This is a genomic window from Streptomyces sp. NPDC026394 (genome assembly GCF_055567735.1).
On the sequence record NZ_JBVHPX010000019.1, the window covers coordinates 1 to 57,671 of the forward strand.

The following is a 57,671-nucleotide window of genomic DNA, read 5'->3' on the forward strand; positions in this document are numbered from 1 at the left end:
GGTCCTGATTTTCGCCGGTGCGTTTCGGCCTTTCGGCTTCTTCGCGGTTCCAACCTTACCAGATCCGTTCGGCGTTTCCGCTTTCCGTTTCCGGCTCCCTGCTGGAGCGGGGCGGCCGTCCGGCTTTCGCTTTTCGGCCTTTCCGACTCTATCAGATCCGTTTTTCGTTCCGGGCTCCCGGTGAAGGAAGCTGGTCGGTTCGAATGCGAATCCGATTCCCCGTCGAAGGGGGGTTGTTCGCGCCTTCCGGCGTGATCACTACTTTAGTGCCTTTTCCCGGTGACGCATAATCGAGTCACTGGTCGGAATTTCGGCATGCCGAAATTCGTCCCGTTCGGGAGTCGTGCAGTAGTGGTGGTGCCGCCGGTGCGGCGCGAGGGGCTACCGCAGAACCGTTACAGCTCCATGGCAACTCGAAGAACCTTACGTACGGCTGCGGCCCATGTCAACCACCTCTGGTCAACCGGTTTTGTGTCCGCGTCAGCCGTGCCCGGACAGTCGTGCCCGGACAGTCGTGGCCGGTCAGTCGTGCCGGGTCAGTCGAGGTCGTTCAGCCGGCCGTCGGCGTCCGGCTGGGCGTCCTCCACACGGCACAGGAGGCGCGTCAGCATCTCGCCGAGCTGACCGCGCTCCTCGGTGGAGAGGTCCTGGAGCAGGTCCTCCTCGAAGACCGAGGCCATCCGCATCGCCTCGACCCACTTCTCGCGGCCTTCCTGGGTGAGCTCGACGATCACCCGTACGCGGTTGGCCTCGTCGCGCTCCCGCGTCACCAGGCCCTCACTCGCCATCCGGTCGATGCGATGGGTCATCGCGGCCGGCGTGAGGCCGAGGCGCTTGGCCAGCTCGCCGGGGCCCATCTGGTAGGGCGCCCCCGCGACGACGAGGGCCTTGAGCACCTCCCACTCCGCGTTGCTCATGTTGAGGGTGGCTGTCTGCCGCCCGTAGGCGACGTTCATCCGGCGGTTGAGGCGCTGCAGTGCGGAGACGACCTGCTCCACCTGCGGATCGAGGCCTTGGAACTCGCGCTGGTAAGCGGCGATCTGTTCCTCGAGGCTCGGCTCCGCGGGACTGTGGGCCGCATCTGAGGGCTCTGGCATGCCGGGAAGTATGGCACGTACCTCATTGGCGTTGAAGTCCTTCGGCATGTACTCTTTAGCTTCGAACTTTAGCATTGAAGTCTTCAGGGTGTGACTGTCCAGTCCCCCTCGATCTGACCTAGGTAGGTGAGTGTGACCACCGCGATGGGCGCCGCGCTGCGCCGGATCCAGCTGGGCAACGCGCTGAGCGCGTTCGGTAACGGCTTCACGGTTCCGTATCTCTACGTCTATGTGGCGAAGGTGCGGGATCTGGGCGCGGGCACGGCCGGCCTCGTACTGATGATGCTGGCCTTCGCCGCGCTCCTCGTGCTGCCGTTCACCGGCTGGGCGATCGACCGGCGGGGTCCGCTGCCGGTCGCCGTCGTGGGTGCCGTCACCTCCGCCGTCGGATCGCTCGGGCTCGGGCTGTCCACCACCGAGCCGCTGGTCATCCTGTCCGCCGTGGCGCTCGGGGCCGGTATCGCGGTGATCCAGCCGGCTCTGGCCACGATGATCGTGTGGTGCTCGACGGCGGTCACCCGCTCGCGGGCGTTCGCCACCCAGTTCTTCCTGAACAACCTCGGCCTGGGCATCGGCGGTCTCATCGGCGGTCTGCTGGTCGACGAGACGGCGGCCGGCAGCTTCGTCCGGCTCTTCGCGATCGAGGCCGTGATGTTCCTGGTGCTGGGCGCGGCCATCGCGACCGTGCGGCTGCCGCGTACGGCCCGGGTCGAGGACCCGGTGCCGGGCGAGGCCCGTGGCAAGGGCGCCCTGCGCTCGCTCTTCACCGACCGCCGCATGATGTGGCTGTGCCTGCTCGGCTTCGTGCTGTTCTTTGCCTGCTACGGCCAGTTCGAGTCGGGGCTCGCGGCGTACGCCACCGAGGTCACGCACATCGCGCCGTCCACGCTCGGTATCGCGCTGGCCGCCAACACGGCCGCGATCGTGGCGGCCCAGTTCGTGGTCCTGAAGCTGGTCGAGCGGCGGCGGCGCAGCCGGGTGATGGCCGTGGTCGGGCTGATCTGGACCGTGGCGTGGCTGGCCGCCGGCCTGTCGGGCCTGGTGCACGGTGCGCACGCGGTGGCCACCACGCTGCTGATCTCGACGTACGCCCTGTTCGGTATAGGGGAGTCGCTGCTCTCTCCGACGGTGGCCCCCCTGGTGGCCGACCTGGCGCCGACGTCCCTGGTCGGTCTGTACAACTCGGTCTTCGCCCTGGTGAAGCAGCTGGCCCTGGCGATCGGCCCGGGGATGGGAGCCCTGATGGTGGGCCACGGGCTGGCGGCCCCGTACATAGGGATACTGGTGCTCTGCACCGTCGGCATCAGTGTGCTGGCGCTGCGGCTGGGGCGGATGCTGAGCCCCGCGCAGGACAATCCGCACATCCGGGCCTTCACTCCGGACGCTCCGGAGGGCACGGTCACCGACACGGGGGCCGATACGGCGGCCGGGACGGGTGCGCCTCGGCGTGAGGCCGTCACAGCGGTGGCGTAGGCGGCAAGCCTCGCGAACGAGCTGACACAGAGACGGGCCGGCCCCTGCCGCATCGAGCAGGGTCCGGCCCGTCTCTGCTTTCGGCGGGCGCGCGCCGTGAGGGCCGGGCCCCGCCCCTGCCACCTACTCCCGCGGCAGGGCGAACTCGCACCACACGGCCTTGCCGCCGCCGGGTGTCCGCCGCGAGCCCCACGCCGAGGCGATCGTCGCGACGATCGAGATCCCGCGGCCCGCCTCGTCGGCGGGCTCGGCCCGGCGCCGTCGCGGCAGGTGATCGTCGCCGTCGGTCACCTCGACGATCAGACGGCGGTCCGTACGGCGCAGCCGCAGCCGCATCGGCGGGGTGCCGTGCTGGAGCGAGTTGGCGACCAGTTCGCTGGCGGCCAGGACGCCGAGGTCGTGCAGCTCCGGGGAGAAGCGCCAGGAGGCGAGCACCCCGGAGGCGAAGGCGCGGGCGCGGGGCGCCGCTTCCGTACCGCCGTGGAGTTCGAGGGCGGCGTTGTGGAACAGCTCGGCGTCGTGCCCCGTACGGGCGGGATGCTGAAGGACCAGGACGGCCACGTCGTCGTCGTGGTCGGTGGTGATCCCGAGGGCGCGCAGCAGCCGGTCGCACACGATGTCCGGCGCTCCGGTCGCCCCCGCGAAGGCGCGCTCCAGGGCCTCGACCCCGTGGTCGATGTCCTTGTCACGGCGCTCGACCAGACCGTCCGTATAGAGGACAGCGCTCGAACCGGGGCCCAGCGGGACGCTGCCGGAGGTGTGCAGCCAGCCGCCGGTGCCCAGGGGCGGGCCGGTCGGCTCGGCGGCGCGGAGGACCGTGCCCTCGGCGTCGCGCACCAGGATGGGCAGATGGCCGGCGGAGGCATAGACCAGGCGGCCCTCGTTGGGGTCGTGGACCGCGTAGACGCAGGTCGCGATCTGGCTGGCGTCGATCTCGGCGGCCAGTCCGTCCAGCAACTGGAGGACTTCGTGGGGCGGCAGGTCGAGCCGGGCGTAGGCGCGGACCGCCGTACGCAGCTGGCCCATGACGGCCGCGGCGCGCACGCCCCGGCCCATGACGTCCCCGATGACCAGGGCCGTCCGGCCGGCGCCGAGCGTGATGACGTCGTACCAGTCGCCGCCGACCGCCGCGTCCGTGCCGCCCGGCTGGTACGTCGCGGCGACCCGCAGGTCGTCGGGCTGTTCCAGCTCCTGCGGCAGCAGGGAACGCTGGAGCGTCACGGCCGCGGCGCGCTGGCGTGCCTCACTGGCCCGCAGCCGTTCGGTGGACTCCACCTGGTCGGTGACGTCGGCGCCGAAGACCAGCACGCCCTTGTGCGGCGCCACGCAGGCGACCTCGGGATCGGGCGCCGGGCCGCTGGCGGCGACCTCGATGGGGGTGCACGTGAACGTGTAGTAGCCGTCCCTGGACTGGTCGGCACCGGCGCCGCCGGGCACCCGGCGGGCCTTGACCGTACGGGGGCGGCCACTGCGCAGCACCTGGTCCATCAGCGGCAGCAGGCCGAGCGCGTCCAGCTCGGGCAGTGCCTCGCGCGCGGTGGCGCCGGGCGGGCGGGTGCCGAAGACGGTGGCGTACGCGCCGTTGACGTACGCGATGCGGTGCTCGGGCCCGTACACGACCGCCACCAGGGCGGGGATCTTGCCCAGGATGTCGTGGACGGACAGCGCGTCGACGCTGGGCGCGCGGCCGGAGCCGGCGGACGGGCCGTCACCGGCCGCGTCGGAGTCGGGGTGTTCGGCGCGGGCCGCGGGGACCGCGCCGGTGCCTGCAGCCGGCGGGCCGCTCGGGACCGGGGCGGCGGGCCCGGCCGGCACGGCGGCGGTCGTCGGCGCGGCGCGGTCGGGCCGGGCGGCGCTCCGCCGCTGTGTGCCGGGGAGACGGGCGCTCCAGCGCGTGAAGTTCACGGAGGGGTACCTCTTACTTCGCGTCGTCGCGCGGGATCGGGCCGTCGGCTCGGTGGGACTCCCCGCGCGCACGCCGGAGGGACGCCCGCCCGGCGGAAGCGGGGAGCGGTGTCGGCTGGGGGCACCCTCGGTGCCCTCTGGCGGATTGCAGCAATCGTCCAGAATCCTCGTGATTGTCACTCTTCGCAGATACGAGCCCACCCATGGTCACACGTCCAGTGTGGCCGACCGGACTGACATCCGTCAGACGCCGGGGGCAGGAGGTGGAGTTCCTGACTCCGGCTACGGGGGGCTACGGCGGGTCGGAGGGGCAGGTGGTACGAGCGGGGGGAGGCCCCGGTGGTCCGTACGCTGGCGTCGTACGACGGCACGTCAGTTCCGGGCCGGGCGCTGCGGGTTCGCCACGGCGGCTCGTCAGCTTGGCCCGCCCGATGAGCCCACCAGTTCAGCCCGCCGGCCCGCCCCGTCAGCTCGGTTCGTTGTGGCGCCCGGTGCCCGCCGCCAGTTCGAACTCGGCGCGCGGGTGTTCCAGCGAGCCGAGAGAAACGATTTCCCGTTTGAACAGCCCGGCGAGTGTCCACTCGGCCAGCACCCGCGCCTTCCGGTTGAACGTGGGCACCCGGCTCAAGTGGTACACGCGGTGCATGAACCACGCCGGACAGCCCTTCAGGCGCCGCCCGTAGACGTGCGCGACCCCCTTGTGCAGGCCGAGCGACGCGACCGACCCCGCGGACTTGTGCGCGTAGTCCACGACGGGCCCGCCGCGCAGCACCGCGGCGATGTTCTCCGCCAGCACCCGCGCCTGCCGGACGGCGTGCTGGGCGTTGGGCGCGCACTCCCGGCGCGGCTCGTCCGGCTCGGCCGGGCGCTCCGCCGTCAGGTCCGGTACGGCCGCTGCGTCACCCGCCGACCAGGCGTGCTCGACGTCCTCCACCCGGAGGGCGGCGGTGCACTTGAGGCGGCCGCGCCCGGTGCGCGGCAGGCCGGAAGCGGCGATGAGCGGGTGCGGTTTGACGCCCGCGGTCCACACGAGAGTGCGAGCCGGGAAGCGTGCGCCGTCACTCAGGACGGCGATCCGCCCCTCGTACGACTCCAGGCGCGTCTCCAGCCGTACGTCGATGTTGCGCGCCCGTAGCTCCCGTACCGCGTACTGCCCCATCGCCGTGCCCACCTCCGGCAGGATGCGGCCGGTCGCCTCGACCAGGATCCACTTCATGTCACCGGGCTCGACGTTGTGGTAATAACGCGCCGCGTAGCGCGCCATGTCCTCCAGTTCCGCGAGCGCCTCCACCCCCGCGTACCCGCCGCCGACGAAGACGAAGGTCAGCGCGGCGGCGCGGATCGCCGGGTCGCGGGTCGAGGAGGCGATGTCCAGTTGCTCCAGGACGTGGTTGCGCAGGCCGATGGCCTCCTCGACGGTCTTGAAACCGATGCCGCCCTCGGCGAGGCCGGGGACCGGCAGGGTGCGGGAGACCGAGCCGGGCGCCAGCACCAGCTCGTCGTAGGGCAGTTGCAGGCCGCCGGTGCCGTCCTCCTCGGAGGCCGGTGTCGTGACCGTGGCGGTCCGCGCGGCGTGGTCGAGCGCGGTGACCTGCCCGACGACGACCTTGCAGAGCGGCAGCACCCGGCGCAGCGGTACGACGACGTGCCGCGGCGAGATGGAGCCGGCCGCGGCCTCGGGAAGGAACGGCTGATACGTCATGTACGGGTCGGGATCCACCACGACCACCTCGACGGCGGCCCGCCGCAGTTCCTGTTTCAGTTTCCGCTGCAGGCGCAGCGCGGTGTACATCCCCACGTAGCCGCCGCCGACAACGAGAATGCGCGCCGGTTCCTTCACAGAGGTTCTCCTCGCGACATCGAAAGGCCGGCCGACGCGGGTTGCCACGGTCGTCCGCCCGGCCTGCCACCACCAGACACTGCGCCCCCGGAAGGACACAGCACTGTTCCATGACGCACCGGCGACACGCCTTTGTCCACAGGCCCGACGAAATGTATGACCGGTCCGGCACATCGGCCCGGAGGGCCGGATTCCGCGCGGCCGAGCGCAGGAGTGCAGGTCAGGTGGTGGGTCTACGGCGAGCGGAGGGTACGGAATAGGGGCGGATGGGACCCGTACTCCGATCGGTGCACGGACTGTGCGGAACTGCCCCCTTCATTCTTGACCTGGGCTCAACTATGTTCGTACCTCGTTGGGGTGCAGCCTCTCGTCGTCACGTCGTTACACCCCAGCAGTCAGGGCGGGGAGTCTCCGGGGGGAGACGTCATTACCGGGGGATCATCTATGCACATTCAGGGCTCTCAATGGCCGACTGCCGTAACTGCCACCGCGCACGCTGCGGAGGGCAGGGGAAACGGCACCACGCACACGCACCCGCACACCGCGCACTCCGGTGCCGGCGGCCGGAGCACACCGCTGCGCGTGGACGCACAGCGCAATCTTGAGCACGTCCTGCGGGCGGCTCGCGAGGTCTTCGGCGAGCTGGGGTACGGCGCGCCCATGGAAGACGTGGCGCGGCGTGCCCGCGTCGGGGTGGGGACGGTGTACCGCCGCTTCCCGAGCAAGGACGTGCTGGTCAGGCGAATAGCCGAGGAGGAGACCTCCCGGCTCACCGACCAGGCGCGTACGGCGCTCGGCCAGGAGGACGACCCGTGGTCGGCGCTCTCGCGCTTCCTGCGGACGTCGGTCGCCTCCGGTGCCGGGCGGCTGCTGCCACCGAGCATATTGCGGGTGAGCGCCAGCGCTCCGGTTCCGGAGGGCACGCCTGGTGCCGGTACCGGTGCCGGTGCGGTTGCCGCTTCCGGTTCGGTTCCCGGTGCCGCCGAGGCCCGGGTTCCGCAGCAGCGTCAGGCGTACGGGCCGGACAGCGTGCCGACCGGTCCGGCGGACGTGCCGGCCGGGTCGGCGCACCTTCCCGCGGACGGGCCCGGCGCGTCGGCGTCCGGCGTCCCCGCGGAGTTCCGCGTGGTCGCACAGCGCGGCGTCCCCGGGGCCGAGGTCTCGGACGTCCCGGCCACGGTGCCGAACGGGGTGCCCGCCGGCGTTCCGAACGGCGTGTCCCCGCGCGGCGCGGCCGTCACCGGCACGCTGGAGGCGCCGCACGGGCCGGGCGAGACCACGGCGGACGGTGGCGCCCAGGCGCTGCTGGAGGTCGTCGGGCAGCTCGTCGAGCGGGCACGCGAGGCGGGCGAACTGCGCGCGGACGTGACGGTGGCCGACGTGCTGCTCGTCATCGCCACGGGCGCGCCGTCCCTGCCCGACCCGGCCCAGCAGCAGGCCGCCTCGGCCCGGCTGCTGGAGATCCTGCTGGAGGGGCTGCGGTCGCGGCCTGTTGAGCAGGGGTGAGCTGGGTTTGGCTGGGCTGAGCTTGGCTCGGCTCGGGCTGAGCTTGGCTGAGTTGAGCTGGGCTCGGCTTGGTTGAGCAAGGCTGAGTGGCCTCAGCCTGTGATCGGACGGGCGGGGCGTGGGGTCGGCTGCGGGCCGGCGCCGCGCCCCGTTCTGTGTCCTGGGCGCCGGGTCATGGGCGCGGGGCCCTGGGCGCGGACGGACGAGTATTCCCCGTACGAGTGACCTCTAGTGCTGCCGTCCGTGTACTGCCCCCGGACGAGTGGTTGGTGTGCTTGCCGGACCGGCCGAAGGGGGCGTCTGTGACACGCTTGCGCGGTGTTACCGCAGCGACGGCGTGTTCGGGGGCCTCGGCGATGGGTGTGGACGGGCGGAACGAGCGGCGGGACGAGCGGCTTGGCGGTGAGCCCGGCGGGCAGCGGGGCGGGGAGCGGGGCCCTCAAGTCCCCGGGCAGAAGCGTCCGTACGGGGTGGGTGGCGCGGAGCCGTTGGGCGCGGAGCCGTTGAGCGCGGGTTCTCCGGGGTGTTCCGTGGAACGGCACGACCGGGCCGAGGACGATTACCGGCCCGGAACGGCCGAACGCAACGTGCCTCAGCAGCGGGAGCGGCGGAAGGCTTCAGAGCCGGCGGACGCGCGGGAGCGAAGTGCATCGCGGGAGCTGAGAGGCGCGCGGGACGCGAAGGGCCGGGGCGCCCACCGGAAGCCGAGCCGCCCGAAGACGGCCGGAACCGGCAGCTCAGCGAGGCGGGACGGTTCTGCGGAAGCGGACGGACCGGAGACGTCGGGAACGCCGGCGGCGCAGCCCGCCCCCCTCCCCGCGGACCGCGAGTTGATCGACCGTATGCGGAGCGGCGACGACAGCGCGTACGAGGAGCTGTACCGCCGCCACGCCGACGCCGTACGGCGCTACGCGCGCAGTTGCTGCCGGGACGCGCACACCGCCGACGACCTCACCGGCGAGGTCTTCGCCCGTACCCTCCAGGCCGTACGCGGCGGCTCCGGCCCCGACTCGTCCGTACGCGCCTATCTGCTCACCACCGTCCGCCGGGTGGCCGCGGCGTGGGGGAGGACCGCGAAGCGCGAGCAACTGGTGGAGGACTTCGCCGCGTTCGCGGTCACGGCCGCCGGTACCACGCTGGACGACGACACGCTCGACCTCGGCGCGGACGTCCGCGCCATGCACGAAGCCGAGCAGTCCATGGCCGTACGGGCGTTCCGCAGCCTGCCGGAGCGCTACCAGACCGTGCTGTGGCACACCACGATCGAGGAGGAGTCACCGAGCGAGGTCGCGCCGCTGCTCGGGTTGTCGGCCAACGCCACCGCCGTACTGGCCCACCGTGCGCGCGAGGGCCTCAAGCAGGCGTACCTTCAGGCGCACGTGAGCCGTTCGCTGACCGCCGAGGGCGACTGCGCCCGGTACGCGGACCGGCTCGGCGCGTACGCCCGCGGCGGGTTGCGGATGCGGGCGGAGCGCGGGCTGCGCAAGCATCTGGAGGACTGCGCCCGGTGCCGTACGGCGGCCTCGGAGGTCGCGGACGTCAACGAGCACATCCGGGTCGTCCTTCCGGTGGCGGTCATCGGCTGGTTCGCGGCCGGGTACGCGGTCAAGGGGGCCGCGGCCGTGGTGGGGGTCGGCAGCGCGGGCGCCGCGGCGGGAGCCGGGGCGGCCGCGGCGGCCGGGGGTGCGGGGGCGGCCGGGGGTGCGGGCGCGGGGGCACCTGCGGGGACAGGGGCTGCTGCGGGGGCCGGAGGGGCTACGGGAGCGAGTGGGGCGGCAGGGGCGGGCGCTGCTGGTGGGACCGGTGGTGCGGGCGCCGCGGTGGGCGAGGGGCTCGGCGCGCCCGCGAAGGTGGCGATCGGCGCGGGACTGGTGATCGTGGTGGGTGCCGCGCTCGCCCTGGCGCTGATCGGGGACCCGCAGCCGTCGCCCCGTACGCAGGCCAAGCAGCCCGGAGCGGCCTCGGTCGCGCCGCCGCCTCCCTATTCGGAACCGCCGGAGGGCGCGCCGGAGCAGCCGCCCCCGGCGCCCGCCCCCGCGTCCCCGAAGCCGACGCCCGGCCCCACCGCCTCCTCCCGGCCGGAACCGACACCGACGCCGACACCGTCCCCGACCCCGACTCCCGCACCGACGAAAACCTCGCCCACCCCCGCACCCGAGCCACCGCACACCCCCGCACCGGCCGACCCGCCCGCCCACTCCCCGAGGCCGACGCCGACCCCGCCGGCGCCCGCTCCGTCCCCGTACCAGATCAACAAGTTGACGTGGGACCTCGTGGGGGACGGCACGAAGCCCGAAGTGCGCATGGCGGACAGTAGCTGGCTGTGGCAGCGGCAGGGGCTGAGCATCGGCGGCAGGACGTTCCGGCACGGGGTGACCGTGCACGCGCCGTCCTCCGTGACCATCGACCTGAACCGGCAGTGCACGGCGTACGACGCGTTCGCAGGCGTGGACGACATGGGGCTCGGCCTCGGGGCGCTGCGCTTCTCCGTGTACGCGGACGGGCAGCGACTCTGGCGTTCGGGAGTCGTACGCGGCGGACAGCCCGCCGTCCCGGTCCATGTGCCGTTGCGGGGGCACAGGACGCTGCGGCTGGTGGTCGAGCCCGGTTCGTCCCACACCGTGATGTTCCTGGGCGACTGGGCCCAGTCACAGATCACCTGCCGCTGACGGGTGCGGTCGTGGCGCGACGGGGCTGTAGCGGCGAGGTGCCGCCGTAGCGACGGGGCGTGGCTGCGGCGACGGGTCGGCTCTGTATCGGAACCGGGCCCGTAGCGGCGGGTCGGTTCCGTATCGGCGAACCGGTCCCGTGTCGGCGAACCGCTGCCGTGTCGGCGAACCGCTGCCGTGTCGGCTATCCGCTACCGTCCCGACGCGACGTACCCGTATCGGCGAACCGTCACCGTCACGACGCGGCACACCCGTTTCGACGATCCGCCGCCGTACCGACGTACCGCGCCCATATCGTCGATCCGCCGCCGTACCGACGCACACCCGTATCGTCGATCCCCCACCGTAACGACGCATCGCACCCGTATCGTCGGTCCCCTGCCGCGACGACGCACCGCACCCGTGTCAACGAACCGCCACCGTATCGACGCTGCGGTCCCGTCCCGTCACCCCGACGTACCCAGCAGGCTCGCCCCCCTGGCCCGTCCCCCTCGCCCATCCCCTCAAAGGCTCGGTCGCGGCGACACCCCGCCCGCCACGGCCCGCTGGCGGGGTGCGGCCGTGCCGGTCCAGCAGGTGCCGCGCCGGGCCAGCAGGCGACGCAGCCACAGTTCGGTGGAGACGAGTTCGGCGAGCCCGTCCAGGGGGAGCGGGGCGCCTTCGGCCGCCGCGCGCAGGGCTTTCCGTACGACCCGGGCCTCGACCAGTCCCGCGTCGGCGAGCAGCGGTGCGTCGAAGAGGCCGACCACGTCTCCGATGGAGGTGCGCAGCCCGGCCCGTACGGCTGCCGCGTGCGTGATGTGGGACGTGGCGCCCCAGCCGGACGGCAGGTCGCGGACGCCCGCGCCGGACAGGACAGCACGCAGCACGGCCGCCCGCGCCCCCGGCTGGACGCGCAGGGTGTCCGGCAGCGCCCGGCAGGCCAGCACCACCTGGTTGTCGAGGAAGGGAGCGTGCAGGCGTTGGTTGCGTACCTCGACGGCCTGTTCGAAGATCCGGTGGTCGGCCGCGTGCCGGGCCAGCGCGGCGCGGGCCCGGCGTTCCCCCGGCCGCCCCACGGAGGGTGTCCGGACGGCCGCGGCATTCAGACGAACCGATACTTCAGCCAGCGCCTCCCCTGTGAGCCACCGCGCCGCGGGCCCGGGCCGGCACCAGGAGAGCGCCGCCAAGGACGCGTCCACCGCCCCGCCGCCCGCCACCGGCTCATCGGTGAACTGCCGCTCTCTCAGACGCGTCGCCGTGTCGGCGATGCCCGCCCCGTACGTCGTACGGGCCAGCTTGCGCGCGGCCCGGTAGACGGTGAACGGCACCAGCGCCGACTGGGACAGCGGCCCGTCGGCCTTGGCCAGTGCCGTGACAGGCCGCAGCAGATGGCGTCTGCGGCGGTCCAGGAGCAGGTCGGCGAGGCGGGCCGGGTGCGCGTCCAGGACCTGCCGCGCACCGGCGCCCACGAGGTGGTCCGCGCTGCCCGCCAGCAGCCGCCGACGGTGGCGTCCGGCCGTGATGAGCGACGGCCCCGGTTCGTCCGTGAGCGGCCCGCCTTCCAGGTCCGCGTACGGGAGGGCTTCCTCGCCCGCCGCGACGACGACGTGGTGGAGGCGCGGGTTGGCGGCGATGCTGCGGGCCCGCTCCAGTTCGGCCTCGCGGTACGGGCGGCCCCCATGGGTGGCACGGTCGTTGAAGGTGACGGCCAGAAGGCGCTCCCCCCGTCCGTTGACCGTGCCGGGCACTCCGGGCAGTCCGGCCGCGAGCAGGGCCAGAGTGGCGGAGGCGCTGCCTCCCGAGAGGTCGGCACCGACGCCGGGGGCCGGCGCGCCGCGCGCGGCCCGCCGTTCGGCCGGGCCCATGCCCGGGACAGGGCCGGGGTCCAGGCCGTTCAGGCCGTCCGGGTCCGGTGCGTGCCGGGGCCCGGACAGCCGCGCCCGTACGGCTTCGACCAGCGCGTCGCGCACGCCGTCGACGGCCTGCTCCGGTGGCAGTTGGGGCGCGGCGACGGCGAGCGACGACGTCGGCTCGTAGGAGGTGATGTCGCAGCTACCGCCGCGGAGGACGAGCGCATGGCCGGGCGGTACCCGTCGCACTCCCTCGTACGGGGTACCGGCGCCGAGCGCCTCGGGCGCGTCCGGGCAGGCCAGCAGCGCGGCCAGGTGCCCGACGTCCAGGCCCGCCTCGATCAGGTCGGCGAGCGGGAGGGCGGCGGTCGCGTACGCCGTACCGCCCGCCCACGGGGTGTGGAAGACCGGCCGCGCGCCCGCCAGGTCACCGGTGACCGTCACGCGCCTGCCGACCTGTACGACGGCCGTGTAGCTGCCGGGCCAAGCGGTCAGGTGGCGCAACGCGCCCCCACGGGCCGCGAAGAGGCCGACCCGTAGCTGATCGTCGGTGGCGCCGCAGACGCCGAAGACGGCGAGCCGGGTCTCGGCGTCGGCCTGGACGACGCGCACCTCGTCGGCACGCCAGTCGCCGACCGCCCACAGCGGGTCGGGGTCGCCCCACAGGAGCTGGGCGCCTACGGGGAGGACCGTGCGGGCCTCCTCGGTGGGGGCCGGTCCCGTGCCGGTACTGCTCCACCCCACCAACCAGCGCATCGCCGCCTCCACCCTGTTCGCCGCCGCCGGGCGGCCCCCGTCCGTCCGCCCGGGCGGACACCCGCCCACCACCTCAGGATCGCCCTGACGGTCGGCAGGGTGGACCGGACCGCCGCCCCGCACAGCGGATTGCCAAGCCGTTGCCAAGCTGTTGTGCGGACCATGCTGCCACGACAGCGGCCTTCGGGAGGTGCCGAGGAGAGCCTGGGTACGGGGGTGTTCGGAAGACGTTATCGAGCGCGGGCCGGGCCGGGCGGGTGCGAGGCCGCGGGTTCGAGAGGGGGTTCGGGTTTGGGGGGCGGGATCGGGTCCGGGACCGGACTCGTACCCGGCTCGGATGCGTACCCGAGCTCGAACTGGATCGGACTCGGACTCGGACTCGGACTGGATCAGGCTCGACCTGGTTCGGGCTCGGATTCGAGGGCTAAGCGGGGAAGTTCAGCGGGACCGACCCGTCAGACCAGTCCGCCAGACCGGCCAGTAAGGCCGGTCAGTAAGGCCGCTCAGCAAGTCCAGCCAGCCGGCCCAGCCATCCAGTCAGCGACACCCGTCGGCGATCCCCCGCGAAAGAGCGGCAGCCCCGCACACCCTGCACACCCCGCTCACCCCGCTCCCGAAAGCAAACCCAGCTACGTCGATTTTCAGCCAAAATCTGTGCGGCCCGGCGCAGTTGGCCCGATACCGGCCAGGGCGCCCGGAGCGCGGCCGATCACCCACCGGGCGGCCACCGGACCCGCCCCGCCGGGCACCCGGACGCGCCCTCGGGACGCCGCGCCGAACGGCCGGGCGCCCTCCCGGAAGCCGCTGCGGCCGAGCAGGCACCCCCCAGGCCGTCCCGGCGGGCCCTTCCCGCGAAATGCGACAGTCCGGGAGGCGGGACTCGCCCCCCGGACCGGACCGCCACCCGCGGGGAATGAGGCGGCGGTGTCCCCCAGCCCACTGGATCCAGTGCAGCGGGCCGACCCACGCAGGTCTCATGGAAGCGCTCCCGCACCAACCCGGCCAGCGCGCACACACGGGCGCACGGCAACACGTACCCGGAGCACATGCCAAACCCCCTGCGGGCGCTTGGACTTGAAACCCGCCATCCGGGACATCGGGCCTTAACGGTAGGGATTCGGCGAACTACTCTGGGTGGACGCGTGCCCCGGGGTACCGGGGCTGCCGTCGCTGTGTCGAGGGGTGCGCATGTCAAGGGATATACGCGGGCCGAACGAGAAGCTCGGCACCGTTCTCGCCCTCGCGGGGATCAGCAATGCCGGGCTCGCCCGCCGGGTCAACGACCTGGGGGCGCAGCGCGGGTTGACGCTTCGCTACGACAAGACGTCGGTGGCCCGGTGGGTGTCCAAGGGCATGGTGCCGCAGGGCGCCGCGCCCCATCTGATCGCGGCCGCGATAGCGGGCAAGCTCGGCCGTCCGGTGCCGCTCCACGAGATCGGCCTGGCCGACGCCGACCCGGCCCCCGAGGTGGGCCTCGCCTTCCCGCGCGACGTGGGCGCCGCGGTCCGGTCCGCGACCGAGCTGTACCGCCTCGACCTGGCCGGACGGCGCGGTGGCGGGGGCATCTGGCAGAGTCTGGCCGGGTCCTTCTCGGTGAGCGCGTACGCGACACCCGCCTCGCGGTGGCTGATATCCCCGGCCGACAGTTCCGTCGCGCGCGAAGCACCTGACCTGCGGGAAGTACGGGACGGCAACGGCGCGACGGGCAAGGACGGCGCCCCCGGGTCGGACACCGCCCCGCTGCACGTGGGACACAGCGACGTCACCAAGCTGCGCGAGGCCGCCGAGGACGCCCGCCGCTGGGACTCCAAGTACGGGGGCGGTGACTGGCGCTCCTCGATGGTGCCCGAGTGCCTGCGGGTCGACGCGGCGCCGCTGCTCCTCGCCTCGTACAGCGACGAGGTGGGCCGCGCGCTGTTCGGGGCGACCTCCGAACTGACCCGCCTCGCGGGCTGGATGGCCTTCGACACCGGGCAGCAGGAGGCGGCCCAGCGCTACTACATCCAGGCGCTGCGCCTGGCGCGGGCCGCCGCCGACGTCCCACTGGGGGGATATGTCCTGGCCTCGATGTCACTCCAGGCGACCTACCGCGGCTTCGCCGACGAGGGCGTGGACCTGGCGCAGGCCGCCCTCGAACGCAACCGCGGCCTGGCCACCGCCCGCACGATGAGCTTCTTCCGCCTGGTGGAGGCACGCGCGCAGGCCAAGGCCAACGAGGCGCGCGCCTGCGAGGTGGCCCTGAAGGCCGCCGAGGGCTGGCTGGAGCGCTCCCGGGAGGGCGACCCCGACCCGTCCTGGCTGGACTTCTACTCGTACGAACGATTCGCCGCCGACGCCGCCGAGTGCTACCGGGACCTGCGGCTGCCCCGCCAGGTGCGCCGCTTCACGGAGCAGGCGCTGTCCCGCCCCACGGAGGAGTACGTCCGCTCGCACGGGCTGCGGCTCGTCGTCTCCGCCGTGGCCGAGCTGGAGTCCGGCAACCTGGACGCGGCCTGCGCGGCCGGCACCCGGGCGGTCGAGGTGGCCGGCCGCATCTCGTCGGCCCGTACGACCGAGTACGTACGTGATCTCCTGCACCGCCTCGAACCGTACGGTGACGAGCCCCGCGTCGTGGAGCTGCGCGAACGGGCCCGGCCGCTGCTCGTGGCACCGGCGTAGAGCGGGCACGGGCACGACGACAGGTACGGACACGGACACGAGGCGGGCGCGGACACAGGTACAAAGACAGGCGCGGGCACGGGTACGGAGGCAGGCGCGACACGGGTACGGAGGCGGGCGCGGGGGCAGGTACGGAAACGTACGAGTGTGAGTACGGATGCGAACGTGATTCTGGGTACGGATGCGGGCGTGATCCTGAGTGTGCACGCGGGCGGGGGCCTGGGCGCGGACGCGTCCCCGCCGCTCTCCCGGCCCGTTGTCAGACCCCCGCGTCATGATGGGATACGTCTGATTCCAGGGGAGGTGCTGTGACGGCGTACGACTGCGACGTGCTGGTGATCGGAGCCGGCATCGTCGGACTCTCGACGGCCTACGCGATCACGCGCGCCGCTCCCGGCACCCGCGTGGTGGTCCTGGAGAAGGAGCCGGGCCCCGCCCGGCACCAGACCGGCCGGAACAGCGGCGTGATCCACAGTGGCATCTACTACCCGCCCGGCTCCCTGAAGGCCCGCTTCGCGCTCCAGGGCTCGGCGGAGATGATCAAGTTCTGCCTGGACCACGACATCCCGCACGAGGTCACCGGCAAGCTGATCGTCGCCACCGACCGCAGCGAACTGCCCCGCCTGCACAGCCTCATCCAGCGCGGCCGGGAACACGGCATTCCGGTCCGCGAGCTGGGCCCGGCGCAGCTCGCGACGTACGAACCGGAGGTCAGCGGCCTGGCCGCCATCCATGTCGGTACGACCGGCATCGCCGACTTCGGCGCGGTCGCCCGGCGCTTCGCCGCCCTGGCCACGGACGCGGGCGCCCGCATCGCGTACGGCAGCGAGGTCACCACCATCGGCCGCCGTCCCGGCCGGGTCGCGGTGCGCACCTCCGCCGGCACCGTCGTCCGCGCCCGCACCCTGGTCAACTGCGCCGGCCTGCACTGCGACCGCATCGCGCGCCTGGCGGGCGACGCGCCGGCCATGCGCATCGTCCCCTTCCGCGGCGAGTACTACACCCTCGCCCCGGCCCGCGCCTCCCTGGTGCGCGGCCTGGTCTACCCGGTCCCCGACCCCGCCTTCCCGTTCCTCGGCGTCCACCTCACCCGAGGGATCGACGGCTCCGTCCACATCGGCCCCAACGCCGTCCCCGCCCTCGCCCGCGAGGGGTACGACTGGCGCACCGTCCGCCCCGCGGAACTGGCCGGCACCCTGACGTACCGCGGCTCCTGGCACATAGCCCGCCGCCACTGGCGCTACGGCACCGGTGAACTGCACCGCTCCCTCTCCCGCCGCGCCTTCACCGAAGCGGTCCGCCGCCTGCTCCCGGCCGTCCGCGAAGAGGACCTGCGCCCCGCCCCCGCCGGCGTCCGCGCCCAGGCCGTCCTGCCCGACGGGACCCTCGCCGACGACTTCCTCATCACCGAGTCCCCGTCCGCCGTCCACGTCCTCAACGCCCCGTCCCCTGCGGCCACGGCTTCCCTGCCGATCGGGAGGGAGATAGCCGGGCGGGCACTGGCGATGCTGGAGACGACGGGGTGAGGCCGCCGGCGGGCGACTGATGCGGGAGGGCGGCCCGCCCCGCCCCGTCCCCACCGCTCCTCTTCCCCGCTCCCCCACTCCCCCGCCCGTAGAATCGACCCACTGTGTCCGAGAACTCCGCCACCCCCGAATCCGGCCCCGCCGCCCGGCCCGGCCCCGCCGCTGAGCCCCGCCCTGCCTCCGCCCCCGGCCCTGCTCCCGGCCCCGATGCCGCGGCCCCGGGCGAGCGTCCCGGGCAGGACGACGCAGCGCCGGCCTCGGCGCACCAGCAGGTTTCCCGCCCCGCCCCCAAGCCGATGTTCCCCGACGGCACCGGCCCGGCGGCCGACCCGGCCGGTTCGCACCACGAGCGGCGGATCCGTTCCTTCCAGCCGCGCCGCAGCCGGGTCTCCCCCGGCCAGGCGGACGCCCTGCGACGCCTGTGGCCCCAGTGGGGCCTGGACATCGACGGCCTCTCCCGGATCGACCTGGACCAGCTCTTCGAGGGCCGCCCCGTCGTCCTCGAAATCGGCTTCGGCATGGGCGAGGCCACGGCACAGATGGCCGCCGCCGACCCGGACACCGGCATCCTGGCCTGCGACGTCCACACCCCGGGCCAGGGCAACCTGCTCGGCCTCGCGGAGCGCAACGGCCTGACCAACATCCGGGTGGCCAACGGCGACGCGATCATCCTGCTCCGCGAGATGCTCGCCCCCGCCTCCCTCGCCGGTCTGCGCGTCTACTTCCCCGACCCGTGGCCCAAGAAGCGGCACCACAAGCGCCGCCTGATCCAGCCCGAGTTCCTCTCCCTGGTCACGACGCGGCTCGCCCCGGGCGCGCTGGTCCACTGCGCGACCGACTGGGAGCCGTACGCCGAACAGATGCTGGAAGTCCTCTCCGCCGAGCCCACCCTCGCGAACGAGCATTCCGGCTACGCCCCGCGCCCGGCCTTCCGTCCCTTCACCAAGTTCGAGGGACAGGGCCTGGACAAGGGCCATGTCGTCCACGACCTCCTCTTCCGGCGGCTCCCGGCATAGTCCGCCCCGCGGTGGTTAGGGTCGATGGGTGAATCCGCCGCAGCCGCCTCCGCTTCCGCCGAAACCGGCGTACGCGCCCGACCCGCGCCACGCCGGCCCCGCCGCGTCGCCCGCGGCGGCGCAGTGGCACTACGCACCGCGCCGCCGCCCGGCGCCCTGGCACAGCAGGACGGCCCGCGCCGTCGCCCTCTTCTCGCTCCTCGCCCTCTCCGGCGTGATCATCCTGGCGATGGTCCGCCAGCAGACCGGTACCCAAGGGTTCCTCGTCGGCCTCGGCCTGGCCGTCTTCCCCGTACCCGTCCTCATAGCCGGCTTCTGCTGGCTGGACCGCATAGATCCCGAACCACGCCGCAACCTGCTCTTCGCCTTCGCCTGGGGCGCCTGCGCGGCGACTCTCGTAGCCCTCCTGGCCAACGGTTTCGCCACGAACTGGCTGGAGAACAACCTCTCCACCCTCTCCCCGGACGACGCGAAGACCTGGGGCGCGACCGTCTTCGCCCCGATCATCGAGGAGACGGTCAAGGCGGCCGCCGTCGTCCTGCTCTTCCTCTTCCGCCGCCAGAACTTCGACGGCATCACGGACGGCCTCGTCCTGGCCGGCATCACGGCCACCGGTTTCGCCTTCACCGAGAACGTTCTCTACCTGGGCAACGCCTTCGGCCAGGACCAGTCCCTCGGCCACACCGGACTCGACTCCCTGACCGCCGCGACCTTCTTCGTACGCATCATCCTCTCCCCGTTCGCCCACCCCCTGTTCACCATGCTCACCGGCCTGGCCTTCGGCATAGCCGCGACCAGCTACCCCCACCGCCGGCCGCTGCGCCTGGCCCTGCCCTTCGTCGGCCTGGCCACCGCCGTCCTCCTGCACGCCATCTGGAACGCCGCGACCACCCTCGGCGACCTCGGCTTCATCACCGTCTACGGCCTCTTCATGCTGCCGGTCTTCGCCGCCCTGACCTGGCTCGCCGTCTGGGCCCGCCACCGCGAGCTCCTCGCCCTGCGCACCTACCTCCCCCCGTACGTCGCCACCGGCTGGCTCTCCCCCACCGAACCGATCTCCCTCTCCTCCCTCAAGACCCGCTCAGTGGCCCGCGACATCGCCCGCCGCACCCACGGCCCCGCCGCCGCCCGCGCCGTGACGGAATACGCCGCCGTAGCCACCTCCCTCGCCTTCCTCCGCCGCCGAGCCCACCGCACCGGCCCCACCCCCGACTTCCCCACCCAGGAACGCACCCTCCTCCACCACCTGTGGCACCACAAGCCAGTGGCCCACCCAGCCCTGCTCCAGGCCCTGCATACGACGCACCGGCCAACCCACTCCCCTTAGCGCTTCCGCTAGCTCCTTCGCGCGGTGCCCCCTAACCGACCAGCCCAGCGGCTATGGCAGATGTCGATCCCGCCCACCCTGTGGGGGTCCGCCAGACAGACGCGATACCGCGGTGTTCCAGGTAGTCGACGTATGCCCCAATCTCTTCCGTGAAGAGCGCGAGCAAGTTCGGCTGCGAACCGTCAGCCTTTTCATGGAGGAAATAGCTGTACTCAAGGAGTTGAGCAACTGCCTCACGCACCGCCTTCGTAGGGTTTCCTAGCGTGACGGTCTTCGCTTCGACCAACCACTCTGTTCCGCCCTTCCGTAGCATCAGGTCTCTTGGGTGTACGCCTTCGTTAGCTGGGTCAAACCCTCGCCTTACAACCTCGCCCCCGAACGCCTCAATCAGCTGCTCGTGACGGCGGGTCTTCTGTAGGGTGCGCGCCGGGAGGTGCGCTATGTAATCACTGGCGTCTTTCGGACGGAAGCGCTCCAACCCCTGTGGCTGCTTGGTCTTCTTTGCTACGAACTCGACATGGCGCCTGCCGGAGCTTCGCTGCTCGCTGAGCCCCTTTTCCACCATCGCCGCGTTCTGGAGAACATCCGCTAGATGCCAAAGGTCCTCCCGCAATATCTTTTCAGTCGGCATGGCCTCGACGTCATACACGCGCGCGACGACGCTGCCTGCCTCGTACGCCAACGCTCTATCCACGGAGCACTTGAACGATGGCCGCACGTCCCACCCCGCGACTGAGTCCTGCGGGAGCCGCTCCCGAAGTCCCCGCGCTCGATCCGCCAGGTAATCCCGACGCTTCTTGCCTCGCCCCAGCTGATGACCCAAAGCTGTCACGCCCTGCTGCAGCGTGAGGGTCACCGTCTTCAGGTCTGCCGCGAAGATGTAGGCAAGGTAGAGCCCGACCTTGGGGTCACGAGTGATCGCTGGGTCGAAGAACCCGATCCACGGCGTACTACTAGGTCCACCACTGCCGCCGTACCCCTCCGCCACAAGCTCGCCTGGCAAGAGGGGGCCTAGATGGTCGCCAGCCGCACGGAGCAGATCTTGAGCAGGCACCCCGATCGAAGTCTTGTTCGGGTGGCTGGCGTCGTAGGTGTGGGCCACCTCAATGAGCAAGTTCCGTATCTCCATGCGCAGACACTAGACAAGTTCGATCACAAACAGCCAGAACTCGGCGGCTTCAAGCCACCTGCGTGACAGATGCGGCACCACTCTTGATCAACCTGCCGTTTCTTGTCAGTTGGCACTGGTACAACCAAGGCGTTAGTAGGCGAGAAGGAGATGTCACTGTGAGCAGCCGTCCCGTGCACCAAGCAGCACCTGTTCCCGGCTTGTACGAGCGGCTGATCACCACGCGCCTTGAGCAGCGGATTCAGGAACTTCAAGACAGCGGGTGGCACGCGGCTGAGCAGCAGGTGGGTGACCAATCCGCTCCCCACGTACTCGCTCGCCACATCGCTGACACCGTGCGAGCTGTCTTGGCGTCCTTGCCCCCCGAGCAGCGCGTCGACGAGGCCAACCTCATCTTGGCGTCGCTCCGCTCACGCGACAGCGCCAAGGACTGGATCGAACTCATCGCAGATGGCCCTCGCCAGCTCACCGCCATCGCTGGACTGGACGAAGCAGGAACCTACGCAGTGCGCCCCGCTACCCCTCTCTCCGAGAGCGCGCTGATCACCAACTCCCCAGAGGACCCAAACTTGGGGTACGAGCTGCGCGCCGAGCTGGCTACGGCGGACCGCATCGACTTTATTTGTGCGTTCGTGAAATGGCACGGGTTGCGCGTTCTGGAGGAGTCCCTCAAGGCGGCGAGTGGGCGTGGAGTTCCCATACGTGTCATCACCACCACCTATATCGGCGCCACTGAACGCCGAGCACTTGACCGGCTAGTCGAAGAATTCAATGCCGAAGTCAAGGTCAACTACGAGATCCGGTCCACGCGCTTGCATGCCAAGGCATGGCTCTTCCGCCGAAATAGCAGCTATGACACCGCATACGTCGGAAGCTCAAACCTATCCCGGGCCGCCTTGTTGGACGGGTTGGAATGGAACGTCAGGTTGTCGTCAGTAGCCACACCCGCGGTCTTGAAGAAGTTTGAGGCCACATTTGATTCTTACTGGGCCGAGCCAGCATTCGAGTCATACAATCCAGCAACCGATGGCGAGCGCCTCCAGGAGGCTCTGGCCCGAGCAAGCGGAAAAGAGCGAACGGGAAATCCCCCCATCAGCCTTTCCGGATTGGAACTCCGCCCCTACCCGCATCAGCAAGACATGCTCGAGCGCCTACGCATCGAGCGAGAGATCCACGGCCGGCATCGAAATCTGCTGGTAGCAGCAACCGGCACCGGAAAGACTGTTATGGCGGCAATCGACTACCGCACCCTGAAGCACCAAAGCGGTGACCGCGCCCTTAAGCTTCTTTTCGTTGCGCACCGCCAGGAGATTTTGAAGCAGTCCCTTCGCACTTACCAAGAGGCCTTGGACGACGCCAATTTTGGGGAGCTACACGTAGGTGGTGCAGTGCCACAGGAATGGACGCACGTTTTCGCCAGCGTGCAGTCACTCAACGGCACAACGCTCGATCGCCTCAGCCCGAACCATTTCGACATTATCGTAATCGACGAGTTCCATCATGCAGTATCCAAAACCTACCGGCGCATCATCGACTACTTTCGGCCGACTGAGCTCCTTGGTCTCACGGCAACACCCGAACGACTGGATGGCCGAAATGTCCAAGACGAGTATTTCGACGGACGCATCGCAGCCGAGATGCGACTGTGGGAAGCACTGGAAAATGATTTACTCAGCCCCTTTCACTATTTCGGCGTCGCGGACAGCACAGACCTGGAAGCGATCACCTGGAAACGTGGCGCCTATGACAGTAACGAATTGAACAATCTGTTCACTGGAAATCATGCGCGTGCACGCCTCATCATCAAAGCCGTCCAGGACAAAGTGGCTGACCCCAGCGCCATGAAGGCCCTGGGATTTTGCGTATCGGTGGACCATGCGCACTTCATGGCCAACTTCTTCTGCAAGGCAGGCTTCGCCGCCGTTGCGCTCGATGGCCAGACACCAACCACCACGCGAGCACAGGCGCTTACTTACCTGCGCAACGGAACCCTACAGGTCATTTTCTCTGTGGACCTTTTTAACGAGGGGTTGGACGTCCCAGGCGTCGACACGCTGCTCCTGCTGCGGCCGACAGCCAGCGCCACCATCTTCTTGCAACAGCTTGGTCGCGGACTGCGTCGCGCACCTAGCAAGGCTGTACTCACGGTGCTCGACTTCATCGGTCAGCACCGAAAAGAGTTTCGCTTCGAGGAACAGTTCCGCGCACTGACCAGCTTTACTCGCAACCGACTGGTACAGCACATTGAGCGCGACTTCCCTCAACTCCCCTCCGGCTGCCAAATCATTTTGGACCGCAAGTCCAAGGAAAGAATCCTCGACAATGTAAGGAGTCAGGTCGGCGTTAATGTATCCCAACTAACGAAGGAAGTCGCAGCGTACAGCGAGCGTAAGCTGACCACCTACCTGCGAGAGAGTCAGCGCGAGCTCAAAGAAATCTATAAGGCCGGCAACTCCTGGACACGACTGCTCAGGCGAGCCCGCCTGATGATCGATGGCGCACCGGAGGGTGAGGAAGCCCTCCTCAAACGCACGGCCGCGTTTCTGCATGTCGATGACCCACAGCGCGTAGCAGCGTACTCACGCATGCTCGAAGATGATGCACCACACTACGATGTGCTCGATTCCGTAAGTCAGGCTTATGCTCGAATGTTTTTCTTTTGCCTGTGGCCGCTCGGGGGAGGCTTTGCTAACTACGCGCAAGGTTTCGAGACCCTTCGCCCACAGACCGCTTTCCGGGATGAGCTCAGGCAGGTACTCAGTTACAACCTGGAGCACACCGAGCACTACCCTATCCCGCTGGGTGGCGACCACAACGCCGTCCCCCTAACCGTGCACGCTACCTACAGCCGAGAAGAAATCTTGCCTGCGCTAGGACAAGCAGCGGTGGACGGTTTCAAGCCTGGACACTTCCGCGAAGGCGTGAAGTGGTGTGCCGGTATGAGGACTGACGCCCTCTTGATCACACTAGAGAAGGACGACAAAGACTTCTCGCCACAGACGCGCTATAAGGACTACGCGATGAGCCCAGAGCTGTTCCACTGGGAGTCCCAGAATCAGACATCAGAGTCTTCCCCGACGGGGCAGCGCTACCAAAGTCACAAGGAACTGGGCTCTCACGTCCTGTTGTTCGTCCGGCGCTATAAGTCCACCGACATCGGCGGCCCACAGCCTTGGATGCTGCTCGGCCCCGCCGAGTATGTCTCGCACGAAGGTAGCAACCCCATGGGCGTCGTCTGGAAGCTACAACACCCGCTGCCCGCAGATGTTTGGACCTACTCAGCCATTACGGGTGGATAAGGGGCCCCTTGATAGCTACCGAGCCTTCAGCGCCTGGTGACGACGCTCTTGCAGTGCAAGTGCAGAGGGGCAAGAGTCAGGCATAAAGGTTGGGAGATCGACTCGCCACGAGGGCAGCCCTAGCTCGCCTCTTCGGTACGACCGCTCCACCGGGCATGTTCCACCATGACCTGATCTGCGATCTGCCCGATTCTGCCCAGGGTGTATCGGAGAGCACTCGTCACGCTTGTACGGTGGGGCGGAGTCACCTCCTTCACGTGAACGGGAAACGACACGGCCGACACGTTCGGGCCTAAACACACCACGACCACAAAGCTGTCGTCCCGGGCGTCAGCCGGCACCAATGGGTGCACCACGACGTCTGCCAACAGCCCAGCTGCCCGCCCCGCCATGACGACGAGCTCGACGTCGAGAGCGTCACCACAGCTCGCTACGTCTCCTCCGTACTCCTCCGCGACCTTTGCCACTACCGCATCCGTCAGTTCCACTGAGCAGCACCTCCCGACTGTCCTTCAAAGTGCATCTGCGCCCTGTCCAGAACTTCCTCTGGATCACGACCGTGGGCACGAAGCCACCAGAGAAGGTCAACGATCAGTGCGGTCGCCGCTTCTTCGCGTGTCGCCATGCGGAGACGATCACTCAGCGCGGTACCCCTCGCCGGCGTGCAGTCGTAGAGGGTCAGTAGCGCGTCAGCCTTGAGAATCTGCGGGTCGCACGTGCCACGCTGAGGCATGGCAGCGGACGCGGCGATTTCACACCACGTGATCTTGCCTGTGGACGTGGGCGCCACTCCCCACCGGTCTGCCAAGGCGCTCACGAGCCCGAGTCCGCGCCCCGTTTCTGCGGAGGGGGCGGAGGAGCGGAGTTCGGAAAACTGGGTCCCCAGGGGGTCTCGTACCTCAATGCGCAGAAGTGCCGCACTCAGCGAGACAGTGAGGGTGGTCGGGGCTCCAGTTCCAACGTGATCAATCACGTTGGTGATCAGTTCGCTGACACAGAGTTCGGCTGTGTCCTCGATGTCAGAGAGCCCCCACGCCTCCAGACGGGCGCGGGTGAGTCGTCTCAAGTGAGGAACCGCTTCAGGCTCGGCGATGAAGTCGCTCGACCAGCCAGGTTGAAGCAGACGGTGGTTGGAGTTCATGGATCCAGCTCCCTCGCGTTGGCGCACGCCAAGACGATCACCATCGGTGACAGTCGGGCGTAGTTGGTCGCCCTGCGTGAGAGCGTGGCAGCCTCCCATCTCGCCATGCAATGTGCACGGAGGGATTCGCTCCAACGAGTGATTGGCCGGTCCGGGTGCGGCGGGAAGACTGAACCTCCGGTGTCACAAGGAGGTTTGCTATGGCTGGTTCACCCACCGCACGCCGTCGCCGACTCGCGATCGAACTCAGGCGTCTTCGCGAAGACAACAAGCTGACCTGCAACGACGTAGGAAAGGCCCTGGACTGGAGTGGTTCCAAAGTCAACCGCATGGAGACCGGGCAGGGCAGAGTGCAACCGTCGGACATCGACGCCCTTTGCCGCTTCTACGAGACCAGTGACGACCTTCGGGAGCTGCTGAAGGAGCTTGCGAAACAGTCCAAGACCCGGGGCTGGTGGCACGCGTACGGGGCAGCCGTTCCCTCGTGGTTCTCGGTGTACGTCGGGCTTGAAGCAGCCGCTTCCAGCCTGCGCACTTACGAATGCGAGTTCGTCCCCGGATTGCTGCAGACCGAGGCCTACGCACGTGAGCTGCACCTGGCGACGTCACAGTCCCACCCTGATGACGTCGAGCGCATGATCGCCGTGCGGATGAAACGCCAAGCCCTGCTGACCTGTCCGCACGCCCCCACCCTGTGGGCGATCATGCATGAGAGCGCCCTGCGACACACGGTGGGTGACAAGGACGTGATGCGCGCCCAGTACGAACGCCTCCTGGACGTGGCCCACCTGAAGAACGTCACCGTGCAGGTTCTGCCGTTCGACGCGGGAAGTTACCCCGCCACCGGTGCGTACACGATCTTGGGCTTCCCCGAGCAGGAAGACCCTGACATCGTGTATCGCGATGGCTTGACGGACGCGGTCTATCTGGAACAGGTGGAAGACATCGCGTGCTACGCGAGGTCGTTCGACAACCTGCGCGCACTGGCGTTGAGCCCACGGAGATCAAGCAATGTGATCAGACAGCTCATGACATAAGGACTGACCTGATGAATACGGCTTCGCTCCCCACATGGCACAAGAGCAGTTACAGCAATGGTTCAGGTGGCAACTGCGTCGAGACGTTCTCCATATCGGACGATGCCATAACGCTGGTACGTGACTCGAAGCGCTTGGAGGGGCCGGTACTCACCTTCGGGACAGAAGCGTGGCGCCTGTTCTTGGACGAGGTTCGAGGAGCAGGCTGGGCCTGAGTCCCACACCGATTCCCACTGGGCACAGCATCTCCACGACCCGAGCAAGCCGTGATACCTCCCCAAAGCCGTGATCACGGCTCAAGCGTAAGGTCGAAGGGCTAGTCGAGTTGTCCCTGATGTGGAGGTAATGCTCATGGCTCGGGTGCCGAGTTCGTTGGTGGCTGTGACGGGGCTCGTAGGTGGTTTCGGCGTGGCGCGTTGGACCAAGAAGCGGCCGTTGGGTGGGGTGGCGCTGGCGGCGGCGGGGGCCTTGGCGGCTCGGGAGTGGGAGCGGAAGGCGGGGAAGAAGGCTGCTGCGGTGTTGAGCGGGGCTTATGTGGCGGCGTTTGCCGGGTCGCATCCGTTGGCCAAGAAGGTGGGGGCCTGGCCTTCGGTGTTTGCGGTGGCGGGGGTTGTGGGGGCGGCTTCGTGGGCTGTAGCTGATCGACGGGCGTAGCCGGGGGTGCTGGGTCCGTTTTGGGCGAGGGGCCTGGCACGCGCGGGTGAAGGGCGGGGGCGTACCAGCACGCGCGGGTAGAGGGCGGGTGCGTACCAGGGGGTACGCACCCGCCCTTTGCGTCGCGGGGGGAAAGGGTGGTCAGGCCGAGGCCTCGTTGAGGAGGGTCAGGTCGTTCTGGGTGAGGTGGAGGTCGGGGGCGGACATGAGGGCGGGGAGCTGGTCGACTGTGCGGGCGCTGGCGATGGGGGCCGCGACCGTGGGCTGGGCGGCGAGCCAGGCGAGGGCCACCGTCGCGTGTTCGGCCTGGTGGGAGGTGGCGACCGTGTCGAGGGCGGCGAGGACCTTGCGGCCTCGGTCGGTGGCCAGGTGCTTGGCGGCCGTCTCGGAACGGGCGCTGTTCACGTCGCTGTCCGGGCGGTACTTGCCGGTGAGGAAGCCCGACGCCAGGGCGTAGTACGGGACGGCGGAAACGCCGTGGCGGGCGGCGGTGTCGGCGAGGTCACCTTCGTAGGTGTCGCGGGAGACCAGGTTGTAGTGGGGCTGGACGGCGACGTAGCGGGCCAGGTTCTCGTCGGCTGAGAAGGTCAGGGCGGCTTCGAGGCGCTGGGCCGAGATGTTGGAGGCGGCGATCTCGCGGACCTTGCCGGCCTTGACCAGGTCGTCGAGGGCCGGGAGGAAGTCGGAGACGGCGAGGGACTCGTCGTCGTAGTGGGTGTAGTAGAGGTCGATGTAGTCGGTGCGCAGGCGGGTGAGGGAGGCGTCGACGGCGGCCTTGATGGTGGTGGGGGCGAGTCCCTTGAGGTCCGGGTACGCGCCGACCTTGGTGGCGATGACGACCTCGTCGCGGTTGCCGCGGGAGGCGAGCCAGTTGCCGAGGACGGTTTCGGATTCGCCGCCCTTGTTGCCCGGCGCCCAGGCCGAGTAGACGTCGGCGGTGTCGATGAAGTTGCCGCCGCCGGCGACGTACGCGTCCAGGACGGCGAAGGACTCGGGCTCGTCCGCGGTCCAGCCGAAGACATTGCCTCCGAGGGAGAGCGGGAAGACGGACAGGGAGCCGAGAGACTTCTGTGTCGCGTTCATGATCTGTCCAAACCAGGAGGAGCCGCACCAAGTCGCGGCTGAGGGAAGGGGAACGGGAGGCAGCGGGGTCGGTCACGTGTCGGGGGCCGTGGACAGCGGGCTGGCGATGCTTTCCAGGGAGCGGCGTTCGGCGCGTACGGCCAGGAAGGCGGCGGTCAGGCCGGCCAGGCACATGAGGGCGGCGCCGATGCAGAAGGCGAGTGCGGTGTCGGCCGCCACGCCGGATTCCGTCAGTTCGGCGAAGACCAGGGGGCCGCTGATGCCGCCCGCGGCCGTGCCGATCGCGTAGAAGAAGGCGATGGCCATGGCCCGGGTCTCCATCGGGAAGATCTCCGAGACGGTCAGGTACGCGCTGCTCGCACCCGCCGACGCGAAGAAGAGGACCACGCACCAGCAGGCGGTGAGCGTGGTGGCCGTCAGATGGCCGGCCGCGAAGAGCCAGGCGGTCGCGAAGAGCAGGACGCCGGAGAGCAGGTAGGTGCCGGAGATCATGATGCGGCGGCCGACGGTGTCGAAGAGCTTGCCCAGGAGGAGCGGGCCGAGGAAGTTGCCGGCCGCCATGACGGCGAAGAAGTAGCCGGTGTGCGAGGTCGACACGTCGAAGAACGAGGTGAGGATGGCGCCGAAGCCGAAGGTGACGGCGTTGTAGAGGAACGCCTGGCCGATGAAGAGGGCAAGGCCGAGGATGGCGCGCCGGCGGTAGCGCGAGAAGACGGTGCGGCCGATTTCGAGGAAGCCGATGCTCTTGCGGGGGTGGATGGTGATCTCACCCTCGGGCTCCGGGAGGCGCTCACCCTTCTCGCTGGTGATCTGCTTCTCGATGGAGGTGACGAGACGATCCGCCTCGTCACCCCGGCCGTGGATGAACAGCCAGCGTGGGCTCTCGGGCACGCTGCGGCGTACGAGGAGGATGACCAGGCCGAGGACGACGCCGAGCGCGAAGGTCAGCCGCCAGCCGAGGTTCATGGGAAAGATGTCGGTGTCCAGCATCACGATGGACAGCAGGGAGCCGCCGATCGCGCCGAGCCAGAAGCTGCCGTTGATGACGAGATCGACGCGGCCCCGGTAGGCCGAGGGGATCAGTTCGTCGATGGCGGAGTTGATCGCCGCGTACTCGCCGCCGATCCCGAAACCGGTCAGGAAGCGGAAGAGGAAGAACCACCAGGAGGAGAAGGAGACCGCGGTCAGGGCGGTGGCGGCCAGGTAGACGGCCAGGGTGATCAGGAAGAGCTTCTTACGGCCGAAGAGGTCGGTGAGCCGCCCGAAGAACAGCGCGCCCAGGCAGGCCCCGGCCACGTACAGCGCCGCGGCGACACCGGTGACCTGCGCGGACGAGATGGGCAGCCCGCTGCCGTGCTCGGACAGGCGGCCGGCGATGTTGCCGACGACGGTGACTTCCAGGCCGTCGAGGATCCACACCGTGCCGAGGCCGACGACCACCATCCAGTGCCAGCGCGACCAGGGGAGGCGGTCGAGGCGGGCGGGGACGTCGGTGGTGATGGTGGGGGCAGCGACATTGCGGTGGGACGCGGGCGGGTGGGTGCCGGTGGGGGTACGGGGGCTGCTGTCCCCGGGCGCTGCGGCTCCCCCGCCGTACTCCGCGCCCGACGTGTCCCCTGCCTTGTCGTTCGGACTCATCGCACCCTCCTGAACCGGGCCGGGGCCGGTCACCCCGGCGGCGCATCCGTCCGAGTGCCCGGCGGACAGCGCGCGAAGCAGGGGAAATGCCCAGGTTGAGGGGGATTCTCTTACGAGGCGGGGGGCCACCGGGGCAGATCGGCCCCGCGGCGCGGCAGCGTGTCGTGGAGGAGGAGGGAGGACAGGGAGGAGGGAGAGGAGGGAGAACGAAGGGGGAGAGGGGTAGGGGGAGGTGCCTCCGGGCTCAGACGCCGATGCCGTGTTCGCGCAGCCACGGCTTCGGGTCCACCGGGGTGCCGTGCGGGCGTACTTCGAGGTGGAGGTGGGGGTCGGTGACGTTGCCGGTGGCGCCGACCCGGCCGATGATGTCGCCGGCGGCGACCCGGCCGGAGGTCCGCACCAGGGAGGACAGGTGGCAGAACCACAGTTCCGTACCGTCGTCCAGGGTCAGGACGGACCGGTAGCCGTACGCGCCGGCCCAGCCCGCCTGCGTGATCGTGCCGCCGTGGATCGCCTTGACCGGGGTGCCTGCGGGGGCGGCGAAGTCCTGGCCCGTGTGGTTGGCGGCCCAGCGGTCGCCGGCCTGGCCGAATCCGGCGGCGAAGGTGTAGGTGGAGAGCGGGGTGACGGAGCCGCGGGCGGGCGGCGTCGCGTGCTGTGCGGCGTTCTCGGCAGCGGCTTGCTCCGCGGCGAGACGTTCCTCCTCGGCGGCGCTCTGCTGCCGGTCGGCGTGCGGGCTGACGTGGTCGCTCAGCGACTGACCCACGCCCGTGCCGTGCAGATCGCCCGTACCGTGCAGGTCCCCGGTGCTGTGCAGGGCGCCCGTGCCGGGCATGCCGCCGGTTCCCCGTCCGGCCGCGGCGGGAGGGGCAGAAGCGGCGGAAGCGATGGAAGCGGTGGGCTCGGTGCCGGCCTCCACAGCGTTCGAGGAAGCCTCGCCCGAGGGAACCAGGTCCGGAAAAACCGTGTCCGGGGAAGCTGTGGCCGAGTCGGGTGCCGGCTCGCCGACATCCGGCAGGGATATCGCGACCTGCGGCTTCCCCTCGGCGGAGGCCATGCCGCCGGCGCCGACCGCCGCGATCACGCCGACGCCGAGGGCCGTACCGCTGCGGGCGAGTCCGCCACGCTGCTTGCCGGCCACCCGGTGCTTGCCGCGTGCGGGCCGTACGGAGTCCTCGGTGGGGTTCCACTCCTCCCAGGTGCCGGTGTCGAAAGCAGTCGGCTCGGCAGCGAACGGCCCGGAGCCGGCAGCCGGAACAGCGGTGGGAACGGCGGCAGCAGCAGTGGCAGCGGCGGTGCCGGAAGCGAAAGCACCAGGCGCGACGGCGGCAACATCGGCCGCCGCCCCGCTGGCAGCAGCATCGGCCGCGCCCCCGCTGACGGCGGCATCGGCCGCGCCGCCCGCACCCGCGCCGAACGCCTGGAACGGGCCGGAGGCGCCGGGAGCGGCGCCGAAAGGAATCTCGGAGCCGGAGCCGGCAGGGCTGTTGGACGCCACGGGGGCGTACTCCTTTCCTTCCTCTCGCCTACCGGGTCAGCGGTGGAGCCGCCTCCCAGGCCGGTCCGGCGCCGGAGCGGGACGGACCTCCGGAGTCGTGCGGGCGCTGGGAGTGCGGAGCAGGAAGACCTGCCACGGACGGCAGGCGGCGGACGGCAGGCGACTTCCGACGGATCGGCGGCCGTCCGGCCCGGCGCACCCCAACGTGGTGGTTCCCCGGTTCCCAGGACACGCGCTGGTACTGCACCGGCCCCGAGGCCGGTCCAGTGGTGCCCCAACGGTGATTCAGTTGTGAACCTGCTGACGGGATTAGGCGTCGGCGCACGGTGCCGCCTCTTGCGACGGCTGGGACGACCGCGCTGCGTTATCGGACTGTAATAGAAACGATGGGCCGATACCAAGCGTTCCGCCGAAACCATGGGCGCTTTGGGATAGCTTTGGCCTGAGGTTAAACACCCATCTGCTGACAAAACAGGGCGAGTTGCCGAGCGCTCTTCAAACCTGTGATGCGCGATTGTGCGGGAGTCGTTATGCGCAGGGGTGCCCGGCGCTCACCCCCGGTGAGCGCAGTAACGTCTGATCATGGTCGTCAACAGCGCGCAGGCACTGGCGGATCGATACGTGGACTTCGCCTGGTACCAGGCACGGGGGCAGTCCGACGCCCATGAGGAACTGGCCGCGCGGATCGGCCACGACCCCGAGTTCTGCGACCATCTCGCGCGCTCCCTGCCCGCCGGCAACAAGCAGCAGCCCCATCTCCTGTTCGCCGCGGTCCGCTACCTCGACGGCCCGTACGCCGAGCACGGGCCGCGCGGCGCCGCGGCGTACCGCGGCTGGCGTGAATGGACCCTGCGCCACTGGGAGCAGGTCAGGGCCGTCGTCATGCGGCGCCTGACGCAGACCAACGAGCCGGCCCGCTGCGCGCCCCTGCTGCCCCTGCTCGCCCGGCTCCCGCAGCCGTTGGCCCTCCTGGAGGTCGGCGCGTCGGCGGGGCTGTGCCTGTACCCGGACCGCTACCGCTACCGCTACGACGACCGGCCGGAGTTCGGGGCCCCGGACAGCGCGGCGGTCTTCCCCTGCCGTACGGGGCCGGGCACCCCCGTACCCGATCGCGTCCCGGACATCGCCTGGCGTGCGGGCATCGACCTCGACCCCCTCGACCCGGCCGACCCCGACGACGTGCGCTGGCTGGAGGCTCTCGTGTGGCCGGGCGCCACCGACGAGCGTGTACGGAGGCAGCGGGCCGCCATCGAGGCCGTACGGTCCGCGCCGCGCCCCCGGGTCGTCCGCGGCGACCTGATCGACGCGCTGCCCGCGCTGGCCGCCGAGGCCCCTCCCGGAGCGACGCTCGTCGTCTTCCACACCTCCGTGCTGACGTACCTTCCTCCGGCGCGCCGCGAGGAGTTCGCCCGGGCCGTACGGACCGTCCTCCGGGAGCGGGACCGCCCCGGGCACTGGGTCTCCAACGAGTACCGCTCCGTGCTCCCGTGGATCACCACGCCCCGCCCGGCGCAGCCGCTGGAGGTGACGGAGCGGCTGCTGACCCTGGCCCTCGACGGGCGGGCGGTCGCCCTGACCGGCCAGCACGGGCAGAGCGTGCAGTGGCTGTGAGAGCTGTGAGACCGGCACCGGGTGCCGGGTGACGCTCCCGGCCCATCGCCCACTCCACCACGGGGCGCCGCCACGCACTCCGCCGCGAAGGGCCCGCCGCCCACTCCGCGCCGCGGCCCTTCACCCCTTGAAAGGGCGCTGCACCGCCAGCAACGCCATGTCGTCCGCCGTCTCCCCTCCGGTGTGCGCCGCCACGTCCGCCACCAGCGCGTCCAGCAGCGCCGCCGGCCCCTCGCAGGCCCAGACCCGCCCGCGCAGCCGCTTCGCCGGCTCGTAGAAGACGTTGTCGGCGTCCCGGGCCTCGGTCACGCCGTCGGTGAAGAGCAGCAGGATCGAGCCCGCGGGGCAGGCCGTCTCGTCCGCCCGGTCCGGCCAGCCGGCCACCTCGCTCATGCCGAGCGGCAGCGCGGGCGACCTGGGTGTCAGCTCGCGCAGTTCGCCGTCGGGGGCGAGGAGCAGCGGTGCCGGGTGGCCGCGGTTGAGGACGCGGAGCGCCGCGTGTTCGTCCGAGGGCAGCTCCGCCAGTACGGCCGTGGTGAACCCTTCGAACTGGTCGAGGCCCTCCCGCCGGCTGCCCTCGCGTTGCAGCGCGCGCTCCAGCCGCCCCGCCACCGCCTCCAGACTGGCCTCCTGCTCGGCCGCCTCCCGGAAGGCCCCGACGACGATCACCGCGGCCTCCACCGCCTCCAGTCCCTTGCCCCGTACGTCGCCGACGATCAGCCGTACGCCGTACGGAGTGTCCTGGACGGCGTACAGGTCGCCGCCGATCCGGGCGTCCGCCTGCGCTGCCACGTAGCGCGCCGCGACCGCCAGCCCGCCGATGCGCTCGGCGGGCGTCGGCAGCACGGCCCGTTGGGCGGCCTCCGCGACGTCCCGTACGGAGGCGAGCCGGGCGTCGCTCATCCGTACGACCCGGTTGATGCCCAGCGCGAGGACGGCGACGACCAGGACGGTCAGGCCCTCGGTGACGGACTGGTTGGCGTCGCGGTCCCCGTGGTACGTCACGACCCAGGTCTCGGCGATGACGGCGGCCGCCGCGATGACGGCCGTACTGCCCAGCGAGTACAGCGGCGCCGCCACCAGCGGAGCGGCGGAGAAGAAGGGCGCGGCCGTGTACCGGGCCGGGGTGCCGCTGTCGAAGATCAGCCCCGCCACCAGGAGGATCAGCGGCAGCCAGCAGACCAGCCGCCGGCCGAACGGCGACATGCCGGAGCGGCGGCGCCGCCGCTCCCGCTCGCCCTTACGGCCCCTGCCGCCTCGACGCACCCGCACCGGCCTGCCTCCCACTCCCGTCGCAGCCGGGCCGCGGCCCGCGCCCGTCCGTACGACCACCGCCGCCGTCCCAAGGTTTTCCGCTGCCGGGCCGGGGGGCGAATCAGATGGGGCCGTACGGGTCATACGGGGCGGGGGGAGGACGGTGGGAGGACTGCCGACCGGACGGCGGGAGGACTGCTGACGGGGCGGCGGGAGGACTGCCTACGGGGCGGTGGACAGGGCGACCAGCAGGACTGCGGGCAGGGCGACGGAAACGCGGCAGGAACGCGGCAGGCCCCGCGTCCGGAAGCACCTGACGTGGGACCTCTCCACCGTCACCGGTGCTCCGCCGTGCCGGGAAGAGCCTCCAGAAACGGTTCAGCTCGGGCCGCCTGCTTTCGGCGAGCGCGCTCGCGTGCCCTCGGCACGACGTTCGCGCCAGGCCGCGTCGATGCTGACATAGCGGGGAAACCGATCCTGCAAGGCCGTCAGACGCAGGAGGCGGCCGATGGAGGGCTGGTCGTAGACCACCCGCGTCCACCGGCCCGTGGTCCGGCTCAGGTCCCAGGCGGTGCAGAGGTTGCGCAGCGGGCGGCAGTCCATGAACGTCACTCGCCTGAGGTCGACGATCAGCCACTCGGCGCCGGCCGCGGGGTCCGACCCCCGCAGCAGGGTGGCGAAGCCCAGGTCCGTGGCCGCGTCGAGCTCTCCGGACGGGTGGACCACCCGGCAGTCCTCCAACCGATCCGGCCAACGGCTCTCCACTGCTGATGCAACTCCTCAGGCTGGTGCTGCTCGAACGGGCCGTGCGGAGGGAGCCCGGGGAGGAACAGAAACCGCGTGCCCAGCCTAGAAAGGGCCGACACGACACATCGGCAGCAGCCTGACCTTGGCCCAAAACTTCGCTTTCGGAACGTACTTGTCTGTCCAGGGAAGCCCGTTGCTGCAATCGGACCGCTAATAGCCGGACTGCCACACCCATCAGAGCTGAGCAGCCTCCGGGCGGAAGCCGGAGATGTGGCACGCCGGGCACGAACGATTCCGCGGAGGGGGACCGGAGTCCCGGAGCCGTGTGTCCGTCCGCTCACGCATCGCTCACGCATGGCCGGAAAACGCCGTAGCGCCCCGGCCGAAGGAGACCGACCGGGGCGCTACGTAGCAGGTCGACGGGGGCGTCCTCCGACCTTCAGCGGTGGGCCATCAGGGGCTCGAACCCTGAACCAATGGATTAAAAGTCCACTGCTCTGCCAATTGAGCTAATGGCCCGCACCGAGCAGCATAGCCCGCGTTCCCGCCGCAGCCCGAAGGCATGGGCCATCGGGCCGGCGGAGGCGTCGCGTCCGCTTCCGCGCGGACGTGGCGCGCGAGGCTGCCGTACGGCGAGGGGCGCGGCCAAGAGGCCGCACGGGGTGCGGAGTTGAGACGCGGGGCCCGCGCCCACCCCGTACCGGAGTACGGAGTGCGGCGCGGGCCCCGCGGTCGCAGAGGGCGACGCCGTCGGACGTCGCGGACTCTGTCAGGTTTCACAGACTCCGTCAGGCGTCACGGACGTCGTCAGGAGCCGCAGGCTCTGTCAGACGTCACGGACGCCCTCAGGCGTCATGAACTCTGTCAGCCGTTGCGCTTCCAGCGCGGCTTGTCCTCACGGCGGCCGAAGGAGCTGGTGCCGTGGCCGCGGTGGTCGTCACGGCGGCCGTACGGACGGTCGCCGCTGCCCGAGCGGTAGCCGCCCGAGGAGGGACGGTCGTCGCGGCGGTCGCGGTTGTACGGACGGTCGCCGCCACCGGAGCGGTAGCCGCCGCCCGAGCGGCCGCCGGAGCGGTCGTCACGGTTGAAGGAACGGTTCGGGCGGTCGTTCCGGTCGCGGTTGAAGCCGCCACCGGAACGGTCGTCACGGCGGTCACGGTTGAAACCACCGCCCGAGCGGTCGTCACGACGGTCACGGTTGAAACCGCCACCGGAACGGTCGTCACGACGGAAGCCGCCACGGTCGCCACCGCGGTCGCCACGGTCGTCGCGGCGGTCGCGGTTGAAGCCGCCACCGGAACGGTCGTCACGGCGGTCACGGTTGAAACCACCGCCCGAGCGGTCGTCACGGCGGTCACGGTTGAAGCCGCCACCGGAACGGTCGTCACGGCGGTCACGGTTGAAACCGCCACCGGAACGGTCGTCACGACGGAAGCCGCCGCGCTCGCCACGGTCACCGCGGTCGTTGTCCCGACGGTCCCGGCGCTCGTAGTTGCCCCGCTCGTCACGGTTCGAGGAGCGGCGCGGCGCCTCGTCGGCCTCGGTGGCGGCCTGGGCCGGTACGACGGCCTCGGCGGCCTCCTCCACGGCGGCCTCGGCGGCGGCGACCGCCTCCTCCGGGTCCTCGCCCCGCTCCCGCGCGGCGCGTGCGGTCAGCCGGTTGGCCTCCTCGCGCAGCTCGGTCGCCCGGCGCTGCGCGCGCTCCAGCTCGCGGGCGAGCTCCTGCGCCTCGCGCTCGGCCTGCTTGGCGGAGTTGTTCGCCGAGTCGGCCTGCACCTCGGTGAGCGAGCGGGCGCCGGTGATCTGGGCCACGTCCTCGTCGAAGGCGCCGGCGCCGCCGACGATGTGGCGCGAGGCGTCCACGCCCGCGTCCTCCATGAGGCGGAAGATCTGGCGGCGCTGGTGCGGCAGGGCCAGCGAGACGACGGTGCCGGACTGGCCCGCGCGGGCGGTACGGCCGGAGCGGTGCAGGTAGTCCTTGTGGTCGCCGGCCGGGTCCACGTTCAGGACCAGGTCGATGCCGTCGACGTGGATGCCGCGGGCGGCGACGTCGGTGGCGACGAGGACGTTGACGTAACCGTCCTTGAAGTCGGCCAGCGTGCGGGTCCGCGCGCCCTGCGTCATGCCGCCGTGCAGCGCGTCGGCGCGCACACCGGAGTCGCAGAGCTGCTCGGCGACGCGGTCGGCACCGAGCTGGGTGCGGACGAAGATGATGGTGCGGCCCTTGCGGGCGGCGATGGCGGCGGTGACCGGCGCCTTGTCCTTCGGCTTCACGACCAGCACGTGGTGGGTCATGGTGGTGACCGCGCCCTGGGCCGCGTCGACCTCGTGGGTCGCCGGGTTGGTCAGGTAGCGCTTGACCAGGGTGCCGATCTCGTTCTCCATCGTGGCGGAGAACAGCATGCGCTGGCCGCCGGACGGAACCAGGTCGAGCAGCTCGGTGACCTCGGGCAGAAAGCCCAGGTCGGCCATCTGGTCGGCCTCGTCCAGGACGGCGGTCTCGACGTCGTCCAGCGAGCAGGCGCCGCGGTTGATGATGTCGCGCAGCCGGCCGGGGGTGGCGACGAGGACGTCGACGCCGCGCTCCAGCGCGTAGATCTGGTTGCCCATGGACGTACCGCCGCAGACGACCTTGAGCTTGAGGCCCAGGACGTCGCCGTACGGCTGCAGCGCGTCGCTGACCTGCATGGCCAGCTCACGGGTCGGGGTGAGGATGACGCCGCGCGGGCGCTTCTTCGCGGTGTGGCCGCCGGCCAGGCGGCTGAGCAGCGGCAGACCGAAGGAGAGGGTCTTGCCGGAGCCGGTACGGCCGCGGCCGAGGATGTCGCGGCCGGCGAGCGCGTCGGGGATGGTCGCGGCCTGGATGGGGAACGGGGTGGTGACACCGTTCGCGGCCAGCTTGCGGACGATCTTCTCGTCGAGGCCGAGGTCACCGAAGGTGACCTGCGGGGCCGCGGCCTCGGTGGAGGCGTCGGCGTCGGTGTCGGCGGCCGACTCGGCCGCTTCGGTCGCCTCGGCAGACGTCTCGATGACGGCCTGGTCCTGCGGCTGGTCCTGCTGGGGGGCCGCCTGCTCGTCGGCAGCGGGCAGGACGGACTGATCAGTGGAAACAGACATGCGAAATGCGAAACCTTCCGGAGTCTCGGCACAGGCACGCGCCCAAACTCCGTGAGACTTCACAAATGACCGCCTCAATGCGGTCAGCCACGGCAAGGGAGAGAACGCGCCACACGGCGCTGCATCATGCGCCGGGCAAATGGGATCAAACGATCTACCACCATACTCACTCCGCCCCCCAGAAGGCAAATGCCCTCCCGAACCTCCGTTCCCCACCGCGCCCACCTGGCCTTTTGCCGCACTCCACACACCCCGCGCCCCTCGGCCCCCACCCGCACCCGCCCACTCCGGCGCCCCCGCCCTCCCGTACGCCACTCCCCGCTCCCCCATCCCCCCGCCGCTTCTCTTCGCCGCTACCCCCCGCCCTCCGGATTCGAGGGCGCGGGCGGCGCGGACGACGGGGTCGGCGCGGGGGAACTCGGCTGCGGGTCCGGACTGGCGCTCGGCGTCGGCTTCACGGTCGGGGTCGTCCGGGGCGGCTGGGCGGTCGGGGAAGGGCGGCCGCTGCCGGGCCGCGGCGGTCCTGGCGCGGCGGGGCCGGTGCCGGGCGGGCCGGGCTGTTCGGGGCCGGGCGCGGCGCCCGAAGCGGGTTCCGGTTCCGGCTCCGTCTCGTGCGCCGAGGGCGTGTGATCACTCGCGGGCGCCCCCGCGTGCCCCTCCACACCGTGGCCGCCGCCCGTACGCGCCCTGCGGTCCGGGCTCCCGCCGCGGGTGTCCACCGTGCCGCCGTCCGGCGCGGGCCCGCCGTCGGGCCGCGCGGAGGACCCCGACGGCTTGGGCGGCTCCGCGTCGCTCACACTCATGCAGCCGCTCAGCGACGCGGCCAGGGCGGAAGCGGCGGCCACGGCGGCGGCGAGCCGGTTCAGGGCCGGGCCGGGGAGGGGGGAAGCGATCGGGCGCACGGGCGGGACCTCCGGATCCGGAGCGCGGAGACTGCGGAGATGAACGCCCTGCCCAACTCCCGCCGGGCACCCGAGGACACGCGCCGCGGGCACGAGATCGCGTCCGTACGGGCCCGATCTCCGCCCCGGCCACCAACGGCACCACCCCGAACGCCACGAATGCCGCGAACCGGCCGCGCCGGCCGTCCTGACCGCCGTGCCCGCCCCGGCCACCACGCGCGCGCCGGCCACCCTGCCCGCCCCGGCCGCCGCGACCGCTCCGGCGTCCCTGCCGCCCCGGCCGTACGCCTCCGCGCCGAGCCGCCCGTCAGCCGTACCCCAGCGCGTGCAGCCGCTCGTCGTCGATGCCGAAGTGGTGCGCGATCTCGTGGACGACGGTCACCTCGGTCTCCGCCACCACGTCCTCCCGGGTCTCGCACATCCGCAGGGTCGGGTTGCGGTAGACCGTGATCCGGTCGGGCAGCACGCCCGCGTACCACTCGCCCCGGTCGGTCAGCGGCGTCCCCTCGTACAGCCCCAGGAGATCGGGGTCCTCGGCCGGTGGTTCGTCCTCGACGAACACCGCCACGTTGTCCATCAGCCGTGTCAGCTCCGGCGGGATCCGGTCCAGCGCCTCGGCCACCAGTTCCTCGAACTCCTCGCGCGTCATCTCCAGCACACCACCCATTGTCCGCCACGCCACCGCGCGGCGGCGGTACCGCGCGGTGGCGAGGGCGGCCCGGCGCGCGGGGCCCGTTTTCCGGGCATGACGGGCGCGGCGCCCGGGAATACGCGCCCAATGGCCCGTGTCGCGCCGTCCGGGGACTCCTCCCCCGGCTCCTCCGACTCTCCCGGCTCCGCCGACTCCGCCGGTCCCGCCGTCTTCCGACTGCTCCGCGCCGCGCTCGCCCGGGTACGGGGCTTTCCCGCCGCCGTGCTCCGCGACTACCGCTCCCACCACACCGCCCCCACCAGCACCCTCACCCACACACCGCACCCGTACGCCCGTGCCCTGGGCCTGATCGCCGTCACCCTGCTCGGCGCCTGGCTGGGGCTGCTGATCGTCGGCAGCATCCACGCGCCCGTGGGGCCGGTGGACACGAACATGACACTGCGCCCGTCGCTCTCCGGCGGCACGAAGATCAACGTCTCACCGCTGGGCGCCCTGGAGCTGCGCAGCCACCACGCGCCGATACGGCTGGACGTCGACGTCGACCGGCTGGATCCCGTACGGGCCCAGGCCCTGGTCGACCACCCGGAACGGTTCGCCGGCCTCCAGGAGCAGGTCACCCGCGACGTCGTCAGCGGCACCGGCACCCTCGCCTTCCGCTCCTGCGTCGCGGTCGTCTCCGGCGCCACCGCGCTGGGGCTGGCCGTCTACCGGCGGCCGCGCCGCGCGCTGGCCGCGGGCGGGCTGGCGCTCGTCCTGCTGGCCTCGTCGGGCGCCGCCGCGTACGCCACCTGGAACCCGAAGTCGGTCCTGGAGCCGAAGTTCTCCGGGCTGCTCTCCTCGGCGCCCTCGGTGGTCGGCACCGCCCGCAACATCGTCAGCGAGTTCGACGTGTACCAGCGGGAGTTGGCACGTCTGGTGACGAACGTGACCAAGCTGTACGAAGCCACCTCGACGCTGCCCGCGTACGCGCCCGACCCCACCACGATCCGTGTGCTGCACGTCTCCGACATCCACCTCAACCCGGCGGCCTGGCAGATCGTCAAGTCGCTGGTGAAGCAGTACAAGATCGACGTGATCATCGACACCGGCGACACCATGGACCACGGCTCGGCCGCCGAGAACGCCTTCCTGGACCCGGTCGCCACGCTCGGCGCGCCGTACGTCTGGGTGCGCGGCAACCACGACTCCGCGACGACGCAGAAGTACCTGGAGACCCGTAAGAACGCCACCGTCCTCGACGACGGGCGGGCGGTCAGCGTCGGCGGGCTGCGGATCGCCGGCGTCGGCGACCCGCAGTTCACCCCGGACCGCTCGGTCGTCGCGGAGGGGGACTTCTCGGAACGCACGGCCGGCGGCAGGCTGGCCGACTCGCTCCGTACGCAGCGGCTCGCGGGTACGCCCGTGGACATCGCCCTGGCGCACAACCCGGTCGCGGTGTCCGAGGCGGACGGCCTGGTCCCGCTGGCGCTGGCCGGTCACGTCCACCATCGCGAGAACAGCGTGCTCCCCCGGGGCACCCGGCTGATGATCGAAGGTTCCACGGGCGGCGGCGGGCTGCGCGCGGTGCAGGGCAAGAACCCCGCTCCGGTGCAGGCGTCCGTCCTCTACCTGGACCGGGAGACCCGGCGCCTCCAGGCGTGGGACGAGATCACGCTCGGCGGGCTGGGGCTGTCGAAGGCCGAGGTCAGCCGCCACCTGCCGCAGGAGAACCGGCCGGGGGCCACGCCGTCCCCAGGGGCCACGCCATCCACGCGCACCACGCCACCCCAAAGGACCACGCCGTCCCCAGGCGCCACCCCGTCCCCGGGCGCCGGGTCTCCTGGGGCGTCCTCACCGGGTCCCCCGTAGGCCCACGGAGCGGCCGGGAGCTCGGCGCACCCCCTCCCCGGCCGCCCGCCGCCCCCTCCCCGAACACCTCCTCGGAGGGGCTCGAACAAACCGTTTTGGCGAACGGTCCCCGCATCCCATATGCTTCTCACGTCCCCGACGGCGCCCCACAAGGCGTCGAGGCGGGCCATCAGCCCTCATCGTCTAGTGGCCCAGGACGCCGCCCTTTCAAGGCGGTAGCACGGGTTCGAATCCCGTTGGGGGCACGCATTACCGTGTGCGAGACCAGGTACGCTTGATCTCGCACAGTGCAAGGTCCTGTGGAGCAGTTTGGAGTGCTCGCCACCCTGTCAAGGTGGAGGCCGCGGGTTCAAATCCCGTCAGGACCGCTGTGGCTGGGTAGCTCAGTTGGTACGAGCGATCGCCTGAAAAGCGATAGGTCGCCGGTTCGACCCCGGCCCCAGCCACCAGCAGTGGGAAAAGGCCCCGATCTTCGGATCGGGGCCTTTTTCTTTCTGCCCGAGCGGTCCGCCCGGCCCCCGCCACCCGTACGGCCGAAGCCGGGGCCGGCGCCCGAAGGCCCGGCCCCGCGTACGTCAGGCGCCCGGCGCGTCCGGTGCGCCCGCCCGGTGCGCCCCCGAGGTGAGCGCCCCCACCTCGCGCCCGCCCGGGTGCCGGTGCCGCCAGGTCCAGAAGACCGCGCACGAGACCAGCGCCCAGCCGGCCAGCACCAGGAACGGGAAGAGGTGCTGCGAGGCGCCGAAGTAGACGGCCGTGTGCTGCGCGTTGACCGAGGCACCCGGCGGCAGCCAGCGGCCGATGTGCCCGAGGACGGACGGCAGCAGCGGCCAGGAGACCGCGCCGCCCGAGGACGGGTTGCCCAGCAGCACCATCAGGCCCCACGTCGGGATCATCGCCCAGCGCCCGATCAGGGTGTTGAACATCGTGAAGACCATGCCGGACGTGAACATCGTCAGCGCCAGGATCAGCCAGGACTCCACGAACGGCAGGTCCAGCGCCCCCAGCAGCCAGTCCACGACCGCGGCGATCGCGAAGGCACCCAGCAGCGCGTACAGCGCGGTGAAGGCGATCCGCTCCAGCGGATTGAGGCCGCGCGCGTGCACGCTGAGCTGGATCGCGCCGACGAACCCGATGATCACCGCGGCGAGCGAGATGTAGAAGAGGGCGAGCCCGCGCGGGTCGCCCTCCTGGAGCGGCTTGAGGTCCTTGACCTCGACCGGTACGCCGACCGCCCGGCCCACCTGGGGCCCCGCCTGTTCCAGCACCTGCGCCACCTGGGCGCCGGCCGCCCCGGCCACGTCCAGCTCCATGCTCTTGTCCCGCACCCGCAGGATCGCGAAGACCTCCTGCTCCTCGATGCCCTCCTCGGCCGCGGCGTACGTGTCGTACGCGTGCAGCTGGAGGGAGGCGTTGAGGGCCTTCTCCATGCCCCCGACGAAGGCCTTGCCGTGCGGGGAGTCCGGCGGGCCGACCACGGCGGTCGGGATGTGCCGCGGGGTCGGGTTGGCCATGGTGTACGTGTACGAGCCCGCGAAGAGGCCGGCGGCGACGGCGAGGATGAAGACCAGCACGGTGGCGGGCAGGAACGGCGACTTCTTGAACGCGGCCCATCTCTCGGCCGCGGTGGGAGGCCGTCCGTGGGCGCCGTGCGGCTGGGGGAGGTCACCGTGCTGATCAGACATAAGGCCACGCTAAAGCACCTATCCCGGACATTCTCCTGGTGGTCGGCCCACCGTGCGCAGGGCCCGCCGGGTACGGCCCCGAGGGCCGCCGCAGCCGCCCGGACGTCCTCCCGGCCCCGCACCGGCGGCAATTCGTTCGCCACCGTATTCACGGAGGTGAGATCCTGGGGGACGTATGTCCAGTCAGCCTGCCTCCGCCCGGCCCGACGGTGCCGCCCCCTCCCTGCCCGCTCTCCTGGAGCGGCTGCCCGAGCTGATGCTGCGCGACCAGCAGCGGCTGGGGCGCCGGCTCGACGGCGCGCGCCGGATCCGTAAGCCCGAGGCCCGCGCGGCCGTGCTCGCCGAGATCGCCGAGGGGGTCGAGGAGGCGGAGCTGCGGGTCGAGCAGCGCCGCGCCGCGGTGCCCGCGATCACGTATCCGGAGCAGCTACCGGTCAGCCAGAAGAAGGACGAGATCCTCGAAGCGATCCGCGACCACCAGGTCGTGATCGTCGCGGGTGAGACCGGGTCCGGCAAGACGACCCAGATCCCCAAGATCTGCCTGGAGCTGGGCCGTGGCGTACGCGGTCTGATCGGGCACACCCAGCCGCGCCGGATCGCCGCCCGTACGGTCGCCGAGCGGGTCGCCGAGGAGCTGAACACCCCGCTGGGCGAGGCGGTCGGCTGGAAGGTCCGCTTCACCGACCAGGTCGGCCCGGACACCCTCGTGAAGCTGATGACGGACGGCATCCTCCTCGCGGAGATCCAGACCGACCGCGAGCTGCGCCAGTACGACACGATCATCATCGACGAGGCCCACGAGCGCAGCCTCAACATCGACTTCATCCTCGGTTACCTGGCCCAGCTACTGCCCCGGCGGCCGGACCTGAAGGTCGTGATCACCTCCGCGACCATCGACCCGGAGCGGTTCGCCCGGCACTTCGGCTCCTTCGCCTCCGTGGCAGCGCCCAAGGAGGGTGCCGAGGCCCCCAGCGCGCCGATCGTCGAGGTCTCCGGCCGTACGTTCCCGGTGGAGGTGCGCTACCGCCCGCTCCTGGAGGAGGGCGGCACCGACAGCGACCGCGACCAGATCACCGCGATCTGCGACGCCGTGGACGAGCTGCGGGGCGAGGGCCCCGGCGACATCCTGGTCTTCCTCTCCGGCGAGCGGGAGATCCGCGACACGGCGGACGCGCTCAACAAGAAGAACCTGCCGCAGACCGAGGTGCTGCCGCTGTACGCGCGCCTGTCGCACGCCGAGCAGCACCGCGTCTTCCAGCGCCACACCGGCCGCCGGATCGTGCTCGCGACCAACGTCGCGGAGACCTCGCTGACCGTGCCGGGCATCCGGTACGTGATCGACCCCGGCATGGCCCGGATCTCGCGCTACAGCTACCGCACGAAGGTCCAGCGGCTGCCGATCGAGCCGGTCTCGCAGGCCAGCGCCAACCAGCGCAAGGGCCGTTGCGGCCGGACCAGCGACGGCATCTGCATCCGGCTGTACTCGGAGGACGACTTCCTCACCCGGCCGGAGTTCACCGACGCCGAGATCCTGCGCACGAACCTGGCCTCCGTCATCCTGCAGATGACCGCGGCCGGCCTCGGCGACATCGAGAAGTTCCCGTTCATCGACCCGCCGGACCGCCGCAACATCAAGGACGGCGTGGACCTGCTGCACGAGCTGGGTGCGCTCGACCCGAAGCAGAAGGACCCGAAGAAGCGGCTCACCCAGATGGGGCGCAAGCTGTCCCAGCTACCGGTGGACCCGCGGCTGGCCCGGATGGTGCTGGAGGCCGACCGCAACGGGTGCGTACGCGAAGTCATGGTGATCGCGGCGGCGCTGTCCATCCAGGACCCGCGCGAGCGGCCCGCCGAGAAGCAGCAGCAGGCCGACCAGCAGCACGCCCGTTTCAAGGACGAGACCAGCGACTTCCTGGCGTACCTGAACCTGTGGCGGTACGTCCGCGAACAGCAGAAGGCACTGTCGTCCTCGGCGTTCCGCCGGATGTGCCGTAACGAGTTCCTGAACTACCTGCGGATACGCGAGTGGCAGGACATCTACTCGCAGCTGCGGACGGTCGCCAAGACGATGGGGGTGCACCTCAGCGAGCAGGACGCGGCGCCCGACCTCATCCACACCTCCCTGCTGTCCGGTTTGCTTTCGCACATCGGGCTGAAGGACACGGACGCCAAGAACGAGTACCTGGGCGCCCGCAGCGCCAAGTTCGCGGTCTTCCCCGGCTCGGCGCTCTTCAAGAAGCCGCCGCGCTGGGTCATGTCGGCGGAGCTGGTCGAGACGTCCCGCCTGTGGGCGCGGGTGAACGCCAAGGTCGAGCCCGAGTGGATCGAGCCGCTGGCCCAGCACCTGGTGAAGCGGACGTACAGCGAGCCGCACTGGGAACAGAAGATGGCCGCGGTGATGGCGTACGAGCGGGTGACGCTGTACGGCGTGCCGATCGTCGCCCAGCGGAAGGTGAACTACGGGCGGATCGACCCGGAGACCTCCCGAGACCTGTTCATCCGCAACGCCCTGGTCGAGGGCGACTGGCGCACCCACCACCAGTTCTTCCACGACAACCGCAAGCTGCTCGGCGAGGTCGAGGAGCTGGAGCACCGTGCCCGGCGGCGCGACATCCTCGTGGACGACGAGACGCTCTTCGACTTCTACGACCAGCGGCTGCCCGAAGACGTCGTATCGGGCGCCCATTTCGACGCGTGGTGGAAGAAGAAGCGCCATGACGAGCCGGAGCTGCTCAACTTCGAGCACTCCATGCTCATCAACGAGTCCGCCGAGGCCGTCACCAAGGACGACTACCCGGACTCCTGGCGGCAGGGGAAGCTGAAGTTCCGCGTCACGTACCAGTTCGAACCGGGCGCGGACGCGGACGGCGTGACCGTCCACATCCCCCTCCAGGTCCTCAACCAGGTCTCTTCCGAAGGCTTCGACTGGCAGATCCCGGGCCTGCGCGAACAACTGGTGACCGAACTGATCCGTTCGCTGCCCAAACCGATCCGCCGCAACTATGTGCCGGCGCCGAACTTCGCCGCCCGCTTCCTGGACTCGACCGTGCCCCTCCAGGGCGGACTGACCACGGCCCTGGCAGCCGGGCTCCAGCGGATGGTCGGCGTCCCGGTCGACCCGGCCGACTTCGACCCGGCCAAGGTCCCGGACCACCTGAAGATCACGTTCCGGGTGGTCGACGAGCGCCGGCGCAAGCTGGCCGAGGCCAAGGACCTCGAAGCGCTGCGCCTGAAGCTCAAGCCGAAGACACAGGCAGCCCTCAGCAAAGCCTTCGCACAGGCCGCCGAGCGGCCCGCCAAGGGCGGCGGGGACGGCGCGGCCGCGGGCGCCGGGACACCGGCCGGCCTGGAACAGCGCACCGGCCTGACGTCCTGGACGCTCGGCACGCTGCCCCGCACCTTCGAGACCCGGCGCGGGGGCCAGCCGCTGAAGGCGTACCCGGCGCTGGTCGACGAGGGTACGAGCGTCGCCGTACGCCTCTTCGACACCGAGGCGGAACAGCGCACGGCGATGTGGACCGGCACCCGCCGTTTGATCTTGTTGAATATTCCGAGCAACCCAGCCAAGTTCGCGCAGGGCAAGCTCACCAACCAACAGAAGCTGGCACTGTCCGCGAACCCCCACGGCTCCATACAGGCCCTCTTCGAGGACTGTGTGACCGCTGCCGCCGACCGGCTGATCGCCGCACACGGCGGCCCGGCCTGGGACGAGGAGTCCTTCCGCAAGCTCTTCGACGCGGTCCGCGCCGACCTGGTGGACGCCACGATGAGGACGGTCCAGCAGGTACGGGAGGTGCTGGCGGCCTGGCAGGCGTGCGAGCGCCGCCTGAAGGCCACCACCTTCGCCTCGCTGCTCCCGTCCCTCACGGACGTCAAGGAGCAACTGGCCGCCCTGATCAAGCCCGGCTTCGTGACCGCGCACGGCGCCAAGCGCCTGCCGGACCTCATGCGCTACCTGGTCGCCGTGGACCGCCGCCTCCAGCAGCTCCCCAACAACGCCGAGCGGGACCGCTCCCGGATGGCGAAGGTCAAGGAGATGCAGGACGAGTACGCCTGGCTGCTGGAGCAGTACCCCCAGGGGCGGCCGGTGCCGGCCGAGGCCCGGGAGATCCGCTGGATGATCGAGGAGCTGCGGGTGAGCTACTTCGCGCACGCGCTCGGCACCGCGTACCCGGTCTCCGACAAGCGGATCGTCAAGGCCGTGGACGCCGCGGTACCCAAGGTGTGACCGGCCGCGGGGCCCCTCCGGGCGGCCCCGCGGGACCGAGTTCGACCGCACCCCCTGACCTGCTGTAGAGTCTTGCTTCGCAGCACCGCGCAAGCGGAAGCCGCACCAAGGTCCTGTGGAGCAGTTTGGAGTGCTCGCCACCCTGTCAAGGTGGAGGCCGCGGGTTCAAATCCCGTCAGGACCGCAGTTGATCGGCCCGCATCCCCTCGGGGATGCGGGCCGTTCGCGTTGTGGCAGGCGTACGTCGGGGGGGCGCGTGGCGGCGCCGCGACCGCTCGCCGTCCGACCCGTGTCCCCGCGCCGGGTGCGGGCCGTTTGCGCCGCCCCGCGGCTGGGGAGTGTGGACGGGAGCGGCGCTCCATCCCGTGGCCAGACGGTCCGGGTCGTACGGGCCCGGGCCGATGCGCGTATTGACGGGGGCACGTACCACCGGTAGTCACGAGGGAGAGTGCGCCGGCCGGGAGGAGGGTGCGATGTCGACAGCCGCCAGGCGCGAGACCAGGGCGCTGCTGCGGGCCCATCTGTCGGCCGCCACGGGCTATCGCCACCTGACCCGCCACTGCCCCGTCTGCGCCCGCCTCCTGCGGCTCGCCATGGAGCCCCGCAGCCGCGCCGCCGGCGCACCGGCCGCCGACTCCGCCGCCCGGACCTCCGCGCGGCCCTCCAGAGGGCCGTCCACGACTTCTGGTGCCGCACCGGACACGGACCCGGCGTCCCGCGAAGCGTCGTCGGCGGAGACCGCCGCGCCCGCCGCGCCGCCCGTGGCGGGGGTCGAGGACCAAAGTCCCCCGGCCCGGTGACCAACGGCGCGTTCCCCACCGGCCCTGCGGTGGGAGGCTGTTGAGAACGGGATGGCGCTTCGGCCCTCTATCGTAGCGACGCCGACGTCACAAGCTTCCCGGGCTGTGACGGGTGTCACCGCCCGGGTTTCCGGAACCGGGAATCTTACGGTCGCCCTACACCCGGTCAATTTAATATGTGCAATTGCACCGCCCGCCCGGCAGTCCTTGGACTGGGCCGGAGAACAGCGGGGGCTTGCCGCGGCGGCCCCCGCGGGCGGTGTCCAGCCGGCCGGACCGGCTGCCCGCACGGGTCCTCGCGCGCACAAAAAAGATCGCGCTGGACCCGGCGGAGTCCAGCGCGATCGATGACGTACCCAGATGGTGCGGGTGTGGGGCCTGTTGGGGCAGGCTCCGCGTCGTATGAAGCTGAGTGGTGCTGTGTGGTGCTAGGTGGTGCGGTGCGGAGCCGGGTGGGGCTCCACGGGCCGGAATCGGGTTGGGGGGCCCGAAAACAGCCCGGTCATGCGGTTGTTCAGCTTTCGCTGCGCTGCTGCGGAATGCCCGCGAGCAGAGCGCGAACCTCGGCTTCGCGGTAGCGCCGGTGTCCTCCGAGCGTGCGGATGGACGTGAGCTTGCCTGCCTTGGCCCAGCGGGTCACCGTCTTCGGGTCCACGCGGAACATCGTGGCGACCTCGGCGGGGGTAAGCAGCGGCTCGGCGTCAGGGGTGCGAGCGGTCATGAGCGGCCTCCTCGGGAGAACCGAACCATCACGGTTCTTTCCTCTAAATTCTGCACCTTGACCCGCGTTGCCCGAAATGGCGGACGCGGGCCGAGTCGGTTATAGGACGAACGGCTTGTCCTCGGCACTACAACTACACCATCTGTCCAGCCACGTCGGCCAAACCGATGGAATTGCCCTCTCAGGTGTTCAACCTCGGCGGAAGCCGATGGACCATGCCATAGCGGACAGTCACACCACCGTGACGATCAGTCACATGGTGATCAGCCGCCATCAGACCCACCAAGGAGCGCAATACCGAACTATCCGCCCTTAGTAGGGCGGAAGGGGCCCTTGTCAGGCTCCTTGTCCTATTTTGGCACGAGGGTATGGCTTGGCCGCAAGGCCCGAAGTCAGTGCTTTAGGTCACCCCTGAGGCAATCGCCCGGATCGGGACCTACGTCCCACGACCCCCGTGTCAGTAGTGTGCACGAGCCTCGGCAGCCGCAGATCATTTTGTCGTCCCGCGGAAGCGGAAGCGCCCGCGTCAGCTGGCGAACTGACGCTCGCGCACCTCGCGCCAGCGGTCCGACAGCTTCTCGTACGCCTCGCCGGCCCGGTCGCTGTCCCCCTCGCGCAACGCCGCCAGCCCCTCCGCCACCTCGGCGGCCGACCGGTCCTCGGCGAGCTGCCCCTCGGGCACCGCGTGCACCAGCCCGCCGTAGTCCAGCTCCACCAGCGCCCGCGGATGGAACTCCTCCAGCCAGCGGCCCACGTCCACCAGGCCGTCGATCAACGGCCCCTCCTCCAGGGAGTCGCGCAGCGTGCGCAGGCCCCGCGCCACCCGGCGCCGCGCCTGCACCATGGGCGTCCGGTACCGCAGCACCGGCCCGTGCTCGCTCTTGGTGTACTCCCGCTCGCCGTCGCCGAAGAGCGCGAACCAGCGCACCGGCACGTGCCAGGTGGCGGTACGGATCCAGGGCCGGGCGTCCGGATTGCGCTCCAGCCACTCCTCGTAGTCCGCGGCCGCCTGGCGCCGCACCACCGGGGGCAGCGCCGCGTCCAGCACGGGTGCCGGAAGGAGTTCGGACAGCTCCTCCAGGGCCTGCCAGCCCCGCAGCCGCGTCCGCCAGGGGCAGACGCACGTCACGCCGTCCACGACGGTGACGAAGGCGTCGCTGCTCTCGTGGACCGGGACCGGCACCGGCGGGGTCGGCAGCAAATCGGCCAGAGACCGCCGAAGTTCGTCCTGAACCGTGGGGGTCTCCGCACGCCGGGCATAGCGCGCCCAGTAGGAGCGCTCCGGTTCGGGGAACGCCGCGAGCGGCTCGTAGACCCGTAGATATGCCGCGTACGGGACCATCACCGACGACGCCAAGGCCACGCCCGCTCCTTTGTCTCCTACAACGTGACGTCCGCAGAACTACCGCAAAGAATGGCAAACAGGTGCAAAGCACCGGGAGTTGGCTCGCGCCACCCGGCTCGGGATACGGCAAATCGTCCCACGTCCGTCCCTCAGGAGAGGGTGATCCTCCGCACTGCACCGATCAGCGCGCCCCTCAGGTCTTACTCTCTTCCCGACCGGCCCTCCGGCCCTCCTCCTGCCACAAGCCATAGGGAGCCGTCGGAAGGCGCCCTCCGCGACTTATGGGAGTCACCACCGTGACCGACGTACGTCCCTCCTCCGTCAGCGTTGACGGGGGCGTGCTGCACACCCTGTTCCGTTCCGATCAGGGTGGCCACGAGCAAGTCGTCCTCTGCCAGGACCGCGCCAGTGGCCTGCGGGCCGTCATCGCCATCCACGACACCGCCCTGGGCCCGGCCCTCGGCGGCACCCGCTTCCACGCGTACGCCTCCGAGGAGGAGGCCGTGCTGGACGCCCTGAATCTCTCCCGTGGCATGTCGTACAAGAACGCCCTCGCCGGTCTCGACCACGGCGGTGGCAAGGCCGTGATCATCGGCGACCCCGAACTGATCAAGACCGAGGAACTCCTGCTGGCATACGGCCGGTTCGTGGCTTCCCTCGGCGGTCGCTACGTGACCGCGTGCGACGTCGGCACGTACGTGGCGGACATGGACGTCGTCGCCCGCACCAACCGGTGGACCACCGGCCGCTCCCCCGAGAACGGCGGCGCCGGCGACTCCTCCGTCCTGACCGCCTTCGGTGTCTTCCAGGGCATGCGCGCCTCGGCGCAGCACCTGTGGGGCGACCCGACGCTGCGCGGCCGCAAAGTCGGCGTCGCGGGCGTCGGCAAGGTGGGCCACCACCTCGTCGAACACCTGCTCCAGGACGGCGCGGAGGTCGTGATCACGGATGTGCGTGCCGAATCGATCGAGCGCATCCGCGGCCGGCACCCTCGGGTGCAGGTGGCGCCGGACACCGGGTCGCTGATCCGTACGCCGGGCCTGGACGTGTACGCGCCGTGCGCCCTCGGCGGCGCGCTGAACGACGAGTCCGTGCCGGCGCTGACCGCGAAGGTGGTCTGCGGCGCGGCCAACAACCAGTTGGCGCACCCCGGCGTCGAGAAGGACCTCTCCGACCGCGGCGTCCTCTACGCGCCGGACTACGTGGTGAACGCCGGCGGCGTCATCCAGGTGGCCGACGAGCTGCACGGCTTCGACTTCGACCGCTGCAAGACCAAGGCGGCGAAGATCTTCGACACCACGCTGGCGATATTCGCTCGTGCGAAGGAGGACGGCATTCCGCCCGCCGCGGCGGCGGACCGGCTGGCCGAGCAGCGGATGGCGGACGCCCGGCGGGCCTGACGCACCCGGTGCCGCCGTCCGGCGGCGGGGCCGGCCGGGCCGGGACCGAACGGTTCAGGCCATTTTTCCAGCCGGTCGCGGAGCGAATTCGCGACCGTTCCTGCTCCTCAATGTCTAAGAATGCTCGGGTCCGACCGAAGCCGATCGCGATCCGATCACGTACACGGGAGGCCCCGAGCGGGCCCGTACACCCCTGCGGACGCCGCGCCGGTCACGGACCGTACCGGCCGCCGTCACGGTGGGTACGGAAATGGCCTGCGGAACGCTCGCGTAACGATCTCTGAGCGCTGCGTAAGGGATCACGGGTGGTGAAGGAGACATCCCTCACCACCCGTCGGCGGGTCGCCGGACGGGACAGGTTAAAATCGCAGCTGACCAGCGGGGACGGGGCGTCCTGCCGGTCGTGCCGAGCGGTCGGTGATGCGGGCGACGTACCGTATGGCCGCGGAAGCAGGTACCGTTAAAGCCCTACGGGCCGGTCTCTCCGTCGAGAGTCCGCTCTGAATCATGAACGCGTGTCAAGACTCTGGGGCCGTCGAGCCCCGTCGTTGAGGGGGTCGAGCCATGGGGCGCGGCCGGGCCAAGGCCAAGCAGACGAAGGTCGCCCGCCAGCTGAAGTACAACAGCGGTGGGACTGATCTCTCACGCCTGGCCGAAGAGCTGGGTGCATCGCCGCAACAGCCGGCATCGCAGCAGCCGCCGAACGGCGAGCCGTTCGAGGATGACGAGGACGACGACCCGTACGCGCGGTACGCCGACCTTTACAACCGAGACGACGATGACGAGGACGAGGGCAACTCGTCCCAGCAGCGTCGTCGCGCCTGACGTACGACGTCTCTTCTGTCGTACGTGCACGGTGTGCACAGCAGTTCCACGGACCCGGTCCGGGGTAGTCACCTCGGACCGGGTTCTGTGCTGCCCTGCGGGCGGCCGGGTCAGGCGGAGTAGTCACCGGTCAGGGTCACTGCCTCGGTGTGGTCACCACGCTCGACGATCTCGCCGCTGACCCAGGCGTCCACGCCGCGGTCCGCGAGGGTGGCCAGCGCCACGTCCACCGACTCCTGCGGCACGACGGCCATCATGCCGACGCCCATGTTCAGGGTCTTCTCCAGCTCCAGCCGCTCGACGTCGCCGGCCTTGCCGACCAGGTCGAAGATCGGGTCCGGGGTCCAGGTGGACCGGTCGACCGTGGCGTGCAGGCCGTCCGGGATCACCCGGGCCAGGTTGTTGGCCAGGCCGCCGCCGGTGATGTGCGAGAAGGCGTGCACCTCGGCCGTACGGGTGAGCGCCAGGCAGTCCAGCGAGTAGATCTTCGTGGGCTCCAGCAGTTCCTCGCCGAGCGTCCGGCCGAACTCCTCGATCCGCTGGTCCAGCGACATCCCCGCGCGGTCGAACAGCACGTGGCGGACGAGTGAGTACCCGTTCGAGTGAAGACCGGAGGACTCCATCGCGATGACGATGTCACCCGTACGGATAAGATCCGCGCCCAACACCCGGTCCGCCTCGACGACACCCGTGCCGGCGCCCGCGACGTCGAAGTCGTCGGCCCCGAGCAGCCCCGGGTGCTCCGCGGTCTCGCCGCCGACCAGCGCGCAGCCGGCCAGCACACAGCCCTCGGCGATGCCCTTGACGATCGCCGCGACCCGCTCCGGGTAGACCTTGCCGACGCAGATGTAGTCGGTCATGAACAGCGGCTCGGCGCCGCAGACGACCAGGTCGTCCACGACCATGCCGACCAGGTCGTGGCCGATCGTGTCGTACACGCCCATCCGGCGGGCGATGTCGACCTTGGTGCCGACGCCGTCGGTGGCCGAGGCGAGCAGCGGCCGCTCGTAGCGCTTGAGGGCCGAGGCGTCGAAGAGGCCGGCGAACCCGCCGAGGCCGCCGACGACCTCGGGGCGGGTGGCCTTCTTGACCCACTGCTTCATCAGGTCGACGGCGCGGTCGCCCGCTTCGATGTCCACGCCCGCTGCTGCGTAGCTGGCGCTGGTGCCCGCGTGCTGGGCACGCTCAAAAGACTCGGCAGACACGGTGAGATCTTTCCTGTCGGTGTGTACGAGCTCTACGGGCGGCGCAGCGCGTCGGCGCCGCCGACCCCGGCCGTCAGCGTCCCGACGCCGTCCAGGTCCGGCTTGGCCTGGCCCGCGGTCTCCGCCTCCAGGAGGTGCTTGCCCAGCAGCTCCGGGTCGGGGAGGTCGACCGGGTACTGGCCGTCGAAGCACGCGCGGCACAGGTCCGGCTTGGCGATCGTCGTCGACTCGATCATGCCGTCGATCGAGATGTACGCCAGCGAGTCGGCGCCCAGCGACGTACCGATCTCGTCCACGGTCAGTCCGTTGGCGATCAGCTCGGCGCGGGTGGCGAAGTCGATGCCGTAGAAGCACGGCCACTTGATCGGCGGCGAGGAGATCCGGATGTGGACCTCGGCGGCACCGGCCTCGCGGAGCATCCGGACCAGGGCGCGCTGGGTGTTGCCGCGGACGATCGAGTCGTCGACGACCACCAGCCGCTTGCCGCGGATGACTTCCTTGAGCGGGTTGAGCTTGAGCCGGATGCCGAGCTGCCGGATGGTCTGCGAGGGCTGGATGAAGGTCCGGCCGACGTAGGAGTTCTTGACCAGGCCGACGCCGTACGGGATGCCGCTGGCCTCGGCGTAGCCGACCGCGGCCGGCGTGCCGGACTCCGGGGTCGCTATGACGAGGTCGGCCTCGGCGGGTGCCTCGGCGGCCAGCTTGCGGCCCATCTCCACCCGGGAGAGGTACACGTTGCGGCCCGCGATGTCGGTGTCGGGGCGGGCCAGGTAGACGTACTCGAAGACGCAGCCCTTGGGCTTGGTCTCGGCGAAGCGGGAGCTGCGCAGGCCGTTCTCGTCGACGGCGATCAGCTCGCCCGGCTCGATCTCGCGGATGAAGCTGGCGCCGCAGATGTCCAGGGCGGCCGTCTCGGAGGCCACCACCCAGCCGCGCTCCAGGCGGCCGAGGACCAGCGGGCGGATGCCCTGCGGGTCACGGGCCGCGTACAGGGTGTGCTCGTCCATGAAGCACAGCGAGAAGGCACCCGAGACCTTGGGCAGGACGCGCGGCGCGGCCTCCTCGACGGTCAGCGGCTTGCCGTCCTCGTCGACCTGGCCGGCCAGCAGGGCCGTCACCAGGTCGGTGTCGTTGGTCGCCGCGACCTGGGTCGCGCGGCCGCCCTCACGGGGCAGTGCGGCGACCATCTCGGCGAGTTCGGCGGTGTTGACCAGGTTGCCGTTGTGACCCAGGGCGATCGAGCCGTGCGCGGTCGCGCGGAACGTCGGCTGGGCGTTCTCCCACACCGAGGCGCCGGTGGTGGAGTAGCGGGCGTGGCCCACGGCGATGTGGCCCTGGAGGGAACCGAGGGATGTCTCGTCGAAGACCTGGGAAACCAGGCCCATGTCCTTGAATACGAGGATTTGGGAGCCGTTGCTCACTGCGATGCCCGCGGACTCCTGACCGCGGTGCTGCAGGGCATACAGCCCGAAATAGGTGAGTTTGGCGACCTCTTCACCCGGAGCCCAGACACCGAAGACGCCACATGCGTCCTGGGGGCCCTTCTCGCCGGGGAGCAGGTCGTGGCTGAGTCGTCCGTCACCACGTGGCACAGCACTGAGTCTAGGGCAGGTCCGCGATTCATCCGAACCGGGGATCGAACCGGGGCCGGGTCCGGGGGGCCTGCTCCAGGTGGGCGAGTGCTTGACGTGAGCACGTACTCACGGGCGGGATCACGCTCCCTACGGCCCTTGGCACAGCGCCGCCACGTCGATCCCGGGCGCGCCACCGGTGCCATCTGTCGCCGCGTGCGGCGGGGCTGCGTGCCGCTTTGCCCAGCGTTCGTCTTCACCTTCTCGTCACGCGAGGTCCGGCCGGTTCCGGTACGGATCCGGCGGGTGCCGTTCCGCTTCCCTCGCGGCCCGGACCGAGGGGCGGGGTGAGATGCGCCACTCCACCGTCCGGGGGACGCGGCATGGCGAACGTTCCGGTGAATTCCGGGCTTTTCGGCCCCGGCTCGTCGCGTCTCCGTCCCGCGCCTGTCCATCTCCTCGCGGAACGACGGCCGGGGAGTGCGACGTTCGCGAAGGCAACGTCACCAAGGGTGACGCCGAAGACCGCGGCCTGCGCCACGGCCCACGGATCGGCACCGCGCCTGCCCGCTGGACGGTACGGACCCGGCGGGTCGTCCGCTGCGCGGCGAGCGGCTCCCCGGGGCTCATCCCATGAGAGGCAAGTACGGCGCGAGATCGGCCCGTTCGCCGCTGGCGCTCACGGCGGCCGCTTCGAGCGCCGCGGGCCAGTCCGTACGCCCGGTGGCCAGGCGGAGCCAGGTCAGCGGGTCGGTCTCGACGACGTTCGGCGGCGTGCCCCTGGTGTGCCGGGGGCCCTCGACGCACTGGACGACGGCGAACGGCGGCACCCGTACCTCGACGGAGCCGCCGGGCGCCTTGACGGCCAGCGCGTCGGCGAGCACCCGGGTGGCGGTGGCCAGGGCCTGGCGGTCGAACGGGATGTCCAGGCCGGTGGCGGCGGCCAGGTCGTCGGTGTGCACGACCAGTTCGACGCAGCGCACCACCAGGAAGTCGGCCAGGCGCATCGCGCCGACACGGACCGCCAGCAGCCGGTCGTCGGGGGCCATCGGGACCGCTTCGGCATACCGGGCGGCGGCATGGTCCAGGAGGGCCGCGGGCTCGCCGCCGGCCGCCGTGTCGCGGGCGTTCGCGTCGACCTTCGCGGCCAGCGCGCGCGTCACGGACGGCCAGGTGGCCAGGGTGACTTCCTGGGCGGGCGGCGCGGGCTGCGCGAGCGCCGCCGGGACCTGTTCCACCGCCATGGCCAGGTGGGCGACCAGTTCGCGGACCGTCCAGTCCCCCAGCCGGGTGGGCAGCGCGAACTGCTCGGGCGTCAGGCGCTCCACGGCGGACCGTACGTGTCCGAACTGCGCGATGACGGCGGCGCGGGTCTTGGCGGAGTCGTAACTGCGGGCGCGGGCTCGGCCGGACGGCTTGCGGGCACTGGGCATGGCGTCGAGGCTACTCGGCGGGGCGCGTCGCGTAGTCCCCCAACCCCTGTTCCACCAGGCCGAAAGCCCGGTGGGCGGCGGCCACCGCGTCCGGATACACCGCGTCGGCGGACTCGCCGGCCAGCAGCCTGCGGTGGTTCTCGTTGATGAGCGCGTTACGGGCGGCCATCAGCTGGCCCGCGACGACCTGGGCCTCCATCCGGTCGCCGCCGGACTCCGCCTCCAGCACCTCGGCGAGCTGCTGGAGGCCGTGCATCCGGTTGGCGTACGCGCGAAGCAGCAGGTCCGGTGTCTCCACGATCAGGCGGCGGATGCTGAGCACCTCCGGCTGGTCGCACAGGCCGACGGAGGGGTCCCGCAGCTCCAGCAGCTCGACGAACTGGCGGCAGACGGCCGCGACCGCCGACTCCCCCGGCGCGCGGGTGTGGACGGCGTGGGCCGCGTCTCCGGCGTGGTGCTCCATCGGCTTGAGGACCAGGTCCTCCTTGGAGCCGTAGTAGTTGAAGACGGTCATCTTGGAGACCTCGGCGGCAGCGGCGATCTCCTGGACGGAGACCTTCTCGAAGCCCCGCTCCAGGAACAGTTCGACGGCGGTCCGCCGCACCCGTCGCTCCGTCTGCAGTTTCTTGCGCTCGCGCAGTCCCAGCTCCTCGGCCATGCCACCACTGTACCAGGGCAAAAAATAATACCGGACAAAACATTGACTCGGTCCATGCTTGGCGGGCATGGTGCTGCCATGAACGCTTCCACCGCTCCTCCGCACCCTTCGCGGACCTCGCCGGCCGGCGTCGCCACCGGCGGCGACAGGTCCGGCGCCGACAGAAACCGAGCCGACGAAAACCGAGCCATCGGCGGCGACAGACACGGGGCCGACGGGTCCGGCGGTATGACGTCGGCCCGGCGCAAGGTCGGCTTCTTCGTCTGTCTCGCCACGATGCTGCTCGCCGTTCTCGACCAGAACATCGTCTCGGCCGCGACCGTCCCGATCGTCCGCGAACTGGACCCGCTGCACGGCATCGACCGCATCCCCTGGCTCGTCAGCGCGTTCTCGCTCGCCGCCACCGCCGCGCTGCCCCTGTACGGCAAGCTCTGCGACTCCCTCGGCGCGAAGCGGGTCTTCCTCGGCGCCGTCGCCACCTTCCTGCTCGGCTCGGCGCTGTGCGGGGCCGCGCAGGACATGGACCAGCTGATCGCCTTCCGCGCGGTGCAGGGCCTGGGCGGCGGCGGGCTGATGAGCGTCACGATG

At 70.7% G+C, this 57,671-nt stretch carries 41 protein-coding genes and 5 tRNA genes (1 of these 46 running past the window's edge); 23 read left to right on the plus strand and 23 right to left on the minus strand.

Going from position 1 to position 57,671, the window contains the following annotated elements; genetic code table 11:
• Positions 1-184, plus strand: a 184-nt coding sequence (locus tag ACZ4QV_RS31950) for a hypothetical protein (protein ID WP_467763759.1), incomplete at its 5' end; no start/stop codon positions are given.
• Positions 185-536: 352 nt separating this feature from the next.
• On the opposite strand, the gene ACZ4QV_RS31955 is transcribed toward ACZ4QV_RS31950, so the two are convergent.
• On the minus strand, positions 537-1,097 hold the full coding sequence (locus ACZ4QV_RS31955; protein WP_361161136.1) for a MarR family winged helix-turn-helix transcriptional regulator: 561 nt from the start codon (positions 1,095-1,097) through the stop codon (positions 537-539).
• A gap of 132 nt (positions 1,098-1,229) precedes the next feature.
• Between ACZ4QV_RS31955 and ACZ4QV_RS31960 the strand changes: the two genes are divergently transcribed.
• On the plus strand, positions 1,230-2,570 hold the full coding sequence (locus tag ACZ4QV_RS31960; RefSeq protein ID WP_361161139.1) for an MFS transporter: 1,341 nt from the start codon (positions 1,230-1,232) through the stop codon (positions 2,568-2,570).
• A 123-nt stretch (positions 2,571-2,693) separates the two neighbouring features.
• Here the strand turns inward: ACZ4QV_RS31960 and ACZ4QV_RS31965 are convergent, their stop codons facing one another.
• Together ACZ4QV_RS31965 and ACZ4QV_RS31970 are read right to left on the minus strand one after the other, a co-directional pair.
• Complete coding sequence (locus tag ACZ4QV_RS31965) at positions 2,694-4,475, minus strand: ATP-binding SpoIIE family protein phosphatase (protein ID WP_361581262.1); 1,782 nt, start codon at positions 4,473-4,475, stop codon at positions 2,694-2,696.
• A gap of 466 nt (positions 4,476-4,941) precedes the next feature.
• Positions 4,942-6,315, minus strand: a complete 1,374-nt coding sequence (locus ACZ4QV_RS31970) for an NAD(P)/FAD-dependent oxidoreductase (protein ID WP_467763760.1) — start codon at positions 6,313-6,315, stop codon at positions 4,942-4,944.
• Positions 6,316-6,759: 444 nt separating this feature from the next.
• Between ACZ4QV_RS31970 and ACZ4QV_RS31975 the strand changes: the two genes are divergently transcribed.
• Positions 6,760-7,821: a TetR/AcrR family transcriptional regulator gene (locus tag ACZ4QV_RS31975; protein WP_361161127.1), complete on the plus strand. Its 1,062-nt coding sequence runs from the start codon at positions 6,760-6,762 to the stop codon at positions 7,819-7,821.
• Between the two features lie 356 nt (positions 7,822-8,177).
• A complete protein-coding gene (locus tag ACZ4QV_RS31980) occupies positions 8,178-10,490 on the plus strand; it encodes a sigma-70 family RNA polymerase sigma factor (protein ID WP_467763761.1) in 2,313 nt (770 codons plus the stop codon).
• A gap of 503 nt (positions 10,491-10,993) precedes the next feature.
• Here ACZ4QV_RS31980 and ACZ4QV_RS31985 read toward each other — a convergent pair.
• Entirely contained in the window at positions 10,994-13,078 is a 2,085-nt protein-coding gene (locus ACZ4QV_RS31985) for an asparagine synthase-related protein (protein WP_361581256.1), read from the minus strand.
• A 1,188-nt stretch (positions 13,079-14,266) separates the two neighbouring features.
• Here ACZ4QV_RS31985 and ACZ4QV_RS31990 point away from each other — a divergent pair.
• The 4 genes from ACZ4QV_RS31990 to ACZ4QV_RS32005 all read left to right on the plus strand — a co-directional run bounded on the left by ACZ4QV_RS31990 (position 14,267) and on the right by ACZ4QV_RS32005 (position 19,605).
• On the plus strand, positions 14,267-15,736 hold the full coding sequence (locus tag ACZ4QV_RS31990; RefSeq protein WP_361157167.1) for an MFS transporter: 1,470 nt from the start codon (positions 14,267-14,269) through the stop codon (positions 15,734-15,736).
• Positions 15,737-16,044: 308 nt separating this feature from the next.
• A complete protein-coding gene (gene lhgO, locus ACZ4QV_RS31995) occupies positions 16,045-17,262 on the plus strand; it encodes an L-2-hydroxyglutarate oxidase (RefSeq protein ID WP_361157169.1) in 1,218 nt (405 codons plus the stop codon).
• Between the two features lie 104 nt (positions 17,263-17,366).
• The gene (gene trmB, locus ACZ4QV_RS32000; protein ID WP_361581252.1) at positions 17,367-18,278 is read left to right on the plus strand and encodes a tRNA (guanosine(46)-N7)-methyltransferase TrmB; all 912 of its coding nucleotides are present in this window, start codon (positions 17,367-17,369) and stop codon (positions 18,276-18,278) included.
• A gap of 28 nt (positions 18,279-18,306) precedes the next feature.
• Entirely contained in the window at positions 18,307-19,605 is a 1,299-nt protein-coding gene (locus ACZ4QV_RS32005; protein WP_361581249.1) for a PrsW family intramembrane metalloprotease, read from the plus strand.
• A gap of 31 nt (positions 19,606-19,636) precedes the next feature.
• Here the strand turns inward: ACZ4QV_RS32005 and ACZ4QV_RS32010 are convergent, their stop codons facing one another.
• Positions 19,637-20,734, minus strand: a complete 1,098-nt coding sequence (locus ACZ4QV_RS32010; protein ID WP_361581246.1) for an MrcB family domain-containing protein — start codon at positions 20,732-20,734, stop codon at positions 19,637-19,639.
• Between the two features lie 158 nt (positions 20,735-20,892).
• Here ACZ4QV_RS32010 and ACZ4QV_RS32015 point away from each other — a divergent pair, with 158 nt between their 5' ends.
• Positions 20,893-24,033, plus strand: coding sequence for a DEAD/DEAH box helicase (locus ACZ4QV_RS32015; RefSeq protein WP_467763762.1), 3,141 nt, complete (start codon positions 20,893-20,895; stop codon positions 24,031-24,033).
• A 119-nt stretch (positions 24,034-24,152) separates the two neighbouring features.
• Here ACZ4QV_RS32015 and ACZ4QV_RS32020 read toward each other — a convergent pair whose 3' ends face one another.
• Positions 24,153-24,521, minus strand: a complete 369-nt coding sequence (locus ACZ4QV_RS32020) for a hypothetical protein (RefSeq protein ID WP_361581240.1) — start codon at positions 24,519-24,521, stop codon at positions 24,153-24,155.
• On the minus strand, positions 24,512-25,174 hold the full coding sequence (locus ACZ4QV_RS32025) for an ATP-binding protein (RefSeq protein ID WP_361581237.1): 663 nt from the start codon (positions 25,172-25,174) through the stop codon (positions 24,512-24,514). The genes ACZ4QV_RS32020 and ACZ4QV_RS32025 overlap by 10 nt, the downstream gene beginning before the upstream one ends.
• Positions 25,175-25,374: 200 nt before the next feature.
• On the opposite strand from ACZ4QV_RS32025, the gene ACZ4QV_RS32030 reads away from it, so the two are divergent.
• The 3 genes from ACZ4QV_RS32030 (at position 25,375) to ACZ4QV_RS32040 (ending at position 26,865) form a co-directional block, all read left to right on the plus strand.
• A complete protein-coding gene (locus ACZ4QV_RS32030; protein WP_361581234.1) occupies positions 25,375-26,211 on the plus strand; it encodes a helix-turn-helix domain-containing protein in 837 nt (278 codons plus the stop codon).
• 11 nt (positions 26,212-26,222) lie between these two features.
• Positions 26,223-26,426 (plus strand): DUF397 domain-containing protein, encoded by a 204-nt coding sequence (locus ACZ4QV_RS32035; protein WP_361581232.1) that lies wholly within the window; start codon positions 26,223-26,225, stop codon positions 26,424-26,426.
• A 136-nt stretch (positions 26,427-26,562) separates the two neighbouring features.
• Positions 26,563-26,865 (plus strand): hypothetical protein, encoded by a 303-nt coding sequence (locus ACZ4QV_RS32040; protein WP_361581230.1) that lies wholly within the window; start codon positions 26,563-26,565, stop codon positions 26,863-26,865.
• A 141-nt stretch (positions 26,866-27,006) separates the two neighbouring features.
• Here the strand turns inward: ACZ4QV_RS32040 and ACZ4QV_RS32045 are convergent, their stop codons facing one another.
• From ACZ4QV_RS32045 to ACZ4QV_RS32055, 3 genes are all read right to left on the minus strand, one after another.
• Positions 27,007-27,948, minus strand: coding sequence for an aldo/keto reductase (locus tag ACZ4QV_RS32045; RefSeq protein WP_361157191.1), 942 nt, complete (start codon positions 27,946-27,948; stop codon positions 27,007-27,009).
• A 72-nt stretch (positions 27,949-28,020) separates the two neighbouring features.
• Positions 28,021-29,586 carry an MFS transporter gene (locus tag ACZ4QV_RS32050; protein WP_361581227.1) on the minus strand — a complete coding sequence of 522 codons (1,566 nt, stop codon included), beginning with the start codon at positions 29,584-29,586 and terminating at the stop codon, positions 28,021-28,023.
• 244 nt (positions 29,587-29,830) lie between these two features.
• Positions 29,831-31,084: a M23 family metallopeptidase gene (locus ACZ4QV_RS32055; RefSeq protein WP_361640460.1), complete on the minus strand. Its 1,254-nt coding sequence runs from the start codon at positions 31,082-31,084 to the stop codon at positions 29,831-29,833.
• A 582-nt stretch (positions 31,085-31,666) separates the two neighbouring features.
• On the opposite strand from ACZ4QV_RS32055, the gene ACZ4QV_RS32060 reads away from it, so the two are divergent.
• Entirely contained in the window at positions 31,667-32,695 is a 1,029-nt protein-coding gene (locus ACZ4QV_RS32060) for a DUF2332 family protein (protein ID WP_361581221.1), read from the plus strand.
• A gap of 120 nt (positions 32,696-32,815) precedes the next feature.
• Here ACZ4QV_RS32060 and ACZ4QV_RS32065 read toward each other — a convergent pair whose 3' ends face one another.
• The 6 genes from ACZ4QV_RS32065 to ACZ4QV_RS32090 all read right to left on the minus strand — a co-directional run bounded on the left by ACZ4QV_RS32065 (position 32,816) and on the right by ACZ4QV_RS32090 (position 39,373).
• Complete coding sequence (locus ACZ4QV_RS32065; protein WP_361157472.1) at positions 32,816-33,901, minus strand: PP2C family protein-serine/threonine phosphatase; 1,086 nt, start codon at positions 33,899-33,901, stop codon at positions 32,816-32,818.
• 426 nt (positions 33,902-34,327) lie between these two features.
• Positions 34,328-34,714 (minus strand): STAS domain-containing protein, encoded by a 387-nt coding sequence (locus ACZ4QV_RS32070; RefSeq protein ID WP_361581218.1) that lies wholly within the window; start codon positions 34,712-34,714, stop codon positions 34,328-34,330.
• Positions 34,715-35,142: 428 nt separating this feature from the next.
• A tRNA-Lys gene (locus ACZ4QV_RS32075) sits at positions 35,143-35,215 on the minus strand.
• A gap of 345 nt (positions 35,216-35,560) precedes the next feature.
• Entirely contained in the window at positions 35,561-37,813 is a 2,253-nt protein-coding gene (locus ACZ4QV_RS32080) for a DEAD/DEAH box helicase (RefSeq protein ID WP_467763763.1), read from the minus strand.
• A gap of 353 nt (positions 37,814-38,166) precedes the next feature.
• Positions 38,167-38,715 (minus strand): hypothetical protein, encoded by a 549-nt coding sequence (locus tag ACZ4QV_RS32085; RefSeq protein ID WP_361157206.1) that lies wholly within the window; start codon positions 38,713-38,715, stop codon positions 38,167-38,169.
• Positions 38,716-39,022: 307 nt separating this feature from the next.
• The gene (locus ACZ4QV_RS32090; RefSeq protein WP_003980582.1) at positions 39,023-39,373 is read right to left on the minus strand and encodes a metallopeptidase family protein; all 351 of its coding nucleotides are present in this window, start codon (positions 39,371-39,373) and stop codon (positions 39,023-39,025) included.
• A gap of 120 nt (positions 39,374-39,493) precedes the next feature.
• Between ACZ4QV_RS32090 and ACZ4QV_RS32095 the strand changes: the two genes are divergently transcribed.
• From ACZ4QV_RS32095 to ACZ4QV_RS32110, 4 genes are all read left to right on the plus strand, one after another.
• The gene (locus ACZ4QV_RS32095; RefSeq protein ID WP_467763764.1) at positions 39,494-41,215 is read left to right on the plus strand and encodes a metallophosphoesterase family protein; all 1,722 of its coding nucleotides are present in this window, start codon (positions 39,494-39,496) and stop codon (positions 41,213-41,215) included.
• A 172-nt stretch (positions 41,216-41,387) separates the two neighbouring features.
• Positions 41,388-41,460: transfer RNA gene (locus ACZ4QV_RS32100), tRNA-Glu, on the plus strand.
• A gap of 48 nt (positions 41,461-41,508) precedes the next feature.
• Positions 41,509-41,583: transfer RNA gene (locus tag ACZ4QV_RS32105), tRNA-Asp, on the plus strand.
• A gap of 4 nt (positions 41,584-41,587) precedes the next feature.
• Positions 41,588-41,664, plus strand: a tRNA-Phe gene (locus ACZ4QV_RS32110).
• 126 nt (positions 41,665-41,790) lie between these two features.
• Here ACZ4QV_RS32110 and ACZ4QV_RS32115 read toward each other — a convergent pair.
• Entirely contained in the window at positions 41,791-42,897 is a 1,107-nt protein-coding gene (locus tag ACZ4QV_RS32115) for an ABC-2 transporter permease (protein WP_467763765.1), read from the minus strand.
• A gap of 175 nt (positions 42,898-43,072) precedes the next feature.
• On the opposite strand from ACZ4QV_RS32115, the gene hrpA reads away from it, so the two are divergent.
• The 3 genes from hrpA to ACZ4QV_RS32130 all read left to right on the plus strand — a co-directional run bounded on the left by hrpA (position 43,073) and on the right by ACZ4QV_RS32130 (position 47,925).
• A complete protein-coding gene (hrpA, locus tag ACZ4QV_RS32120) occupies positions 43,073-47,125 on the plus strand; it encodes an ATP-dependent RNA helicase HrpA (protein ID WP_467763766.1) in 4,053 nt (1,350 codons plus the stop codon).
• A gap of 109 nt (positions 47,126-47,234) precedes the next feature.
• Positions 47,235-47,309: transfer RNA gene (locus ACZ4QV_RS32125), tRNA-Asp, on the plus strand.
• A gap of 289 nt (positions 47,310-47,598) precedes the next feature.
• The gene (locus ACZ4QV_RS32130) at positions 47,599-47,925 is read left to right on the plus strand and encodes a DUF6274 family protein (RefSeq protein WP_361581205.1); all 327 of its coding nucleotides are present in this window, start codon (positions 47,599-47,601) and stop codon (positions 47,923-47,925) included.
• A 514-nt stretch (positions 47,926-48,439) separates the two neighbouring features.
• Here the strand turns inward: ACZ4QV_RS32130 and bldC are convergent.
• A complete protein-coding gene (gene bldC, locus ACZ4QV_RS32135) occupies positions 48,440-48,646 on the minus strand; it encodes a developmental transcriptional regulator BldC (protein ID WP_003980577.1) in 207 nt (68 codons plus the stop codon).
• Between the two features lie 526 nt (positions 48,647-49,172).
• Positions 49,173-50,009: a DUF8083 family protein gene (locus ACZ4QV_RS32140; RefSeq protein ID WP_125046185.1), complete on the minus strand. Its 837-nt coding sequence runs from the start codon at positions 50,007-50,009 to the stop codon at positions 49,173-49,175.
• Between the two features lie 263 nt (positions 50,010-50,272).
• Between ACZ4QV_RS32140 and ACZ4QV_RS32145 the strand changes: the two genes are divergently transcribed.
• Both ACZ4QV_RS32145 and ACZ4QV_RS32150 read left to right on the plus strand, forming a co-directional pair.
• The gene (locus ACZ4QV_RS32145) at positions 50,273-51,391 is read left to right on the plus strand and encodes a Leu/Phe/Val dehydrogenase (protein ID WP_361581201.1); all 1,119 of its coding nucleotides are present in this window, start codon (positions 50,273-50,275) and stop codon (positions 51,389-51,391) included.
• Between the two features lie 564 nt (positions 51,392-51,955).
• On the plus strand, positions 51,956-52,216 hold the full coding sequence (locus ACZ4QV_RS32150; protein ID WP_125055478.1) for a DUF3073 domain-containing protein: 261 nt from the start codon (positions 51,956-51,958) through the stop codon (positions 52,214-52,216).
• Positions 52,217-52,326: 110 nt separating this feature from the next.
• Here ACZ4QV_RS32150 and purM read toward each other — a convergent pair whose 3' ends face one another.
• The 4 genes from purM to ACZ4QV_RS32170 all read right to left on the minus strand — a co-directional run bounded on the left by purM (position 52,327) and on the right by ACZ4QV_RS32170 (position 57,083).
• Positions 52,327-53,421: a phosphoribosylformylglycinamidine cyclo-ligase gene (purM, locus tag ACZ4QV_RS32155; RefSeq protein ID WP_361157223.1), complete on the minus strand. Its 1,095-nt coding sequence runs from the start codon at positions 53,419-53,421 to the stop codon at positions 52,327-52,329.
• A gap of 32 nt (positions 53,422-53,453) precedes the next feature.
• Entirely contained in the window at positions 53,454-55,013 is a 1,560-nt protein-coding gene (gene purF / locus ACZ4QV_RS32160) for an amidophosphoribosyltransferase (RefSeq protein ID WP_361157225.1), read from the minus strand.
• A 605-nt stretch (positions 55,014-55,618) separates the two neighbouring features.
• A complete protein-coding gene (locus ACZ4QV_RS32165; protein ID WP_361581197.1) occupies positions 55,619-56,425 on the minus strand; it encodes a maleylpyruvate isomerase family mycothiol-dependent enzyme in 807 nt (268 codons plus the stop codon).
• Positions 56,426-56,435: 10 nt separating this feature from the next.
• Positions 56,436-57,083 (minus strand): TetR/AcrR family transcriptional regulator, encoded by a 648-nt coding sequence (locus ACZ4QV_RS32170; protein WP_361157230.1) that lies wholly within the window; start codon positions 57,081-57,083, stop codon positions 56,436-56,438.
• A gap of 228 nt (positions 57,084-57,311) precedes the next feature.
• Between ACZ4QV_RS32170 and ACZ4QV_RS32175 the strand changes: the two genes are divergently transcribed.
• On the plus strand, positions 57,312-57,671 hold the 5' end (the start) of the coding sequence (locus ACZ4QV_RS32175; RefSeq protein ID WP_467763767.1) for an MFS transporter. Its footprint extends 1,116 nt past the window's final position; 360 of the gene's 1,476 nt are visible here — the first part of the coding sequence; the start codon lies at positions 57,312-57,314; its stop codon lies off the right edge, out of view.

Bases quoted from the DNA above. Each gene is read 5' to 3' on its own strand.
- ACZ4QV_RS32080 (WP_467763763.1), bottom strand. From the start codon at position 37,813: ATGTCTGTTTCCACTGATCAGTCCGTCCTGCCCGCTGCCGACGAGCAG.
- ACZ4QV_RS32045 (WP_361157191.1), bottom strand. From the start codon at position 27,948: ATGAACGCGACACAGAAGTCTCTCGGCTCCCTGTCCGTCTTCCCGCTC.
- ACZ4QV_RS32130 (WP_361581205.1), top strand. From the start codon at position 47,599: ATGTCGACAGCCGCCAGGCGCGAGACCAGGGCGCTGCTGCGGGCCCAT.
- ACZ4QV_RS31955 (WP_361161136.1), bottom strand. From the start codon at position 1,097: ATGCCAGAGCCCTCAGATGCGGCCCACAGTCCCGCGGAGCCGAGCCTC.
- bldC (WP_003980577.1), bottom strand. From the start codon at position 48,646: ATGACCGCTCGCACCCCTGACGCCGAGCCGCTGCTTACCCCCGCCGAG.
- ACZ4QV_RS31975 (WP_361161127.1), top strand. From the start codon at position 6,760: ATGCACATTCAGGGCTCTCAATGGCCGACTGCCGTAACTGCCACCGCG.
- ACZ4QV_RS31990 (WP_361157167.1), top strand. From the start codon at position 14,267: ATGTCAAGGGATATACGCGGGCCGAACGAGAAGCTCGGCACCGTTCTC.
- ACZ4QV_RS32150 (WP_125055478.1), top strand. From the start codon at position 51,956: ATGGGGCGCGGCCGGGCCAAGGCCAAGCAGACGAAGGTCGCCCGCCAG.
- ACZ4QV_RS32030 (WP_361581234.1), top strand. From the start codon at position 25,375: ATGGCTGGTTCACCCACCGCACGCCGTCGCCGACTCGCGATCGAACTC.
- ACZ4QV_RS32025 (WP_361581237.1), bottom strand. From the start codon at position 25,174: ATGAACTCCAACCACCGTCTGCTTCAACCTGGCTGGTCGAGCGACTTC.
- ACZ4QV_RS32065 (WP_361157472.1), bottom strand. From the start codon at position 33,901: ATGTCGCCGTTCGGCCGGCGGCTGGTCTGCTGGCTGCCGCTGATCCTC.
- ACZ4QV_RS32165 (WP_361581197.1), bottom strand. From the start codon at position 56,425: ATGCCCAGTGCCCGCAAGCCGTCCGGCCGAGCCCGCGCCCGCAGTTAC.
- ACZ4QV_RS32035 (WP_361581232.1), top strand. From the start codon at position 26,223: ATGAATACGGCTTCGCTCCCCACATGGCACAAGAGCAGTTACAGCAAT.
- ACZ4QV_RS32170 (WP_361157230.1), bottom strand. From the start codon at position 57,083: ATGGCCGAGGAGCTGGGACTGCGCGAGCGCAAGAAACTGCAGACGGAG.
- hrpA (WP_467763766.1), top strand. From the start codon at position 43,073: ATGTCCAGTCAGCCTGCCTCCGCCCGGCCCGACGGTGCCGCCCCCTCC.
- ACZ4QV_RS32095 (WP_467763764.1), top strand. From the start codon at position 39,494: ATGGCCCGTGTCGCGCCGTCCGGGGACTCCTCCCCCGGCTCCTCCGAC.
- ACZ4QV_RS32040 (WP_361581230.1), top strand. From the start codon at position 26,563: ATGGCTCGGGTGCCGAGTTCGTTGGTGGCTGTGACGGGGCTCGTAGGT.
- ACZ4QV_RS32115 (WP_467763765.1), bottom strand. From the start codon at position 42,897: ATGTCTGATCAGCACGGTGACCTCCCCCAGCCGCACGGCGCCCACGGA.
- ACZ4QV_RS32010 (WP_361581246.1), bottom strand. From the start codon at position 20,734: ATGGAGATACGGAACTTGCTCATTGAGGTGGCCCACACCTACGACGCC.
- ACZ4QV_RS32145 (WP_361581201.1), top strand. From the start codon at position 50,273: ATGGGAGTCACCACCGTGACCGACGTACGTCCCTCCTCCGTCAGCGTT.
- ACZ4QV_RS32050 (WP_361581227.1), bottom strand. From the start codon at position 29,586: ATGAGTCCGAACGACAAGGCAGGGGACACGTCGGGCGCGGAGTACGGC.
- ACZ4QV_RS31985 (WP_361581256.1), bottom strand. From the start codon at position 13,078: ATGCGCTGGTTGGTGGGGTGGAGCAGTACCGGCACGGGACCGGCCCCC.
- ACZ4QV_RS31980 (WP_467763761.1), top strand. From the start codon at position 8,178: ATGGGTGTGGACGGGCGGAACGAGCGGCGGGACGAGCGGCTTGGCGGT.
- ACZ4QV_RS32060 (WP_361581221.1), top strand. From the start codon at position 31,667: ATGGTCGTCAACAGCGCGCAGGCACTGGCGGATCGATACGTGGACTTC.